The following is a 57,671-nucleotide window of genomic DNA, read 5'->3' on the forward strand; positions in this document are numbered from 1 at the left end:
CAGCCGGCTGACCCGCCGCAAGGTGACGGTGGCGCTGTCGGGAGATGGCGGCGACGAGATGTTCGGCGGCTATGACCGTTACTTCTCCACCTTGTACGATCAGGCCCGCTTCCGGGCGGGGGAATTGCCCTATCCGGAGTGGCGGCCCGACCTCGCCTATTATTCGACGAGGCTGCTGCAATTCCCCGAACGCGACATCGCCATTCTGTTCGGAGAGATGCCGCCGGGACTGGCGGCGGAACTGGCCGGCCTGCGGCAGGCGCTGTTGCGGGAGACCCGGCCGCTGGGCAATTGCTTGCGCGAGCTGGATGCCAGGGATTACTTGCCGGGCGCGGTATTGTCAAAGGTCGACCGCATGAGCATGCGCCATTCCCTGGAGGTGCGGGCGCCATTACTGGGAATCAAGGTGGCGGAATTCGCCGCCAGTCTGGCCGAGGATTCCTGCTTCGCTCCGGGACGCGGCAAGCTGGTGTTGAAGGAGGTTGCCCGGCGCCATCTGCCCGCCGGATGGCTGGAGCGACCCAAGAAGGGCTTCGGCATCCCGATGCGTGGGTGGGGCGACCGCAATTTGCTGGCGGTGGCCCGTTCGCTGCTGCGCCCAGGTGAGAACCGCCTGTCGCAATGGCTGGGGCAGGCCAGCATCGAGGCATTCCTGGCCGATCAGGACCGCGCTCCCATGACGTACCGCATCTGGGCGGTGGTGGTGCTGGAAAGCTGGCTGCGCACCCACCCCGCCCGCCCATTCTAATCCATCATGGCGCGAAATTCGGCGGCACGGTCATGGAAGGTCTGGTGCCACAGTTCCAGGCTGAACAGACCCCAGGCGGCGCGGGAGAAACGGGCGCCCTTGTCGAAGCGGGCCAGCGCCGCCTTGGTGTCGATGACCGGGCAGCGGCCCCGCTCCAGCACGCCCCGCACCATGTCCCTCAGTTCGCCGGAGAACCATTCCTTCAGCGGCACGGGAAAGCCCATCTTGTCCCGGCGTTCCGCCAGTTCGGTCGGCAGCAGATCGGTGAAGGCGCTTTTAAGCATGTGTTTGGTGCGGCCGTCCTTGAATTTGACGTCGGCGGGAATCTGGGCGGCGAACTCGATCAACCGGTGGTCCAGCAGCGGCACCCGGGATTCCAGGCCATGGGCCATGCTCATCCGGTCTTCCACATGCAGCAGGGCGGGCAGCAGGCCCTTGACGTCGAAGTGGGTCATGGAATCGAAATAGGATGCCTTGGGGCCGATGCGGGCGCTGGCGAACAGCCCCTTGAAGCGGGCCAGCACGCCAGGACGGTCGATGCCGGACCAGTCGATCTCGTCACCCATGTCCACCGACCGGTCGATCAGGCGGAAATAGCGCTCGTCCAGCGGACCGAACAGGCCGTCGCGCCAGAACTCGGACATCAGCGGCTTGTATTCCTGCAATAGCGTGAGATTGGGAATGATGGATTCGGCGGTGACCACGAAATTGCCGTTGTGATAGGTGCCGTCGATGGCCGCCTTGATGCATTGCTCGAAATAGGCGATCAGGTAGCGGGCATAGCCGCCGAAAATCTCGTCTCCGCCCTGGCCGCCCAACACCACCTTGACGTGACGGCGGGCCAGGCCGGAGACCATGAATTGCGGAAACGAGCCGGGTCCGGCCACCGGCTGGTCCAGGTGATAGATCACCTTGGCGATGTTGGCCTCGAAGTCGGCGGCGGTAATGTCGATCTGGTGCAGTCCGGCTCCGGCGGCGGCGGCGGCGCGTTCGGCATGCCGGCTTTCATCGTAGCCGGGGTGGCAGGTGAACTTGCCGTGGAACGCTTGCAGCCGTCCGGCCGTCTGGCGGCCGGCCAGGATGGCGACCAGACTGGAATCGAGGCCGCCGCTGAGATAGGCCCCCACCGGCACGTCGCTGCGAAGGTGGAGGTGGATCGCTTCCTCGGCCAGCTCGCGGAGGTGGCGGGTGAAGTAGGCCGGCGAATGATCGAAATCGACCTGATAATCCACGTCCCAATACCGCCAGATCCGGACATGGCCGCGTTCGACGACCATGGCATGGGCCGGCATCAGCCTGTTGATCCCCTGGAACAGGGTCTGGGCGCCCAGGGTATACTGGAAGGTCAGATATTCCCCCAGCGCCTGATCGTTAGTGGCGATCTCCGGCAGGAACGGCAGCAGCGCCTTGGCCTCGGAGGCAAAATGGAGGACGCCGTCAATGGTGGCGTACTGGAACGGCTTGATGCCGAAGCGGTCGACGGCGCAGAACAACGTGTCGCCGTCCCTGATGGCGAAGGCGAACATGCCGCGCAGATGGCTGACGCAATCGGTGCCCCAGCGATCATAGGCGGCCAGAATGGTCTCGGTGTCGGAATTGGTGCGGAAGTTCCAGTGGCCGGCCAGGGTCGAGCGCAGTTCCCGGTAATTGTAGATCTCGCCGTTATAGGTGATGACGGCACCATTGGGGGCGGTCATGGGTTGGGCGGCGCCGGCGCCGAGATCAATGACGCTGAGCCGGCGGTGACCGAAGCCGCAGCGCCTGTCCGCGGACACCCAGGTCCCGGCGGCGTCGGGGCCGCGATGGGCGAGCAGCCGGCCCATGACCTCCAGCCGCCGTTCCGGCATGAGGACGGGATCGCCGTTCAATGACAGGACGCCCATGATGCCGCACATGGTCAGGCGCTCTCGCCTGGCGGCGCGGTCACGGCCATCGATGGCGAATCCGGCCGGGTGTCGCGGTCGATGGCGGTGTGCCGGGCCTTGGAGTCGAGGAGAAAAGCGCTCACTTTCGATTCTTTCCGGTGTTGCTTCCGCCGGGGGCCGCCCCCTCGGAAGGAGGTTAGCTGAGCAGGTCGATGACGGCGTTGACCCGGTGGGCATAGGTGTGCCCCGACATGACATGGTCGTAGGCCTGATCGGTGATGCGGGCGCGGTAGGTCGCGTCGCGAAAGCGCTCGATGGCGGCGTGGACGTCGGACAGGTCCTTCTTCACCGCGATATAGTGGATTTCGGGCTCCAGGATGCCGTTGTACCCACCTTCCAGCAGAATCTGGCAGGTGCGGGTGCCGATGGGTTCGAAGTGCCGCGATGAAATGGCCTTCCCCGAAAGCAGCCTTGGCGCGTTCTTGAAAAAGCGCTCGAAGACGTCGTCGAATCGAACCTGGGCGCCTTGCCGGACGCTGTACTGGCGGGCCTGCTCCAACAGGCGGCAATCGTCGTTCAGGTAATAGCTTCCGGCCTCGGCGCCGATAACGGCCTTGCAGCCGTTAAGAAAAGCGGCCCAGTCCCGACGCCCCACCCGGCGCTTGCGAATATCGCAGACGACCCCCGCCGCCGGACCATGGTTCTCGAACCACTCGATGATGGCGGTGCGTTCGCGGTCGCCGATGAAGGGCGGATAGATGTCGCCGATGAAGCCGATATCCGTTTCCCTGCGGCTGGCGGGGTCGTGGCGGTAATGATCGGGATTGAGGGCGTGAGGCATGGGAACGATTCGACGCGCCCCCGTGTCGCCGTACAGGTGCTGGGCGGCTTCCCGCGGCAGCTGGCTGCAAACCAGATCGGGGGTAAGGCGGCGCATCACCGCGATCTTCTGGTCCATCAGGGCGTATTCGTTGCCGATAAACATGACCAGCTTGCCCCGCCGACGGCTGAGCCAGGAGGTGGAATGCAGCAGGACGGTCAGGTCGTCGCCGGCGGCGGCATGGGAGATGACGATCAGATCATAGTCCCGGATGCGCAGGAGGCGGCCGGCGTATTCCACCAGATTGTTGATGTTGCAGACATCCACCCTCAGCCGGGGCGATTGGCAAAACGCCTCGCGCCAGTCGGCGATATAGGACATGGGGGCGTAGCGGTCCTCCAGCGACCGGAAATAGGCGTTGACCTTGCGCGAACGGCGCAGGAGCAGCGGCGGCTGCGCGCCATCGCCATAGCCCAGGATACCGCGCAGAATGGTGTCGACCTTGATCATCCACATGCCATCGCCGTTTGCATGGAGATACAGGGTGTTGATCCGGTCGCGTCCAGGCATGACTCAGGCCGTCTTTCCGGCCGCGGCCAGGGGTTCCGCCGCCATACGATCCAGACCATGACGGATTCTTGCCAAGGCGATGAATTGCCACATCACTTATACGGCCTCGAATTAAGCTTTATTCCCACGGCGTGATTTGGGACTTGTGGAATCAATGCCCTGCTTCCGCCAAGTTTCCTATCATTAACCCCGATCCCGATCGAAAAGCCAAGGGTATCGGCCGGGCTGTTCGACATGCGAAAAGGCGCTATCCTGTCGACGGCCGTCGGTGAGCGACTGCGCGAGCGGAACTGAAACCACGAGGGAGCGTTTGTTGCCATGAATATCCTGATTACCGGCATCTGCGGCCAGATCGGCTCGCACGTTGCCGACCTCCTGGCTGCTCGCGGCGATGATGTGGTGGGTATCGAGAACTTCGCCACTGGCCGTCCAGAGCATCTGCCGGCGCGTCCGGGGGTCCGGGTGGTGGAAGGCTCGATCGCCGACCGCGACCTGGTCGAGACGGTCTTCGCCACGTTCCGCCCCGACGTCGTGATTCACACCGCCGCCTCCTACAAGGACCCGGACGACTGGCATGGCGACGCCATGACCAACTGCGTCGGCGGCGTCAACGTCATCGCGGCGAGCCGCCGGCATGGGACCGGGCGTTTCATTTATTTCCAGACGGCGCTGTGCTACGGGCTGAAGCCCCTGAAGACCCCCATTCCGCTGGATCATCCCCGCAATCCCGCCAATTCCAGCTATGCCGTCTCCAAGACCACCGCGGAGGAGTATCTGGAGATTTCCGGCCTGGATTACGTGACGTTCCGGCTGGCCAACGTCACCGGACCACGCGGCCTCAGCGGGCCGCTGCCGATTTTCTTCCAGCGCCTGGGCCAGGGGAAGCGGTGCTTCGTCACCAAGGCGCGGCGGGATTTCGTCGCCGCCAAGGATTTGGCCCGCGTGGTCATCCGCGCCGCCGACGGCATCGGCAGCGGGACCTACCATTTTTCCAGCGGCCAGGACGTGGCCATCATGGATCTGTACCGGGCGGTGGTGAGCGCCATGCACCTGAATGACAGCCCCGAGCCCGAGATCAGGGAGCTTGGGCCGGACGACGCCCCTTCCATCCTGCTTGATCCCAGCCGGACCTTCGCCGATTTCGGCGACATCGAGTTCACGCCCATGACCCGACTGGTCGCCGAGGCGGTGGAATACTACAAGGAATTCGGCGTGGTGGGCGGCTACACCCACCTCAAGATCAACGCGGACAACACCTGATGCGCAGGGTGCTGGTCACCGGCGGCGGCGGTTGCCTGGGGGCGAACGTGATCGGGCATCTCCTGGCCGCCGGCGACGTCGTCTTGTCCGTGGACAATCAGGCCACCTCGGCGGCGGCCAGTCTGGCGCCCCACCCCAATCTGGAAAGCGTCAGCGGCACCATCGCCGACCGCGCCATGGTCGATGATCTGTTCGATCGGTTCCGGCCCAGCCATGTCGTTCATTCCGCCGCCGCCTACAAGGACCCCGACGATTGGGCCGAGGACGTCTCCACCAACGTGATCGGAACCATCAACGTCACATGCGCCGCCATGCGCCTGAAGGTGCGGCGGTTCATCAATTTCCAGACGTCGCTGTGTTATGGGCGGGCGGTGGAGCGGCCGGTCACCCTGGCTCATCCTCTGGCGCCATTGTCCAGCTACGCTGTTTCCAAGAACGCCGCCGAACGGTATCTGGGGCTCAGCGGCCTGTCCTACGCCTCCTTCCGCATGGCCATCATCTATGGCCCACGCCATTATTCCGGACCGATTCCCACGTTCTACAAGCGCCTGAAGGCGGGCCTTTCCTGCACCATCGCCGACACCCGCCGCGACTTCGTGGCCATGGAGGATTTCCTTCGCCTGATGGACCTGGCGCTGGACGATCAGGCACCCGGCGGCGTGTTCAACGTGGGATCGGGACAAGACCATGCCATCAAGACGGTGTTCGACCGCTTGGCCGACATTCTTGGCGTCCGGCTGGCGGAACCGCCGGCGGTGATGCCGCCCAATGCCGACGACGTCTCCAACCTGCTGCTGGACCCGTCCGCCACCGAGGCGGCGTTCGGCTGGAAAACGACGATCGGCCTCGATGACGGCCTGCGGCGGCAGGTGGCGTGGTACGATGCCCATGGCGCCGGACAGGGCTTCACCCATTTGCGCGGCGGAAAGGGCTAGACCTTTCCCGGTTACCGGTACAGCGCGACCAGCGCCAGACCCAGGGCCACCAGGGCGAAGGCCGCCATGCCCCCCGACGACATGGACCGGGCCAGGATGCCCCGGGGGCCGTGCAGGGCGCGGGCATGGTCGGCCACGCTTCGAACGGCGGCGGCGGCGGTCGCCGTCAGTTCCGCGAAAACGGCGGCAAGGCCGGTCCACAGCCGCGTCGCCGCCGCCGCTCCCGGACGCCGCCAAAGCCAGTCGGCGTCCAGGGTGACGGTCCGGGTCCGCTTCATCATTGGCAGCAGCAGGAAGAACGCCAGCCCGGAAAATCCCAGAAGCTGGAGCATCTCGACCACATGAGCCGCCGTATAGGGCTGATAGTCGACCGGATGGGGCAGCAATCCGTAAAGCAGGCCGGGAAACACGCCGATGCCGACGCACAGGGCCGACAGCAAGATCATGGCGAGACGCATGCTCCACGGCGGATCGGCGGGCCGCAGCCCGGAATCCTTCTGGAAGAACACGAACCACGGAAACTTGATGCCGGCGTGCAGGAACACCCCGGCCGAGGCGGCGGTCAGCAGGAACCACGTCAGCGCGAGACCGCCATCGGCGGCCGACTGGCCGATCATCGACTTGGCTACGAAGCCCGACGTCCAGGGAAAGGACGAAATCGCCAGCGCGCCGATGATGCCGCACGCCGTGGTCACCGGCATGGTGCGAAACAGGCCGCCCAGGTCGCTGCACAGCCGCCGCCCGGTCATCAGCAGCACCGAACCGGCCGACATCAGCAGCAGCGCCTTGTAGAGAATATGGGCGAAGGCGTGGGCGGCGGCGCCGTTCAGCGCCATTTCCGTGCCGATGCCAACCCCGGTCACCATGAACCCGACCTGATTGACGATGCTGTAGGCGAGGATGCGCCGCATGTCGTTTTCCAGCAGGGCGTAGATGATGCCGTAGAACACCATGAACAGGCCGATCGCGATCAGGATCTCGGCTCCCGGAAAGCCGCGGATCAGGGCGTAGACCGCCGTCTTGGTGGTGAAGGCGGACAGGAACACCATGCCGCTCCACGATGCCTCGGGATAGGCGTCGGGCAGCCAGGCCGAGAACGGCGGCGCCCCGGCATTGATCAGGAAGCCGGCCAGGATCAGCCATGTTCCCAGGGTCTCCGGCCGCATGGCCTCGAAGGCGGTCTGGCCGGTGGCGGCGACATGGGCGACGATGCCGACCATCAGAACCACGCCGCCCAGCAGATGGACCTGGACATAGCGCATCGCCGCCCGCGCCGCCGACGGCGTCCCCGCCGCCCACAGCACCAGGGTCGAGCCCACCGCCATCAGTTCCCAGAACACGAACACGGTGATCAGGTCGCCGGCCAGCACGACACCGACGGCGCTGCCGGCATAGACAAAGGCGGCGACGCCTTCCAGCAACCGGCTCTGACCGAGGGCGAACAGCGCGCCGGCCGCCGCCATCAGCAGGAAGATGGTGGCGAACAGCCGCCCCAGCGCGTCGACGCGCAGCGGCGCGATGCTCTGGCCGAGGAAGGACAGGGCCGGGCCGGACCCTTCCGGCAGCATCCAGACCAGGGCCAGGACCGCCAGGGGAAGGGCCAGCACCATGACCCGCCGCGCCGCCGCGCCGACGAACGGCAGCAGCAGCGCTCCGGCGATCATGAGCAGGCCCGGAGGCAGCCCCTCAATGGTCATAATAGGTGTCCTTTCGCTTCAGGAGGACGCCCAGGACCTTGGCCGCCACCACCATGGCGGCGCAGGCGCCGAAACCATACCAGGCATTGAAGGCGAACAGGCCGTCGACGCCGAAATAGGCATGGCCGTGCACCGCCGTTCCCGCCGCCACCAGCCCGGCCAGCAATGCGATGCCGCCGATCCACAGCCGCCTTACGGTCGCCGGACGGACCAGCCAATGGTCATCGGACGCATGTCGGGACGTCTCGGTCATCGCGCCCTCCCCACCAGATCGCCGCCCAGGCCGATCGCCCAGTCCGGAGCCACGAAGAACGCCACCGTCGCCGTCGCCGTGATCACCAGCGCCGCCACCGCCGGCAACGGCGCCTCGCCATGGTCGTTGCGATGGTCGCCGTCATGCTTTTCCTCGCCGAAGAAGGCCGAATGGATGATGGGCAGGAAATAGGCGGCGTTCAGCAAGGTGCTGACGATCACCACGCCGACCGCCGCCATGTGGCCGGATTCGACGGCGCCGTTCAGCACGTACCACTTGCTGACGAAGCCGGCGGTGGGCGGAAGCCCGATCATCGACAACGCGCCGACGGCGAAGGCGCCCATGGTCCACGGCATCCGCCGCCCGATTCCCGCCATCTGGCTGATCTCGGTCTTGTGGCTGGCCACCATCACCGCCCCGGCGGCGAAGAACAGGGTGATCTTGCCGAAGGCGTGCGCGGCGATGTGGATGCTGGCCCCCATCACCGACAGCGGCGCCAGGATCATCGCCCCCAGGACGACATAGGACAGCTGCGATATGGTCGAATAGGCCAGCCGCGCCTTCAGGTTGTCCTTGGACATCGCCACCAGCGAGGCGGCGATGATGGTGAATCCGGCGGCTCCGGCCAGCCATGGCACGCCGCCGCCGGCATTCAGCAGGTCAAGGCCGAAGATGTGGACGGTGACCTTCAGCACCGTGAACACCCCGGCCTTGACCACCGCCACCGCGTGCAGCAGGGCGCTGACCGGAGTGGGCGCCACCATGGCCGCCGGCAGCCAGCGGTGGAACGGCATCAGCGCCGCCTTGCCGATGCCGAACACGTAAAGGGCCAGCAGCGGCGCCACCGCCCAATCGGCGACCTTGCCGGCCAGGATGCCGCCTGGAACGAAATCCAGCGTTCCGGCGATCGTCCAGGTCCAGACGATGGCCAGCAGCAGGAAGCAGACCGAGGTTCCCAGCAATATCCCCAGATACACCCGTCCCGCCCGCTTGGCCGCCTTGGTCCCGGCATGGGTGACCAGGGGAAAGGTGCCGATGGTCAGGGCTTCGTAGAACACGAACAGGGTCAGCATGTTCCCGGAAAAGGCGATGCCGAGGGCACAGGAGATCGCCAGGGCAAAAAAGGCGTAGAAGCGCGTCTGGTTCTTCTCGTGGTGACCGCGCATGTAGCCGATGGCATACAGCGTGGTCACCGGCCACAGGCCCGAGGCGATCAGCGCGAACAGCATGCCCAGCGGCTCGATCCTGAGGACCAGAGGCAGGCCGGGCAGCATCTCGCCCAGGACCAGTTCGGGCCGCTCGCCCGCCGCCACCATCCCATACAGCAGCAAGACGCAGGCAAAGGTGGCGATGCCGGCCAGCAGGCTGAACGCCTCGCGCAGGTCGGGCCGACGCCGGGCCAGCAGGACCGGCCCGATGCAGGCGACCGGAATCGCCAGGGCAAGCAGGATCAGGGTTTGCGGCGTCATTGCCCCACCCCCGTCATCAGAACGGCGGCGGCGGCGCGCGCCACCGCCATGGTCCCGGTCGCGTCAACGCCGAACCACACCGCCGCCCCGGCCAGCATCCAGGTGGGAACCAGCATGGACAAGGGCGCCTCGACCGCCGTCAGCGCCAGGGCCGACGGCTTGGCGAACCACATCACCTCGACGACGCGCCAGACGTAGACCACGGCCAGCAGCGAGCTGAGCAGGACCAGGACCGCCACCGGCCACAGCCCCTTATGCAGGATGGCCTCGACCAGATACCATTTGCTGACGAAGCCGACGGTCAGGGGAACTCCGATCATGCTCAGCCCGGCCACCAGGAACGCCGCCATGGACAGCGGCATCCGCCGGCCGATTCCCGCCAGATCGGCGATGCGCACCGACCCCAGCCGCAGGAACACCGATCCCAGGGCCAGGAACAGGGCCGATTTCATCACCGCGTGATTGAACAGGTGGACGATGCCGGCCGCCAGCCCGGCCTCGGTCAGCAGGCTGATCCCCAACAGGACGTAGCCGATCTGGGCCACCGAGGAATAGGCCAGGGCCCGGCGGATATCGGTCTGCCAGATGGCCACCGCCGAGCCGACCACCATGCCGAGGACCGCCACCACCATCAGCATGTCGGCCATCGCGGCGACGGCAAGGATTCCGGTGGCGCCGAACACGCCGACGACCATGCGCAGGAAGGCGTAGACCGCGACCTTGGTCGCCGTCCCGGCCAGGAAGGCCGAGGCGGCGGACGGAGCGTGGGCATAGGCGTCGGGCAGCCAGAAATGCAGCGGAAACGCCGCCATCTTCAGGCCGATGCCGATGACCAGGAAGGCCAGGCCGGCCTGGGCCGTGCTGGTGTGGATCACCGCCGGCAGGCGGGCGGCCAGATCGGCCATGTTCAGGGTTCCGGTCATCATGTAGGCCAGGCCGACGCCGATCACGTAGAAGGTGGCGCCGACCGTCCCCAGGACCAGATAGCGCATCGCCGCCGTCAACGCCCGCCGGTCGCGCCCCAGCGCCACCATGGCATAGGTGGACAGTGACGATATCTCCAGAAAGACGAACAGGTTGAAGGCATCGCCGGTGATCGCGATGCCCAGCAGGCCGCTGAGGCACACCACGAACAGGGCGTGGAACAGATATTGGCGGCTTTGCTCAATCTCGTGCGCGACGCTGGCGCGGGCGTACAGCGACACCACCGCCGCGATGGCGGAAACGATCACCAGGATGAAGGCCGAGGCCATATCGATGCGATATTCGATGCCCCAGGGCGCCGCCCAGTTGCCGAGCTGATAGCTGAACGCCCCGTGATCCGCGACCTGGCGCAGCAACAGCGCCGACATCAGCAGGCACAGCCAGCTCGTCCCGGAGGCGACCAGCCAGGCGGCGAACGGATGGCGCAGCATGACGCAGGCCGGCGCCGCCATCAGCGGCAGCACCACCACCAGCGCCGGCAGATGCTCCGAGATGGTCATGTCTCGCCCCGCTCCATGTCCAGGATCTCGTCTTCCTCGATGGTGCCGTAGGCCTCGCGGATGCGCACGATCAGGGCAAGGCCGAGGGCGGTAGTGGCGACGCCGACCACGATGGCGGTCAGGATCAGCACATGCGGCAGCGGATTGGAATAAAGCGCGAGACCGCCGCCCAGAATCGGCGCGGTGCCGCCGGTGATCTTGCCCATGGTGATGTACAAGACGAAGACCGAGATCTGAAACACGTTCAGCCCGACGATCTTCTTGACCAGATTGCCCCGCGCGATGACGGTGTAAAGCCCCGCCATCATCAGCACGACCACCATCCAGTAATTGAACAGCCCAGGAACTTCCATGGTCAGTCTCCCGGCCCCAGGTCCCGATTCCGCCCGGCGAAGACGAAGAAGATGGTGGTCAGGGCGGTGAAGACGCACAGCCCGACCCCCAGTTCCACCAGAAAGATGCCGATGTGCTGGCCCGCCAGGCGGTCGGCCGCCAGCACCGAGTAGTCGAGATAGCGCCCGCCGGTCAGCATGCCGGCCACCCCGACGCCGGCATAGATCAGCACGCCACAGGACATGCCGACCCGCCGAACCGCCGCCGGCAGCGCATCGCGGGCGAAATCCAGCCCGAACACCAGCGCGTAGAGAATGAAGCCGGAAGCGAAGATCACTCCGGCCTGAAAGCCGCCCCCCGGGCCGAAATCGCCGTGGAACTGGACGTAGAGGGCGAACAGCAGGATGAAGGGAACCAGCAGCTTGGTCGCCACCCGCAGGATCGGCTTTTCCCTCATGGCCGCGTCTCCCCGTCGGCGGGGGGCCGCCGCCGGCCGGGCCGCCCGCCCCAGCCAAGCACCGCCAGGACTCCGATGGCGGCGGTGAAGATCACGGTGGTCTCGCCCAGGGTGTCGTAGCCACGATAGCTGGCCAGGACCGAGGTGACCACGTTGGGAAGCCCGACCTCGGCCGCGGAATCCTCGATATAGCGGTTGGCGACGTGCCGGTGGACCGGAGCGCCGGCATCGCCGAAGCTGGGCATGTCAAGGGTGGCGTAGATCAGCAGCGCCCCCAGCCCGACCGTCACCACCAGCCCCGACAAGGCGTGACGCCCGGACGGCTTCTCCTCGTGCGGCACCAGGGTCAGGGCGCCGAGCATCAGGACGGTGGAGATTCCCGCCCCCACCGCGGCCTCGGTGAAGGCGACGTCGACGGCATCGAGAACCACGTAGAGGGTCGCCGCCATCAGGCTGTAGCTTCCCGCCAGCATGGCCACGGCGAACAGGTTGCGCAGCCACAGCACCGCGAGGGCCGACACCGCCATCATGCACAGCAGGGCGACGTCGATCAGCTCGATCATGGCTCATCCTTGCGGTCGGACAGGCGCCAGGGCGTCAGGCCGCCGTAAAGGGCGGCACTGGCCAGGGCGTGAGAGGTGGTCGGGCTGGTGATGGCGAGAAACACCAGGATCAGGACCAGCTTGACGGCGATCAGCCAGTCGGTGGTCTGGAGCAGCATGCCGAGCACCAGCAGGCCGGCGCCCATGGTGTCGGTCATGCCGGTTCCGTGCAGGCGGGTGAACAGGTCGGGCAGCCGGAGCAGCCCCAGGGTCCCCACCAGGATGACCAGCGACCCGGCCAGGACCAGGCCCCAGCTTGCCATGTCGAGCAGCCCGGCGATCACAGCTCGCCCTCCCCGTTCAGATTGGCGGGATGGCCGAGATGGCGATGCTTGACGAACTTGGTCACCGCCACCGTGCCGATAAAGTTGATCAGGGCGTAGACCAGGGCGATGTCGAGGAATTCCGGCCGTCTGGTGAGAAATCCCACCACCGCGATCATCAGCAGGGTCTTGGTGCCGATGGCGTTGACCGCCAGGATGCGGTCGTAGACCGTCGGTCCGGCCACCGCGCGGACCAGCGCCATGGCCATGGCAACCAGCAGCGCGGCGGCGGCGGCGGCGAACATCAGGCTTCCCCCATCAGGCGGGAGACGCGCCGGTCCATCTCGCCGCTTTCCACCCCCTGGCGCGAGGCGCGGGTCAGGGCGTGGACGGTGAAGGTTCCGTCGGCGTCGATGGCCATGGTCACCGTGCCGGGCGTCAGGGTGATGGAATTGGCGTGAACCGCCCAGCCCAGTTCGTCCCGCTGTCCGGCCTTGATCTTGAACACGCTGGGATCGATGGCCGCCGGGCTGGACAGGATGGCCCGGGCCACGTCGATGTTGGACTTGACGATCTCCACCAGCAGCCAGCCCCAATAGGGCATGCCGCGCCACGCCAGATGCAGGGGGTGCCCCTCGTGGTCGATGGCCTCCAGCCGGCGGGCGATCCAGACGGTCAGCGCCGCCGACGCCGCGCCCAGGGCGACCAGCCAGCCCAGGTAATGGCCGGACATGATCAGCCACAGCCCGAACAGAATCAGAAAGAGGCTGAGGGCGTGTCTCATGTCCCCCCCCGTTCCGGCGGCTTGCGGCCGGCTTCGGGCGCCCGCGGGTCGGCCAGGATCTCGTCGGCCCCGACCACCATGGCCAGACGTTCCATGTCTCCTTCGAGATAGCCGCGCACCGGAACCGCCACGATCCGGATGCCCGGACAGTGTGTCCGCAATTCCTCGATGGAGATGCGGCGAAAGCCGATACGGTGCAGACGGTCGGTGATCAGGGCGCCGGCATCGGTGGCGGCGATGGCCTCGACGATGTCGGTGCGGTCGTCGGCCCAGGCGACCGAGATGCCGCGATCCCGGCACCACCCGGCGAGAAAGTCGCGGGCGAGACCGTCGCTGACAAGAATGACCACGGAGTTCGGCCGCATCGCCCATAGTCCTTCCGATGGAGCGCCAGTGCCCCTATTCGTCAGGAATTACAGCAAGATAGTCGGCCCGGCGCCAGTTCGCGCCAGCACCTAGCGACATCTGCCTAGGTAATGCTACGGATTGGCGGACGCGGCCGGTTCCGCGTTGATCAGAAGCGCCTGGCGAACCAGATCGGCCAGCCCGTCGGCGCCCATCTTTTCCATCACCCGGGTACGATGGATATCCACCGTCCGGGGCGATATCCCCAGGGTGCGGGCTGCTTCCTTGCTGGTGAAGCCGTCGACCACCAGCGCCATCACCTGGCGTTCCCGCTCGGTCAGCAGGGCGAAGCGGGCCAGGGTTCCGGCGATGCGCTCGCGATCCCCCACCGGGGAACGGGCCAGCGCCTCGGCCAAGCAGGTCAGCAGAACATGGTTGGGAAACGGCTTTTCGAGGAAATCGAAGGCGCCGCCCTTCAGCGCCCTGACCGCCATGGGCACGTCGGCATGGCCGGTGATGAAGATGATGGGAATCCGGATGCCCGATTCGAGAAGACGCTGTTGAAGATCGAGGCCCGACAGCCCCGGCATGCGGATGTCGCTGATCAGGCATCCCCGCGCGCCGTCGCCGATGAAGTCCAGGAACTCTCGCGCCGAGGCGAAGCCGCGCGCGTGATAGCCCTCGCCCGCCAGCAGGGCCGCCAGCGAATCCCGCACCGCGTCGTCGTCGTCGACGATCCATATCTCGACGTCAGACCTCATCATCCCCATCATCCGCCGGAAGGGTGAACCTGAAGGTGGCCCCGGCTCCTGAAGCCGCCCGATCATACCACAGCCGGCCGTCGTGGGCCTCGACGATGGCCTTGCTGATGCTGAGGCCGATTCCAACCCCCTCCGGCCGGGTGGTCATGAACGGCTGGAACAAGGAATCGGCCACGTCCTCCGGCAATCCGGGGCCGCTGTCCGAGACGGCGACCTCGACGGACGAGCGGCCCGCCAAGCGGGCCGCCACCGAGATGGTCCCCGCCGGACCGCCGGCCTCGGCGATGGCGGTGATGCTGTTGGACAACAGGTTGACCACCACCTGAAGAATCTGGATATCGTCCACCACCACCGGCGGCAGCGCCCCTTCCTTGCGGAATTCGACGGCGATGCCGTGACGCCGGGTCAGGGGCAGCATCAGGTCCATGGCCTCCTGGACGATTTCGGCGATGTCGAGACACCTGATGCGGTTCTCGCCCTTCTGGACGAAATCGCGCATGCGCCGGATGATCCCGTCGGCGCGGGCCACCTGGGTGTCGGTGTTGCGCATCAGGCGCAGGGCCTCGGCCACGTTGGGGGGCGACTGCTCCAGCAGCCTGACGGCGGCTCCCACGTAATTGACGATGGCGAGCATGGGCTGCTTGATCTCGTGGGCGAGGCCGGCGGCGATCTCGTTGGTCGAGTATATCCGCCCCAGCCGGGCCAGATCTCCCAGCCGCTCGCGGGCATCCAGCTCGGCCCGTCGGCGGGCATCGGCGGTGGCCCCGAGAAAGCTGCCGGTCAGGACGGCGGTCAGCATGGCGAATTGCAGCGCCACCACCTTGTCGTCGTTCATGGCCCGCATCGAGGTGGCCAGGATCATTCCCAGCTGGGCGACCAGAACCAGCACCAGGGCCGTCGGCAGCCCGCCGGTCAGGGCTCCCCACACCAGCGGGATGAACAGCAGATAGAAGAACTTGAACTCGTCGGTGGCCTCCCAGCCGAACACGATCGCCGCCGCCGCCGCCATCGCCGCCAGTTGCCCCGCCAGGGTGGGGGTGAAGCGGATGCCGCCCCGCGGACGGGACAGCAGCAGAAGGGCGAGCGGCGTCACCAGGGCGATGCCGATCATGTCGCCGATCCATTGCCGGATCACCATGCCCCCGACCCAGGCGGAATCCACCGGAATCAGCAGAACGGCGAGACCGGCCCGCGACGCCGCCACCAGCAGCGACGCAGCCGCGACGACGAACAGGAACAGGGCCATGTCGCGGGGATGGGCAAGGGCAAGCCGTTCCCCCCCCCGGCGCAGCAGGATCAGGCTGGCCGCCCCGTACAGGACCGAGAACGCGAGTTCGCCCAGGACGGACAGCTCAAGGGGCATGTCGCGAATGCTGAGATCGGCGATCAGGGCGGCCCCGCCGACGATCGGCCAGTGCCGCGGGCCGAAATGCAGCAGGAAGGCGACGGCGAGACCGCTGTTGGGATTCCAGGGGGTGATGGCCATGCCGTGGAAGTCATGGACGAAACTCAGCCCATCCAGCAGCACGTACAGCACGGCGAAAGCGACCGCGCGTCCTCCGAAGGCCAGGTATGGGCGCATCGCCGCCGACTCCACATGATCGTCGGCATGACCATAGCAACTGTCGGGATCGCTCAGAAGGCCTCTTCCCAATTGGCCGACAGCCGCATGGCGCAGTTGATCAGGCCGACCATGGAATAGGTCTGGGGAAAATTGCCCCACAACTCGCCGCTGCGGGGGTCGATGTCCTCGGACAGCAGGCCCAGCGGATTGCGCCTGGCCAGGACGGTCTCGAACAGGTCGCGGGCCTCGCCATGGCGCCCCAGGGTGGCAAGGGCGTCGATATACCAGAACACGCAGATGACGAAGGCGGTCTTGGGCCGGCCGAAATCGTCCTCGGCGGCGTAGCGGAACAGGACGTCGCCCATGCGCAGGCTTGCCGCCACCGCGTCGACGGTGGCGGCGAAGCGGGGATCGCCGGTCTCCAGGAAGTCGACCTCGTGCAGCAGCAGCAAGGTGGCGTCCATCTCCCGCCCGCCGAAGGTGGAGACGAAGCTGCCCAGTTCAGCGTTCCACGCCTGCTCGCAAATGGCCGCATGCAGCCGGTCGGCCTCGCGGCGCCAATGCACGGCGCGATCGGCCATGCCGATATGTCGCGCGATCTTGGCCAGCCGGTCGCAGGCGGCCCAGCACATCACCGCCGAGAAAGTGTGGACCGAGGCGATGGTGCGCAATTCCCACGGCCCGGCGTCGGGCTTGTCGAAGACGGCGACGGCGCGGTTTCCCAGGTGTTCCAGCTGTTCGAACATGGCGGCATTGCCGGGATGGGTCAGGCGCCGGTCGAAGAAGGCGTGGGTCGAGGCCAGCACGACGCTGCCATAGACGTCATTCTGGACCTGAAGATGGGCCTGGTTGCCGACCCGGACCGGACCAAAGCCCCGGTATCCCGACAGGTGGGGAACCACCCTCTCGTCGATCGAGGCGTCGCGGGTGATGCCGTAGACCGGCCGCAACTCGCTTTCGGTGGTGTCCTCGACAATGTCGTTGATGAAGCGCAGATAGTCCTCCATGGTCCGGGTGACCCCCAGACGGTTCAGGGCATGGATGACGAAATAGGCGTCGCGCAGCCAGCAGAACCGGTAATCCCAGTTGCGCTCGGTCTCGGGCGCCTCGGGAATCGAGGTGGTCAGGGCGGCCACGATGGCGCCGGTCTCCTCGAAATTGCACAGCTTCAAGGTGATGGCGGCGCGGATCACCGCATCTTGCCATTCGAATGGAATCGACAGCGCCCGCACCCAGCTGCGCCAGTGGTCCAGGGTCCGCTCGAACAGGTCGCGGGCGGTGGCCTCGATGCCGGATTGAAGGCTTTCGTCGCTGCCCAACAGCATCTCGATGGGGCGGTCGAGGACGAAGGGGCGTTCCTCGATGATGTAGGAAACCGGGGCGTTGGTGGTCAGGCGCAGGGTCTGACCCGGCGAGACGTAGCGGATGTGATTGCTGCCCCGGGTGACCTCGGGCGTCAGGCTGCCGTTCTCGAACCGTGGCCGTAGGCGGGCCAGCAGACGGGGACGCCCCTGGGTGGGGGTGATCCGCCGGACGATCATCGGCGGACGGAACATCCGCTCGTGCTGGGCGAAGCGCGGCGCGAAATCAGTGATTTCCACCACGCCGCCGTGGCGGTCGTAAAGGGTGGTCCGCAAAATCGCCGAATTGGGCAGGTACGCCTGGTCGGCGTGCAACTGGTCCGCCAGTTCCAGGGAGAACGCTCCATCCCGCCCGCCGTCACCGCCGACATGGTCGTTCAGCAGGGCGGAAAAGGCCGCGTCGCCGTCCAGCCGGGGAAAGCAGGCCCAGACGATGGTGGCCCTGGCGTCGATCAGGGCGGCGATGGTGCAATTGCCGATGGCGCCGAGTTCAAGTGTGTTCATGATCGTTCATATCTCCGGTCAGACCATCCAGATGCGCCAGCCAACACCGGACCGAGGCCGGATTAGACAAGCGGTACGTCGCGGCCGAGGGCCGGTCGCCCACATGGATCGACATCCCCCCCATGCGGTTGACGGCGGCGAAGCCGTCCTCGTCGGTGACGTCATCGCCGACGAAGACCGGGGTCCGGCCCAGATAGGGGGGATTTTCCATGAACCGTTCGATGGCCCGGCCCTTGCCGGCCCCGTCGGGAACCAGTTCGACCACGCCCTTGCCAAGAAGCAGGCGAAGCGGAACCGCCGCCCCGGCGATGACGCTTTCCGCCAGGGACAGCACCGCGCCGGCCTGATGGGGGACGCGGGCGTGATGCAGCGCCACGGCGCAGGTCTTGCGCTCGACCAGAACGCCGGGCAGCCGGCCGGCGGCGGCCCTGATGGCGGCCGTCAGGTCATCGGGCCAGGCCGTCGCCAGCATGGCCTGGACCCCGCCGGCCCGCAACTCGACGCCATGGGTTCCGGCGACGTCGTGGCGGTCGGGAAACAGCCGGTCGATCTCTGTCAGGCTGCGGCCGCTGATCAGGGCCAGGGCCCCCGACAGCTTGGCCGTCAGGGAATCGAGCCGGTGCGGCAAGGTGGCGGGAACGATGACCTCGTCCGGGGTGGGGGCAAGATCGAGCAGGGTTCCGTCGATGTCGAGGAACAAGGCCCAGCCGTCCCAGTCGGCCAGCGGCGGCGGCGCGGCGTCACTCATGTCAGGCACTCCGGTTCCGGGATTCCGGCCCGTGCGACACCGCCGCGATGCGATGCTCGATATTGCGGCGCTTGCGCATGCGGGCGGCGTCCAGCAGCATCCGGCCGGCCCAGAAGTGGATGTTGTTCTCGCCGACCATCTCGCGCAGCAGCCGCATGCGTTCGTGGCGCTGCTCGGCCGGCATCGACAGGCCGGCATGCAGGGCCTCTCCCATGGCGTGGACGTCGTAGGGATTGACGATCAGCGCCTCCAGCAATTCGCGGGACGCTCCGGCGAAGGTCGACAGGATCAGAACCCCATCCTCGTCGTCGCGGGCCGAGACGAATTCCTTGGCCACCAGATTCATGCCGTCGTGAAGGCTGGAGACCAGGCACAGATCGGCGGCGCGGAACAAAGTGAACACCTCCTCGGGCTCGTGATGCCGGGGCACCAGGATGATCGGCTGCCAGCCCTTGCGCCGGAAGCGGGCGTTGACGGCCTCGGCGGTCTTTTCCGCCTCGACCTGGGTGTCGCGATAGGCGGACAGGCGCGAGCGGGTGGGCGCGGCCACCTGAAGCAGGCTGAAGCGGCCAATCCATTCGGGATGGTTGTCCAGCAGGCATTCCACCGCGTGGAAACGGTCGGCGATGCCCTTGGTGTAGTCGAATCGCTCGACGCCGACACCAAGCAGGACGTCGGCGGCGATTCCGAACCGCTTGCGCACGTCCTTGCGGCACTCCTCCACCGGCGGCTGCCCGGCCAGGGCGGCGGGAGGCCATTCGATGGAAATGGGATAGGGCCGGACCAGGGTGGTGCTGTCGCCGGTCCGGACGGTGCTCAGTTCCCGGTCGATATGGCTTTCCAGGAAGCGGTCGACCGAATCCAGGAAGTTGATGCAATGGAACTGGGTATGGAAGCCCAGGATGGAAGAGCCCAGCAGACCGGACAGAATCTCCTCCTTCCATGGGCAGATGCTGAACACCTCGGGATTGGGCCAGGGAATATGCCAGAAGGTAATGATGGTGGCCTCGGGCAGGCGCTCGCGGATCATCCGGGGCAGCAGGGCGAAATGATAGTCCTGGACCAGCACCACCGGGTTGGGGGTGCGGGCCTCGGCCACCACGGTGTCGGCGAATTTCCGGTTGACCGCCACGTACTGCTCCCAGTCCGAGGCGCGAAAGGTCGGGCGCACGAAGGCGATGTGGCACAGCGGCCACATCCCCTCGTTGGCGAAACCGTAGTAATAGCCGTCCTGCTCCTCGTCCGACAGCCAGACCCGCCGCAGCATGTAGGCCGGAGATTCCGGCGGCACCGGCAGCCGGTCGGCGGAATCCACGGTCAGATGGTCGGCCGAGCCGCTGCCGTGGGCGATCCAGGTGCCGCCGCAGGCCCGCATGATCGGTTCCAGCGCCGTCACCAACCCACTGGCCGGCCGCTGCATGGTGATTTCGCCGTTCTCCATGTTGTGGATGTAGGGTTCGCGGTTGGAAACCACCAGAACCTCGGCCCCGGGCAGTTCGGTATGCAGCACGCGGCGCAGCGATTCCGGGCTCCAGTCGACCCGGATGGTATCGGCCAGACGGCCGGGGGCGTCCATCTGGCGCAGCATGGTCCTCATCTCGCGCACCAGCGGCGCGATGTCCGGCCCCAGCGTCCGGTCCTCGTTGCCGTCGCCCCGGGAGGCCAGCCCCTTGCGCATGGCCCGAATCCAGCCGCGCAGGGTCAGGCGGGCGACGATGACGGTCACGCCCGCCGCACCCACCCCGAGAAGTCCGAGAAACCCGGCCAGATAAAGCTCGGCGCTGGAACTGCGCCGCTCGATGAAACTGAGGTCGTGGAGAATCACCAGGGTTCCGGACGGAACCCCTTCGACGGCCAGGGCGAAACTGGCGGCCAGAACCGGCCCCTCGTCGAGATGCTGGACCGTCGAGACCTGCCCCGACAGCGGCGCCGGCGGACAGTTCAACCCCTTGGGCCAGGCCGACGAATGGTGCTTCAACTGGCCGTCGACTGAACACAACCCCAGGGCCAGCAGCCGCTCGTCCTGGGTGATGCGCTGGAACAGGGCCGTGATCTCGCGGCCGGCCTTGCGGTCGGAGGGAGCGGCGGCGGCGGCGGCGGCCAGCCGGGTGACGGTATCCTGAATCGAGTGGAACACCAGTTGGGACCGCATATCCACGTCGGCGCGGAACCAGCGTTCGATCAGTCCGCCCACCAGCGGCGTCGCCCCCCAGGCGATGCCGCCCAGGACCAGCAGCAGCGGCACGATGAACCGGAATGCCATCAGCATCGATCTAACCTTTCTGATAGGGCCGGCGTCTCTCGTCCATGATGAGACCAGATTGTGTCACCGGCATGGCAGGCATGGCGTTTCCGGATTACCAAATCCGCCACCATGGATTCTTGCGTTCGTCCGTGAATTCCCGTTCAGTGGCGTTCAGCCTGAAATAGGGCCGCATCAGGTCCTCCATGGTGAACAGGCCGTTCGGTTCCCTCGGCATATTGTCGATGGCAAACAAGATGCCGGTGCCGAAGGCCTCCCTGGCGATGGATTCATGCTTCAGCCTGACCGTCTGATGAGGAAATCCGAACAGGATCTCGTGCACGCCGATGATACCGCCGGCCCGGATGGTCTTGATGGAATCGTCCGGCAAATTCAGATTCCCGGCGATGACCCTCGCCGTTCCAGAAACCTCCTGCTTGGCCTTGAAGTGCTCCTCGACGATCTCGATGTCAGCATGCGGAGCGATGTTCTTCAAGACCTTCGCGGCGACGATCAGAAAATTGACGCCGAGGGTGATGTTGGGCGAGTGCAGCACCCGCGTGCGTTCCGACAGCCGCCGGAGCTGGCGCAGCTTGTCCTCGGAATAGGCCGACACGGCGCTGACGACGGCGACGCCGCGCCGCCCCGCCTCTTCTTCGTAATAGTCGATGCCGTTCTCGGACGAGAAATCGACGATAAAATCGACCGGATAGCGATCCAGCAATTCCTGGGCGCTTATGTCCCCGATCGAATGTATCCGTCCGGGCTCGTCGGATTCCACCCCCAGGAACTCGGGAACCGACCGGTGTTCCAGCGCATGGGACCTCCGCATCACCCATTGAAGGCCGGTTCTCCTGGACTCCAGGAGAACGGACGACACCGCCCGTCCCGTCTTGCCGAATCCCATCAACCCGACCCGCATCCACGCCCCTCCCGTCGCGACCGCCGCAACATGCTTAATATCGATAAGGCTTATCTGTCATTCCGATTATGGCATCATTGTGGCGCGCTGGCACGACGTTCCGATCCAGGGCACACTCGGAGTCCGGCCACCACCGCAGGGGAGAGACGTGAAATGACAGACGCACCGGCCAGGGCATGGCATGCCATGACGGCGGACGACGTCCTCGCGGCGGCCGCATCCCACCACACCGGCCTGTCCCGGGAGGAAGCCGAGAGGCGCCGGCATTCCGACGGCCCCAATTCCCTGCCCGAGCCCCGGCGGCGCGGACCGGTCATGATGCTGCTGGCGCAGTTCCACAACGTCCTGATCTACGTGCTGCTGGTGTCGGGGGTGGGAACCGCCCTGATCGGCCATGCCGTCGACGCGGCGGTGATCTTCGCCGTGGTAATGCTGAACGCCCTGATCGGCTTCATCCAGGAGGGCAAGGCGGAACGGGCGCTCGACGCCATCAGGCGAATGCTGACGCCGACCGCCATGGTGATGAGGGACGGCCACAAGCACGAGATTCCGGCCCAGGATCTGGTGGTCGGCGACGTGGTCATGCTCCAGTCCGGCGACAAGGTCTCGGCCGACCTGCGCATCATCCACGCCAGGAGCCTGCTCATCCAGGAAGCGGTCCTGACCGGAGAGTCGCTGCCGTGCGAGAAATCCAGCCATCCGGTCGCCGCCGAGGCGGCGCTGGCGGAACGGTCGTGCATGGCCTATTCCGGGACCGGCGTGGTCGCCGGCCATGCCGCCGGGGTGGTGGTGGCCATCGGAAGCGCCACCGAGATCGGCCGCATCAGCCTGATGCTGGCCGAAGTCCCCCGGTTGACCACGCCGCTGCTGCGCAAGATGGCGACGTTCGGCCGGCAGCTGACCGCCGCCATCCTGGTGCTGGCGGCGGCGACCTTCGCCTTTGGCATCCTGGTCCACGGCTTTTCCGCCGATTCCATGTTCCTGGCTGCGGTGGGGCTGGCGGTGGCCGCCATTCCCGAGGGCCTGCCCGCCATCGTCACCATCACCCTGGCCATCGGCGTGCGGCGCATGGCGGCGCGCAACGCCATCGTCCGCCGCCTGCCGGCGGTGGAGACGCTGGGGGCGGTGACGGTGATCTGTTCCGACAAGACCGGGACCCTGACCCGCAACGAGATGACGGTCCGCAGCATCGCCACCGGCGGCGGAACGTTCCATGTGGAGGGCGAGGGCTATGCCCCGCTGGGAGGCTTCTGCCGCGACGGCGCCAGGCTCGATCCAGCCCTGATGCCGGACCTGGTGGAGATCGGCCGCGCCGCCACCCTGTGCAACGACGCCGAACTGAGCGAAGCCGATGGCGAGTGGACGGTGGCGGGCGATCCCATGGAGGGAGCCCTGCTGACGCTGGCGGGCAAGGCGGCGCTGGATTGCGCCCTGGAACGCGAACGCTTTCCGCGGGTGGACGCCATTCCGTTCGAATCTGGGCACCGCTTCATGGCCTCGCTGCACCATGACCATGCCGGGCATCACTTCATCCTGGTCAAGGGCGCTCCCGAGGCGGTGCTGTCCATGTGCGCCCGCCAGCGGCGGAACGGCGAGGACGAGGCGCTGGACCCGCCCGGCTGGCACAAGGCCGCGGAACGGATGGTCGCCACCGGCGAACGGCTGCTGGCCATCGCCATCCGGCCGGCCGGGGCGGACCTGCGCGAACTCAGCTTCGGCGACGTGGAGGCGGGCTTCACCCTGCTCGGCCTGGTCGGCCTGATCGATCCGCCGCGCGACGAGGCCATCACGGCGGTCAGGCGATGCCGCGCCGCCGGCATCGCGGTCAAGATGATCACCGGCGACCACCCCGGCACCGCCACCGCCATCGGACGGCAGATGGGAATGGGAACGGTGCGGGTGATGGTCGGGACCGATCTCGACGGCCTGGACGACGCTGCCTTGCGCCGGGCCGCGGACGAGTCCGACGTCTTCGCCCGCACCGCGCCGGAACACAAGCTGCGGCTGGTGCTGGCGCTCCAGGACAACGGCCATGTGGTCGCCATGACCGGCGACGGCGTCAACGACGCCCCGGCCCTGAAGCAGGCCGACGTGGGCGTCGCCATGGGCCGCAAGGGCACCGAGGCGGCCAAGGAGGCCGCCGAGATCGTCCTGGCCGACGACAACTTCGCCTCCATCACCCGCGCGGTCGAGGAAGGCCGCACCGTCTACGACAACATCAGGAAGGCCATCGCCTTCATCCTCCCCACCAATGGCGGCGAGGCCCTGGTGATGATCTGCGCCATCGTGATGGGCATCGCCCTGCCCATCACCGCCAAGCAGATTTTGTGGGTGAACATGATCACCGCCGTCACCCTGGCCCTGGCCCTGGCCTTCGAGCCGCCGGAAGACGACGTCATGCGGCGCTCGCCCCGCCCCCCGGCCGAGCCGCTGCTGTCCGGCTTCCTGATCTGGCGCATCGTCCTGGTGTCGGTGCTGCTGGTGGTGGCGGTGATGGGACTTTACCTGTGGGACATCGCCCAGGACGCCGACATCGCCGCCGCCCGGACCGTGGCGGTCAACACCCTGGTGATGGGCGAGGTGGTCTACCTGCTGAACGTGCGGCGGATGAACAGCCCGGCCGTGACCCGGCGGGGGCTGTCGGTCAGCCGTCCCGCCATCATCGCCATCGTCATGGTGCTGGCGTGGCAGATGCTGTTCACCTACGCGCCCCCCATGCAGGCGGTCTTCGACAGCGCCGCCCTCGGCTGGGCCGCCTGGGGCCGCATCCTTGCCGCCGCCACCGTGCTGTTCGTCGTGATCGAGGTGGAAAAGGCGATCATGTCGAAACGAAAGGCGCGCGACGAAGCGTGACCAGGCGAGAGCCGGCCCCGGGCTACGGCCCCCGGTAATTCAAGGATATCACCAGGGGATGGGCGTTCCAGAGGGCGGTGCGGCCCCGTCCCCTCAGCCTTTCGGCATTGGGCAGGACATGGCGGTTCGACAGCACCACCGGGGTATCGTCGGGCCAGGACGCGGCGAAGTCGTCCACCGACAGGACCGGAAGCCCCATGAACCGTCCGGTCCGCTCGATATCGATGAAGCCGGCAAGTTCCGGACCGCCGCGCCGCCGCAGCCGCTGGACCAGCAATTCCGCCCCTCGGGCCGTGCCGAAAATAAAGAACGGGCGCTCCGGCAAGTCCGTGAAGGCACGCAGCACCGGAATCGCCGGCCCGGCATCGACCACGGCCAGTCCGAGACCGGCGGCCTCCGACCGGCGCACCAGCAGGAATTCGGTATTGACGTTACCGTCGGCAACCGCCGCCGGCGCCAGACCATGGGCGCCGGCATGATCCAGAACCTCGGCGGTGGACGAGAATTCCATGGGCCAGCCGCCCAGCCAGTCCCGGATATCGGCCATCATGGCCATGCCCCGCGAGTGGCGGTAGTCGCGAGACAATTTCGGCAGGGCGGCGATGTTGCGGATGTCGCGGCGCAGGACGGTCGCCCACAACTGCCACAGTTCCAGCCTCAGCTTCCCAAGCCGGCCGGCGGCATTGTAGCGGCGTTTGATGTCCAGCCATTCCTCCGGCGACGGATCGATGTGGATCTCGCTGGCATAGAGGGCGACGTAGAACCGCCCTCCCCCGGCCATGCGGCGCGCGGCATTGTCGAACGCCCGCCACTGATCGCCGGTGTGGTGCAGCACCCCCCAGGAATAGACGACGTCGAACACGCCCAGGGCGTCGCAGAAGGCCTCGTCCAGGATCGAACCCTGCATGACCCGCCAGTTGGCGGGCGATCCCGCCGCCGCATGCAGCAAGCGGGTGGCGGCGACGGATTGGGGGTCGTAATCGAAGCTGACCACCTCGGCGGCCCCCGATTGCCACGCCCCCAGCGAATGGATGCCGCTGCCGCTGCCGATGTCGAGGAAGGTCCGGCCGGCAAGGCTGTCGAGCCGGAGAAAGGCCATCAGCTGCCGCCGGGCGATCTCGGCCCGCTCGGGAGTGAAGCTGCCCTTCAGATAGCGCTGCCAGTTGGCGCCAAAGGCGAAGCGGTCAACGGGATCGGACATGCTGTCCCGGGTGCGGATGGACGTTATGCTCCATATGGCATCCCAACCGTTAACGCTTCCATAAGCGGGGCATGCATCGACGACCGCTCCGGACACCTTATTGACAATCACTGTCAAACAGGTCCATAATGAGTTCATAACAAATCAGGAGGATCACAGGACTTGGACGGCAGTCACCAGAGTATCCACTGACCGCCGGCCCCAGGTGGAGCCGGCCGTAGGGGATGGGAGGGTGTTCTAATAGATATGACGCCACCGGGTCAAGTATGAGGTGCCGCTGATTTGGCATCGTTTGACTACAAATTACATATATCCGACTTATCGGCCTTTGCGCCGAATATATAGGGCCTGTGGGCCCTGAATCCAAAAGCCCCGCGCCGAGCATCAAGCCTCCCGCGGGGCTTCGGCTTTTCTTGGAACGTCTTTCGCCCCGACGGCCGCCAGTCCGGAAAATGGAAAGGCCCCGGCGGTTTCCCGCCGGGGCCTTGGTTGGCAGACCGGACGTCCGAAGGCTCAGTTCTTGGCCTTGTCGACCAGCTTGTTCTTGGCGATCCAGGGCATCATGGCGCGCAGGCGTTCGCCCACCTGCTCGATGCCGTGCTCGGCCTGACGGCGCCGGGTGGCCTTGAAACTGGGCTGGCCGGCCTTGCATTCCAGCATCCAGTCGCGCACGAAGCGGCCGGACTGGATGTCTTCCAGCACGCGCTTCATCTCGGCCTTGGTGGCGTCGGTGATGATGCGCGGGCCGGTGACGTAGTCGCCGTATTCCGCGGTGTTGGAGATGGAGTAGCGCATGTTGGCGATGCCGCCCTCATAGATCAGGTCGACGATCAGCTTGACCTCGTGCAGGCACTCGAAATAGGCCATCTCGGGGGCGTAGCCCGCCTCGACCAGGGTTTCGAAGCCGTACTGGATCAGCTTGGTCAGGCCGCCGCACAGCACCACCTGCTCGCCGAACAGGTCGGTCTCGCATTCCTCGCGGAAGCTGGTCTCGATGATGCCGGAACGGCCGCCGCCGATGGCCGACGCATAGGACAGGGCGATTTCCAGGGCGTTGCCGGTGGAGTTCTGCTCCACCGCCACCAGACAGGGGACGCCGCCGCCCTTCAGGTATTCGCCGCGCACGGTGTGGCCGGGGCCCTTGGGGGCGATCATGAACACGTCGAGGTCGGCGCGGGCCTCGATCAGCCTGAAGTGGATGTTGAGGCCGTGGGCGAACACCAGGGCGGCGCCCTGCTTCAGGTTCGGGGCCAGATCGGCGTAGTACAGCTCGGCCTGAAGCTCGTCCGGGGTGAGGATCATCACCACGTCGCCCCACTTGGCGGCCTCGGCCGGGGTCATGACCTTGAGGCCCTCGGCCTCGGCCTTCTTGGCGGTCGCCGAACCGGCGCGCAACGCCACGGCCACGTCCTTGACGCCGGAATCGCGCAGGTTCAGGGCATGGGCGTGGCCCTGGCTGCCATAGCCGACCACCACCACCTTCTTGCTCTTGATCAGATTGACGTCGGCATCCCGGTCGTAATAGACGCGCATGGTATCTTCTCCTTAGCCGTCCTTCGGGGCGGCGCTCCGCGCCTCCTCAGGATGAGGCGCCCAATATTCCAAGACCCTCATCCCGAGGAGCGAAGCGTCTCGAGGGATGAGGCGTTCTCCTTAAATCGGATTCGGTCCGCGTGCAATGGCGACGACGCCGGTCCGCGAAACATCGGCCAGCCCCAGCGGCTCCATCAGGTTGATGAAGGCGTCGACCTTCTCGGTCGAGCCCACCACCTCGAACACGAAGGATTCGTTGGTGGAATCGATGGCGCGCGCCCGGAAGATATCGGCGATGCGCAGCGATTCCACCCGCTTCTCGCCGCCGGCCACCACCTTGATCAGCGCCAGTTCGCGGGCGACATGCGGCCCCTCGATGGTGAGATCGTGGACCTTGTGCACCGGCACCAGCCGGCGCAGCTGGTTCTTGATCTGCTCGATGATCATGGCGGTGCCCGAGGTCACGATGGTGATGCGCGACAGCTTGTCGTGCGAGTCCACCTCGGCCACCGTCAGGCTTTCGATGTTGTAGCCACGCCCCGAGAACAGGCCGATGACGCGGGCCAGCACGCCCGATTCGTTGTCGACCAGGACGGCGATGGTGTGGCGCTGGATTTCCTCGACTGCTTTGGTCACGTTCGTTACCCCCTTCTCACACCAGAACCATGCCGTCTTCTTCCGAGCCCGACTTGTCGCGGCTCTTGTCTTCCGGCCCCAGCACCATCTCGTTGTGGGCCATGCCGGGCATGATCATGGGGAAGACGTTCTCGGACGCATCGGTGCGCATCTCGACGATCACCGGGCGATCGACCGCCATCATCTCCTTGATGACGCCGTCCACCTCGGACGGCTTCTCCGCCCTCAGGCCGACGGCGCCGAACGCCTCGGCCAGCTTGACGAAATCGGGATGGTGGTTCATGTGGCTTTCCGAGTAGCGGCCGCCGTGAATCAGCTCCTGCCACTGGCGGACCATGCCCATGTACTGGTTGTTGAGGATGACCACCTTCACCGGCAGGCGATGCTGCACCAGGGTGGCGATCTCCTGGATGTTCATCTGGATCGAGGATTCGCCGGCGATGTCGATCACCAGCGCTTCCGGGTGCGCCATCTGCACGCCCATGGCCGCCGGCATGCCGTAGCCCATGGTGCCGAGGCCGCCCGAGGTCAGCCAATGATGCGGCAGGTCGAATTTCAGGTGCTGGGCCGCCCACATCTGATGCTGCCCGACCTCGGTGCAGATATAGGGATTGCGGTGGCGGGTCAGCTCGTAGATGCGCTGGATGGCGTATTGCGGCTTGATCAGCTTGTTGGAGTTCTCGAAGGCGAGGCAGTCCATGGCCCGCCATTCGTCGATGGCCTTCCACCACTCCTTCAGCGCCTTTTCGTTGACCCGGCACTGCTTGGCCTTCCACACCTTGATCATGTCCTCCAGGACATGGGCGCAATCGCCGACCACCGACAGGTCAACCACCACGTTCTTGTTGATGGAGCTGGGGTCGATGTCGACGTGGATTTTCTTGGAATTGGGCGAGAAGCCGTTGACCCGGCCGGTGACGCGGTCGTCGAAGCGGGCGCCGATGTTGATCATCAGGTCGCAATCGTGCATGGCCATGTTGGCCTCGACCGTGCCGTGCATGCCCAGCATGCCGAGGAACAGCGGGTCCGAGCCGGGAAAGGCGCCTAGGCCCATCAGGGTCAGGGTGCAGGGATAGCCGGTCATGCGCACGAACTGGGTCAGCAGCTGGCAGGCGGCCGGGCCGGAATTCACCACGCCGCCACCCACGTAGAAGATGGGACGCTTGGCGTGGGCGATCATCTCGACCGCCTTCTCGATAGCCTTGAGGTCGCCCTTGACCTGCGGCTTGTACTTGGACTTCACCTTGGACGGCGCCTGATACTCGCCCTTGTTCTGGATCACGTCCTTGGGCAGGTCGACCAGCACCGGGCCGGGCCGGCCGGAACGGGCGACGTGAAAGGCCTCGTGCACCGTCCGGGCCAAGTCGGCGACGTCCTTGACCAGGTAATTGTGCTTGGTGCAGGGCCGGGTGATGCCGGTGATGTCGGCTTCCTGGAAGGCGTCGTTGCCGATCAGATGGGTCGGCACCTGCCCGGTCAGGCAGACCAGCGGCACTGAATCGCACAGCGCGTCGGCCAGCCCGGTGACGGCGTTGGTGGCGCCGGGGCCGGAGGTCACCAGCACGCAGCCGACCTTGCCGGTGGAGCGGGCGTAACCCTCGGCGGCATGGACGGCGGCCTGTTCGTGGCGCACCAGGACATGGCGCAGCCGGTTCTGCTTGAACAGCTCGTCGTAGATGGGCAGTACGGCGCCGCCGGGATACCCGAAAATGACCTCAACCCCCTGGTCGACCAGGGCCTTGAGGAGGATTTCCGCCCCTGTCAGCGTATCGTGATGCGCCATGTCTGCACCTTACATATCTCGTTGCATCGAAACCGCCCCCGTCGGAGCACGGCAATACCGTTCCGCCGCAATGCGGCAAGAGCGGGACAAACTATCTTCATGTCACGGGGTGGTCAAGAGGAACCGACGAATTTTCAGAAAGATTGCGGCCATCAAACTTTCCGAAAATTGCGCGGAGATGGTTTCAGACGCCATCAACTGATGCCGCAGCCATGTGGTCTGGCGCTTGGCGTAGTTGCGGGTGGCCTGCCGGGCCAGGGCGATGGCGGTCGCCAAATCCAGCTCGCCGGCCAGATGAGCGGCCAGTTCGCGAAACCCCAACGCCTTGAGGACGGGCAGGGCGGGGTCGAGCCCCAGGGCGGCGACGGCGCGAACCTCGTCCAGGGCGCCGGTTTCCACCATGGCCTGGAAGCGGCCGTCGCAGGCGGCGTAAAGACGTTCGCGCGGCGGCAGCAGGGCGATGACATGCCAGCGGGCCGCGACGCCGCCGATGCGGGGCTCGTCCTGCCAGCGGGCCAGCGAGCGATCGGTGGCTTCCAGAACTTCCCAGGCGCGGGCCATGCGCTGGGAATCGCCGGGCGCCAGCCGGGCCGCCATCTCGGGGTCGCGTTCGGCCAGCAAGGCGTGAAACGCCCGGTTGCCGATCTCGGCCAGCCGTTGCCGCGTCGCCGCCCGCACCGGTTCGGGAATGTCGGGAACGGGCGACAGCCCCTCCATCAGGCTGCGGATGTAAAGGCCGGTGCCGCCCACCACCACCGGCAGCCGGCCGGCCTCCCACGCCGCCCGCATCTCGGCCGCCGCCATGTCCCGCCAGCGCTCGGCCGAACAGGTCTCCGACGGCGGCAGAACCCCGTACAGCCGATGCGGCGCCCGCGCCTGGTCCTCCATGGACGGCTGGGCGGTGAGAATGGGCAGGCCGGTATAGACCTGCATGGAATCGGCGTTGATCACCACGCCGCCGAACTCGTGGGCGAGACGAAGCGCCAACCCGGACTTGCCCGAGGCGGTGGGACCGGCGATGACCAGGGCGGAATGGTTCATGAAGTTGTTTGGTCGCTGGCGACCCGCGATGCGGCGCGCATGTGGGGCCCGCCGCTAAGACGCGCCATCGGTCAGGGTGGCGACCATGGTCGACAGCCGTTCGCGCTGCCGCCCGTCGGCGCCGAAATTATTGGGGCGGAGCCAGCGCTGGAAACTGTCCCGCACGTGCGGCCATTCCCCGTCGATGATGGAATAGCAGGCGGTATCGCGATTGCGGCCCTTGTTGACCGCCGCCTGCCGGAACACCCCCTCGAAGCGGAAGCCGTAACGTTCGGCGGCATTGCGCGACGAGGTGTTCAGCGTGTCGCAGCGCCATTCGCAACGGCGGTAGCCCAGGGTGTCGAAGGCGTTGCGAAGCATGAGGTACATGCCCTCGGTGGCGGCGGGGGTGCGGCGCAGGGACGGGGCGAAGATGATGTGGCCGACGGCGATGGCCCCGGCGGCGGCGTCGATGCGCAGATAGCTGACCACCCCCAGGGCGATGCCGCTGGCGCGGTCGACCACCGCGTAGAACTGAGGGTCGGCGCTGGCGGTGGCGTCGTCGAGCCAGGCCCGGAATCCGGCCTCGCTTTCGAACGGACCGTAGAACAGGTAGGTCCAGGTGCGGCCCTCGACGTCCTCGGCGATGCCGGCGTAAAGCTGAGCGGCATGGCGGGCGGCGTCCAGGGGCTCGACCCGGCAGAACCGCCCCTCCATGACCGTGTGCGGTGGCCGCAGCCGGGGAGTCCAGCCAGGAATCGGTTCACCCACCGGCTGGCCGAGGGAATTGACCTCCTGACTCACCGAGCCCACCCCCCAACCGAGTCGGCGAGACGGTCAGACATCGCGTTCCGGATCGATATCGAAGCGGCGCTTGCCGTACTTGCCGGTGAAGGAGGGGCCGTCGTCGATCTCCACATGGGTGCGGGCGACGATGGTCGCCTGGGTGATGAGTTGTTCCTGCAACTCCAGCATATGCTGCCAGTACTTCATCATCTGGGAGGTGGACGCCATCCACCCATCCAGCATGGCGCGTTGCATTTCCAGCATGCTCTTGAACGGGTCTGTCATTCTTGTTCTCCCGCAGAGGGCCGTTCGGTAAGCCCGGCGATCATTATAGCCCAGCTCCGGGGCGGGCACCATCTTCCGTGGCGCCCGCCCGCGGGCATCAGTGCGCGAACTCGGCGAAGAAGTCGTTGCCCTTGTCGTCGACCACGATGAAGGCGGGGAAGTCCACCACCTCGATCCGCCAGATCGCCTCCATGCCCAGTTCCGGGTATTCGATGACCTCGACCTTCTTGATGCAGTCCTGGGCGAGGCGGGCGGCGGCGCCGCCGATGGAGCCCAGGTAGAAGCCGCCATGCTTCTTGCAGGCGTCGGTGACGGCCTTGGAGCGGTTGCCCTTGGCGATCATCACCATGGAGCCGCCGGCGGCCTGGAACTGCTCGACGTAGGAATCCATGCGCCCCGCCGTGGTCGGCCCGAACGAGCCCGAGGCGTAGTTGGACGGCGTCTTGGCCGGGCCGGCGTAATAGACCCCCATCTGCTTGAAGTAGTCGGGCAGCCCCTCGCCCCGGTCCAGGCGTTCCTTCAGCTTGGCATGGGCGATGTCGCGGGCCACGATCATCGGCCCGGTCAGCGAGACGCGGGTCCGGACCGGGTATTGCGACAGGGTCTTCCTGATCTCGTCCATGGGGCGGCTGAGGTCGATCCGGACCACGTCGCCGGCCAGCTTGGAGGGGTCGATCTCGGGCAGGTAGCTGGCGGGATCGGTCTCCATCCGCTCGACATAGACGCCGTCCCGGGTGATCTTGCCGAGAATCTGGCGGTCGGCCGAGCACGACACCCCGATGGCCACCGGGCACGAGGCGCCGTGGCGCGGCAGGCGGATGACGCGGACGTCGTGGCAGAAGTACTTGCCGCCGAACTGGGCGCCGATGCCCATGTCCTGGGTCATCTTGAGCACCACCTGCTCCAGCTCGCGGTCGCGGAAGGCCTGGCCGTACTTGTTGCCCTCGCCGGGCAGCGAATCGAGATAGCGGGCGGACGCCAGCTTGACCGTCTTCAGGCACATCTCGGCCGACAGGCCGCCGATGACGATGGCGAGGTGATAGGGCGGGCAGGCCGAGGTGCCCAGCGTCCTGATCTGGGCGTCCAGGAACTTCAGCAGCGAATCCGGATTCAGCAGCGCCTTGGTCTGCTGGTAGAGGAAGGTCTTGTTGGCCGAGCCGCCGCCCTTGGCCATGAACATGAACTTGTAGGAATCGCCCGCCGTGGCGTAGAGGTCGATCTGGGCCGGCAGGTTGGTGCCGGTGTTGACCTCCTCGTACATGCCGAGCGGCGCGGTCTGGGAATAGCGCAGATTCAGTTCGGTATAGGCTTCCTGCACGCCCTGCGAGATGGCGGCCTCGTCATCGCCGCCGGTCCAGACGTTCTGCCCCTTCTTGCCCATGACGATGGCGGTGCCGGTGTCTTGGCACATGGGCAGCACCCCGCCGGCGGCGATGCAGGCGTTCTTCAGCAGGTCGTAGGCGACGAAGCGGTCGTTGGCCGAGGCGTCGGGATCGTCGAGAATGGCGCGCAACTGGGCGAGGTGGCCGGGACGCAGCAGGTGCGAGGTATCCTTGATCGCCTCCTTGGTCAGCCGGATTATGGCCTCGGGCGCCACCGTCACCACGCTCTGGCCGTTCAGGCTGGCGGTGCCGATCCCGTCGCTGGAGATCTTGCGATAGGGGGTATCGTCGTGGCCGAGCGGAAAAATCTCGTGGAAGGCGAAACCGGTCATGGCGGGCGACCTTATGCAGGAGAGGGCGAATGACGCCGCCCCACCCGTCGGGGCTGGACGGCGGTTTCTGGTCAAACACCTTTTTCAGAGGGGCGTCAAGGGAGTAGGGAGCTACTTCTTCCGGAAGCGGTCCAGCGTCACCACCTTGCCGTCGCCGGCCGGCTGGCCGGAATCCGGCTCGCCCGCGGGCGGCGGGGCGGCGGCGACCTCCTCGTCCGCGTCGTCCTCGTCCTCATCCTCGAAGGCATCCTCGGGCACCGCCTGGAATTGCAACCCGAACTTGGCCGACGGGTCGGCGAAGCCGGTCACCGCCGAGAACGGGATCAACAGGCGCTCGGACTTGCCGGAAAAGGACAAGGTGACCGCGAACTGATCGTGAGTGACGTCCAGGTCCCAGAACTGGTGCTGGAGGACGATGGTCATCTCGTCCGGATGACGGGCCAGGATGTGCTTGGACAACGCCACGCCGGGATGGTGGGTGCGGAAGGTGACGTAGAAATGGTGGTCGCCGGGCAATCCCAGTTCGGCGGCCAAGGTCAGCGCATCGCGCACCACGCCGCGCAGGGCCTCTTCCACCATCTTGTCGTAGCGCAATTCTTCGACCGCCATCGGCCCCGGCATCCCTTCGCGAAGTCCGGGCGCCCCGCGAGAGCGGAACGCCGTCGATTAAGTGGGGGGCTTCTGTTGCCCGGTGCCCCCCGGACCGCGCTTACGGGTTAAGCCGCAGCGGCAAGTTCAACGTTGTCGTTGGCACTTGTTAGGATTGACCCGATAACGGTGGTATCATGCCGAACGCAAACCACACCTTTACTGCGCACGTCGATCCTGTTTCGCCCCCAGGGGGTCCGGCCGTCGCGGGTGGCCGGAACGATCTGGTGGAGGCGCCGGGTACCGCCCCCGGGTCCGTAACGTCTATTCCGCGTGGCGTTTAGCGTCATAGTCGGTTGCCCGACCCTCTCAATATAGAGCGCCCGGCCGCGAAGCGCCAGCCCATCCTGTCGGAAAATCCCCCCGTGACGGGGCATTACTTCGCCGGGGCGGCATCGCCGGACGTGGGCGCCGCCACGGCGGAGCCGGCCGGAACCGGCTTGCGCAGGGCCTTGGTCATCGCCATGCCGGCGGCGAAGGCGGGCGACAGATAGGGGCTGCGCCCCTCGGGCAGGCGCACCGGCTGAAGCCCCATGCCGTGGAGGGCGTCGTAGATTTCGCGCAATTCCGCTGGTCCCAGCATTTTCGACCTCTGCTTTCGTCCCGGATGCCGAGTCCGCCCCACCATGGGCGGAGCCGTCATCCCGCACGGTTGTTCCAGTGTGCCTCAATCAGGCGTCGCCATGCGATATATTTTTGTGCGGCGCAGCAATCGGCTGGACGCATGACAAAAAAGTGGCGGAACTCGGTTCAGCACCGGGTTCCGCCAAGATCGAAAGGGAGACAAAGCAGTAATGTGTATTGTGGTACCAAAATACCGGATTGGAGTCAAGCGCCTTTCTTGTGCGTCGCAGCACCGAGATCAGGCATAGCTGCCGATCACCAACTTTTCCGGGGAATCCGCCACCAGTTGCAGCGCCACGGTGCCCGAGGCGGTACGGATCAGAAGCTCCAGGAACCAGCGGCCGTCCTCCAGTTCCATGGGGGTCGCGGCCCCGATATGGGTCACCCCCTCCACATCCATGCTGACGCCCTGGTTGTCGTTGAACGAAATCGACACGACCTTCATGCTTCGCCACTCCCTTCGGCCCGGCGCCCAGGCTCGCGCAAAGCCCCGGCCGCGTCAACCGCCGCCGGAAGAGCCATCGGGAAAGGCGATGCAGAACCGGCTGCCCTGCTCCGGCGGCGTCTCGACCCAGATGCGGCCGCCATGGGTCTGGACGATCTTGCGGCAGATGGGCAGGCCGATGCCGGTGCCCTCGACCGCGTCGTCGATGTTGAGACGCTGGAACATCTTGAATATCCGCTCGAAATGTTCGGGTGCGATGCCGATGCCGTTGTCCTCGACCCAGACCACCCATTCGCCCCGGTCATGCCGCCCGCCGACGGCGATGCGGGAAGGCCGGTCCGGGTGGCGGTATTTGAGGGCGTTGCCCAGCAGGTTCTGGAACAGGCGGATCAACTCGCCCGGAACTCCGTGAATGACCGGCAGTCCCTCGCCGATGACCAGCGAGGCGTCCTGTCCGGCGCCGCCGATGCCCAGATTGGCGGCGGCCTCGCGAACCGCCTCGGTCAGGTCCACCGGGCGGAGGGTCTCGCCGCCGCGGCCGACCCGCGAATAGTCCAGCAACGCCAGGATCAGGGCGTCCATTCGCTTCACCCCGGCGATGGCGAAGTCCATGAATTCGGTTTCCTCCGGCCCCAGCTTGCCCGCCAGCCGCCGCGCCAGCAGGGCGATGAAGCTGGATACCATCCGAAGCGGCTGCCGCAGGTCGTGGGAGGCGACATAGGCGAACTGCTCCAGGTCGGCGTTGGAGCGTTCCAGCTCGGCCGACTTGGCCGCCAGCGCCGCCTCGAAGCGGTTGCGCTCGGTGACGTCGACCACGATGCTGCTGAGATAGGCCCGGCCCTTGACATTCAGCGGCGACGAGAACACCTCGACGTCGCGAAGGGCGCCCGAGGCCAGCCGGTGCCTGAACCGCAGGAACGGACGGTCGCCCCGGGCCACCGCCGCCATCTCGGCCTTCACCGCGTCGGGCGGCAGGATGTTGATGTCGGTGATCCGCATGCCCTTCAGGACGTCGACGGGATAGCCGTAGAACATGGAGGCGGATTCGTTGGCGTCGACGACGCGGCCGTCCATCGGATCGATCAGCAGCTTGACCGCCGGATTGCGGTGAAATATCTGGCTGTAGAGTTCCTCGCGCTCGGCGATCGCCTGCTGCGCCAGGGTGGCGTCGGTGACGTCGTGGCCGATGGTCTGGAATCCGGCGAGGACGCCCCTGGCGTCGAACAGGGCGGTGGTGCGCCACTCGATCCAGCAATCCGGCCGTCCGGGGCGAACCACCAGACGGCGGTCGACGCGGGATGGCGAGGCCGGGGTCAGCGACCGCAGCAGCCCGGTGATCTCGGCGTGTTCCTCGGCGGGAACGAAATCCAGCCACCGCCGTCCGATCAGCGAATCCGACTCGTCGCCGTAGAACCTGGCATAGGCCCGGTTGACGAAGACCAGCGACGTATCGGGCCGATAGCGGTGAATCAGGTCTTCCTGGTTCTCCACCAGCGGGCGGTAATTCTCCTCGCTGGCGGCCAGGGCGGCGGCGGCGGCGCGCTCGGCGCGGTTCTGGCGGTCCAGTTGCAGGGCGATGACCAGAACCAGCAGGCTGAACATCGCTCCGGCGGCGGCGATGACGGCGGCGTTGCGGCTCCAGCGGCGCAGGACCGTCGCCACCGTGGCCCCCACCGACACCACCACCGGATAGCGTTCCAGCGCCTCGTACGAAGCCAGCCGTTCGAGACCGTCGAAGGCGCTGACGGCGATGAAGGTGCCGGACCGCGCCCTGGGCAGATGCTGGGCAAACAGCGGACCGCCCCGGATGGACGGGGTGGCGGCGGCGGCCTCGTCCGGCAGGCGGGCCAGCACGTCGCCCTGGGCATTGGCGATGACGGCGCGGTCGACTTCCTCGGAAAGGGCGCCGGTCAGGACCTCCCGGAAGAACTCGGGGTTCAGGGCTCCGGCCACCACCCCCTTGAAATCCCCCAGCGGCCCCACGACCGGCCGGAACGCCACCACCGCCATGCGCCCGGTGACCGGACTGTAGGCGGGCTGGTTCAGCATCAGGACCGGACGCTGCGTCGCCCTGGCGGCGGCGAAATAGGGCCGGTGGCTGAGGTCCTGCCCCACCAGCGACGGCAGGGTCGACGACGTGACCACGCCGGCGGCGTCGATCAGGAACAGGTTGCGCAATTCAGGAAAGGCGGCGCTGCGGCTTTTCATGAAGGCGACCAGGGCGGCATCGCCGCCGCCGGCGCGGTCAGCGGCCCTGGCGACCACGTCCTGAAGCACCAGGTCGACGCCGCGCAGCGCCCCGTCCAGATGCTCGGCCACCGTGCGGGTCAGGGACTGGGTCAGCAGGCCGCTTGATCGCAGCGTCTCTTCCCGGTCGCGCCAGATCAGCAGGCCGACCAGCGTCCAGATGACCAGCGCCCCCATCAGCGACATGGCGAGAGGGCGGCGCAGTTGCATTTCGCTTTTCAGTCCCGTCCCCTTCCGCCCCGTGAACAGAAGGAATCCAGGCTATCACTTCGGCATTGGAACGCAAGACCACTGAAATCCGGCTAGCGCCGGCCGAACAGCTTCTCGATGTCGGCGAGGCTGAGGCTGACATGGGTGGGACGGCCGTGGTTGCATTGCCCCGACAGCGGCGTCGCCTCCATCCGGCGTAGCAGGGCGTTCATCTCGGCCGGGGCCAGACGGCGGCCGGCCCGGACCGAACCGTGGCAGGCCATGGTGGCGCAGACGTCGAACAGCCGTTCCCGCAGCGAATGGCCCTGGCCCCATTCGGCCAGTTCGTCGGCAAGGTCGCGCACCAATCCCTGGACGTCGGCGTCCCCCAGCAGGGCGGGAACCTCGCGCACCACCACGGCGCCGCCGCCGAACGCCTCCACCACCAGCCCCAGCTCCGCCAGTTCGCCGGCCCGCTCGACGACGCGGACGGCGGCCGCCTCGCCCAGGTCGACCACCTCGGGCAGCAGCAGCCCCTGGCGGCGGACGCCGCCCTCGGCCAGGGCCTGCTTCATGCGCTCGAACACCAGGCGTTCGTGGGCGGCGTGCTGATCGACGATCACCAGCCCGTCGGCGGTCTGGGCGACGATGTAGGTGTCGTGCAGCTGGGCCTTGGCGGCGCCCAGCGGATAGCCGGTCTCCGCCATCCCGTCCGTGTCGCCGGGCGGGGCGGCGGGCGGCATCTCCAGGCCCGGCAGCGCCTCGGCCAGACCCAAGAGGGGGGCCTGGGCCCGCCCGGCCTCGCGCAGCAGCGACGGCGAGGAGGCGCGCATGGTGGAAAAGGCGCGCGGCGGAAAGGCGTGGGACGAAGACCCGCCGCCCAGCGCCCCCAGGGCGGATTCGGTCAAGGTGGTGCTGGCGCGATGGCCGGCGGCGGCCAGGGCGTGGCGGATGGCGCCGACAATCAGGCCGCGCACCCCCCCCGAATCGCGGAATCGCACCTCGGCCTTGGCGGGATGGACGTTGACATCGACCTGGTCGGGGTCGAGATCGAGGAACAGCGCCACCACCGGATGGCGGTCGCGGGCCAGCACGTCCTGATAGGCCCCCCTCACCGCCCCGATCACCAGCCGGTCCTTGACCGGACGGCCGTTGACGAACAGGTACTGGGCGGCGGAACTGGCGCGGTTATAGGTGGGCAGCCCGGCCCAGCCGGTCAGGCGGACGCCGTCGCGCTCGGCGTCCAGCGCCAGGGCGTTGGCCTCGAAATCGCGTCCGACCACGGCGGCGACGCGGGCCAGCCGGGCGGCGGCGGGCTCGCCCCGCCGGGCCGGCAGGTCCAGCACCGTCCGGCTGCCGTCGGACAGCGAGAACGCCACGGCGGGATGGGCCATGGCGAGGCGTTCCACCACGTCCACCGCCTGGGCCAGCTCGGCGCGGGGCGATTTCAGGAATTTCAGGCGGGCCGGCGTGGCGTAGAACAGGTCGCGGACCTCGACCCGGGTGCCGGGAGGATGGGCGGCCGGCATGGGAGCGCCCTTGGCGCCGCCCTCGACCGACAGGCTCCAGGCGGTATCGGCGCCCCTGGGGCGGCTGGTCAGGGCAAGGCGGGCCACCGAGCCGATCGAGGGCAGCGCCTCGCCCCGGAAGCCGAGAAAGCGGATGCGCACCAGATCGTCGTCGGGCAGCTTGGAGGTGGCGTGGCGCTCCACCGCCAGCATCATGTCGTCGGGGGTCATGCCGCCGCCGTCGTCGGTGACGCTGATCAGCGCCTGCCCGCCGTCCACCAGCGCCACCTCGACGCGGCCGGCCCCGGCGTCGAGGGCGTTTTCCACCAGTTCCTTCACCGCCGAGGCGGGACGCTCCACCACCTCGCCGGCGGCGATCTGGTTGACCAGGGTGGGGGGAAGCAGGCGAACGGACATGGGCCGAGTGTAACGGGGGCCGCCCCTATCCCGCCACCACCTTGTTGCGGCCGCCGGTCTTGGCGGCGTAGAGCGCCGCGTCGGCCCGCGACAGCAGGGGTTCCGCCGACGCATCGGCATCGTTCAGCGCGGCGACGCCGATGCTGGTGGTGAAGACCGCGTCGCCCCGGCCGGTGGCGACGACGATGGCGGCGACGGCGGCGCGGATGCGCTCGGCCACCGCCATGGCGGCGGCCTGATCGGTATCGGGCAGGATGACGGCGAATTCCTCGCCGCCGAGGCGGCCCAGGTGATCGATGCCGCGCAGCGCCTGGGTGCAGGCGGCGGCCATGGCCTTGATGGCCTCGTCGCCGACCGGGTGGCCGAAGGTGTCGTTGATGCGCTTGAAATGGTCGATGTCGAGCATCAGGGCGGCCAGCGGCCGGGAATGGCGGCGCGCCCTCTCCACCTCGGCGGCGGCCAGGGACATGAAATGGCGGCGGTTGGAAATGCCGGTCAGGGCGTCTGTCGTGGCCATGCGCCGCAATTCGGCTTCCATCCGCTTGCGCTCGGTGATGTCGAGCATGACGCCGATGACGCCCTCGGGCCGGTCGGGACGCGAGCGCCAGGCGGTCTTGCTGACCACCACGTCGTGTATCCGTCCGTCGATGAAGTCGAGCCGGGCCTCGTACTGCACCGCCCCCTCGCCGCCCAGAACCCTGGCGTCGGCCGCGACGGCGCTGCCGACGAAGGCCGGCGGCAAGGTCTCGGCGGTGGTGCGCCCGATCCACTCGGTGGGGCCGAGGCCGTGAATCTCGCGAAACGCCCGGTTATAGCCACGGAAGCGTCCATCCAGCCCCTTCCACCACAGCGGGTTGGGCACCGCCTCCAGCAGGCTTTCCACGAATCCCTTGGCCTCCAGCGCCAAGGACCGCTCCCTGGCCAGTTCGCGGGTGCGGACCGCCACCTGGCTTTCCAGGGTGTCGTTCATGCGCCGCAGCGCCGCGACGGCGCGAAGATGGCTGGAAATGTCGCGGGCCTCGATCATGTATTCCGGCACCACCCCCTTGGACGGCAGCGGCGTCACCAGCACCTGGGCGTCGAACGCCGAGCCGTCGCGGTGGGCGAGGCGGACCGGCAGCATGCCGGGCTCGGCCAGCAGGGCCGACAGATCGGCGGCGAAGATGCTGCGATAGTCGCCGTGGAACATGTCGGCGACCATCATGGCCCCGAGATCGGCGGAACTTTCGATCCCCAGCATCTTCAGTCCGGCGGCGTTGAGGTAGACGATGCGCCCGCCATGGCACTGGGCGATCAGGTGCATGGACTTTTCCACCAGCACCCGGAAGCGGTCCTCGCTCTCGCGGGCGGTGCGGGCCAGCCGGCCCTGGCGGCTGATGTCGCGCACCGTCACCACCGCGTGAACGCCGCCCAGCTCGCGCGCCGGATGAATCTGGATCTCGGCGTCGAAGACGCGGCCGCTCAGCCGCCGCACCTGCGCCGGAATCGCCGCCACCTCGATCTCGCGCAGCAAGAGAAGCTCGTCCAGCACCTGGGCGTAATCGCCGCCCACCATCTCGCAAAAACCGCGTCCGATCAGCTGGTCCGGACTTTCGGCGCCCAGCATGGCGCGGCCGGCGCTGTTGACGTCGATGATCACCCCGTCGGCGCACAGGCAGACCAGATCCCGCGACACCTCCAGCACGTTCATGAAATTGGCGCCAAAGCGCGGCCCCTTGCGGCGCCGTTCGGCGGCCGTTTCGGGGCAATCTTCAGTTGTCATCGGCCGCCCAGCCCGTTGGTCTATGGTAATACCAGAGAACTATCCTTCCCGGCGGAAGGTATATCCATTCCGTCGGGCGGATACCAGATGAATTCAAATGACGGCGGCGGAAGAATTGAGATGTTTCTTGACGGATGGTTATCAGGACTTCCGCAAGCCTCGAATCGCCTCGATCAGGCCGGTGGTGGAACAGTCGTGGCCGGCCGGGGGAGTATCGGCCTTCAGGTCGGCCAGGACGGCCTTGGCCAGGACCTTGCCCAGTTCGACGCCCCACTGGTCGAAGCTGTAGACGTCCCAGACCACGCCCTGGACGAACACCTTGTGCTCGTACATGGCGATCAGCATCCCGAGCGTGCGGGGGTCGAGGCGGCGATAGAGCAAGGTGTTGCTGGGGCGGTTGCCCTCGAACACCCGATGCGGCAGATGAAGGGCGATGGCGGCCTCGTCCATGCCGGCGGCGGCCAGTTCGGCCCGGACCTCGGCCTCGGCGCGGCCCTTCATCAGCGCCTCGGACTGGGCCAGCACGTTGGACAGCAGCATCAGGTGATGCTCGCCCAGCGGATTGTGGCTCTGGGCGGCGGCCAGGAAGTCGCAGGGGATCAGCCTGGTGCCCTGGTGGATCAGCTGGTAGAAGGCGTGCTGGCCGTTGGTGCCGGGCTCGCCGAACACGATCTGGCCGGTCTGCCAGGTGGCGGGTCGGCCGTCCCGGGCGGTACCCTTGCCGTTGCTTTCCATGTCCAACTGTTGCAGATAGGCCGGCAGGCGATGCAGGTACTGGTCGTAGGGCAGCACCGCATAGGCCCCGGCGCCGAGGAAGTTGCCGTACCACACCCCCAGCAGCGCCAGGATCACCGGCATGTTGGCGGCCAGCGGCGCGGTGCGGAAATGCTCGTCCATGGCGAAGCCGCCGTCCAGCAGTTCCTCGAACCGCTCGAACCCGACCGCCACCGCGATGGACAGGCCGATGGCCGACCACAGCGAATAGCGGCCGCCGACCCAGTCCCAGAACTCGAACATGTTGGCGGTGTCGATGCCGAATTCGGCGACCGCCCCGGCATTGGTGGACAGGGCGACGAAGTGGCGGGGAATCGCCGCCTCGCCCAGTTTGTCCACCAGCCAGTCGCGGCAGGTCCGCGCGTTGGCGATGGTCTCCTGGGTGGTGAAGGTCTTGGACGCGACGATGAACAGGGTGGTTTCGGGATCGCACAGCCTCAGCACCTCGGCGGCGTGGCTGCCGTCGACGTTGGAGATGAAGCGCGCCGCCAGGCCGGGACGCTGATAGGGCTTCAGCGCCTCGGTCACCATCACCGGCCCCAGGTCGGAGCCGCCGATGCCGATGTTGACCACGCTGGCGATGGCCTTGCCGGTGGCGCCCCGCCACTCTCCCGAACGCACCCGCTCCGAGAAGTCCCTCATCTTGTCCAGCACGGCGCGGACCTTCGGCATCACGTCGACGCCGTCGACCATCATCGCCCGATGGGAACGGTTGCGCAGCGCCACATGCAGCGCCGGCCGGTTCTCGGTGACGTTGATCCGCTCGCCCGCGAACATGGCGTCGCGGGCCTGGGGCAGGCCGGCCTGAACCGCCAGCGCCTCCAGCAGGCCCAGGGTGTCGGAATCGATGCGGTTCTTGGAATAATCCAGCAGCAGCCCGTCCAGCGACAGCGAGAAGCGGCGGAAGCGGTCGGGGTCGGCCTCGAACATGGCGCGCATGGACCACGAGCCGACGGACGCCGCCCTGGCTTCCAGGGCGGCCCAGGCGGGAAGCCGGATGGGATTGGTCATGGCCGCTGACTCTCCACAAGAGGAAACCCGCCCCGGCGGAACCGGAACGGGGAGGAGTCTATCGCAACTGCCCGCTTCAAGGCAAATTCGGGCCGGGAAACACGAACACCCTGGCCGGGTCGACCGCGATGCTGACCCGCTGGCCCTCGGCCGGAGTGACGCCGGCGCTGAGGCGGGCGTGCAGGTGGCAGGCGGGCATGCCGTCGCGTTCCACCCGCAGGTGGACCAGACTGGAACGGCCCAGCAGGCGGGAGGCCAGCACCGTGGCCCAGCCCCGCTCGGAAACCGTCAGCGACAGCGCCTCGGGACGGGCCAGCACCTCGGCGGCGCTGCCCTCGGCCAGGGACGGAGGAGCCGCGAATTCCCCCAGCGGCGTCACGACGCGGCCGTGGCGGACCACGCCGTCCAGCAGGTTGACCTCGCCGAAGAACGAGGCGACGAAGGCATCCCGGGGATGGTTGTACAACTCGTCCGGGCTGCCCATCTGGACGATGTCGCCGCCCCGCATCACCGCGATGCGGTCGGCCATGAACATGGCCTCCTCGGGATCGTGGGTCACCATCAGGGTGGAGACCCGGCTGGATTTCAGCACATGCAGGGTCTCGTCGCGCACCTGGTCGCGCAGCCGCTTGTCCAGGCCGGAAAACGGCTCGTCCAGCAGCATCAGCGCCGGGCTGGGCGCCAGGGCGCGGGCCAGGGCGACCCGCTGCTGCTGGCCGCCCGACAGCTGGTGCGGCCAGGCCCCGGCGTAATCGCCCATGCCCACCTGGGTCAGCATCTGCATGGCGCGCTCGCGCCGCGCCGGCCTGGCCAGGGCGGTCAGGCCGAACGCCACGTTGGCCAGCACGTCGAGATGGGGAAACAGCGCGAAATCCTGGAACAGAAAGCCGACGTGGCGTTCCTCGGGCGGCAGGTGGACGCCGCCGCCCGACACCACCCGGCCGTTCAGGATCACCCGGCCGCGACGCGGCACCTCCAGCCCGGCGCTGATGCGCAAGGTGGTGGTCTTGCCGCAGCCCGACGGCCCCAGCAGGCAGACCAGCTCGCCCGGCCCCACCCGCAGGCTGACCTTGCCCACCACCGGCACGCCGTCGTAATCGTGGCCCACCGCCTCCAGCACCAAACCGTCCGTCATTGTCCCCCTCCCGGCCGCGACCCGGCGATGGTCCGGCTCAGCAGCACCACCGGCAACAGCCCCACCAGCACGATGGCGAGCGCCGGCGCCCCCGCCTCGGCCAGCCGTTCGTCCGAGGCCAGGGTGAAGGTCTTGGTCGCCAGGGTGTCGAAATTGAACGGCCGCATGATCAAGGTGGCGGGCAGTTCCTTCATCACGTCGACGAACACCAGCAGCCCCGCCGACAGCAGGCTGCCCCGGATGATGGGCAGATGAACCCGCCGCAAGGCGCCGAGGCTGCCTTCCCCCAGGGTGCGGGCGGCGGCCTCCATCGACGGCGTCACCTTGCCCAGGCTGGCCTCGACCCCGCCCACCGCCACTCCGAGAAAACGCACCACATAGGCGTAGACCAGCCCGGCGATGGAGCCGGTCAGCAGCAGGCCGACGCTCCAGCCCAGCCGGTTCTGGGCGAAATCGGCCAGCAGCCGGTCCACCGCCGTCAGCGGCACCAGCGTGCCCACCGCGATCACCGAGCCGGGAACGGCATAGCCCAGCGAGGCCAGCCGCACGCCGCCCCTGACCAACGGGCGGGGATGCAGGCGCTGGGCGTAGACCAGCAGCAGCGCCACCGCCACCGCCACCAGCCCGGCCACCAGCGCCAGCACCATGCTGTTGCGGGCCAGGACCATGAAATCGCCCTCCAGCGCGGCGATGAAGCCGCCCTCGGCCGTCCACACGGCCAGCACCCCGGCCGGCAGGGCGAAGCCCAGCACGATCGGCGTCAGGCAGAACAGCAGCGCCGCCGCCGCCGCCAGCGGCCGCAGCCGCAGCCGGGGCAGGCGGCGATAGCGGCCGGTGGTGTGGTGGAACCGGCGCGAGCCGCGCGACAGGCGTTCGGCCAGCACCAGGGCCAGCACGAACATCATCAGCACCGCGCCCAGCTGGGCCGCCGCCACCGGCTGGCCCATGCCCAGCCAGGTCCGGTAGATGCCGGTGGTGAAGGTGTCGACGGCGAAATAGTGGACGGTGCCGAAATCGTTCAGGGTCTCCATCAGGGCCAGGGCGACGCCGGCCGCCACCGCCGGCCGCGCCAGCGGCAGCGCTACCTGGAGAAAGGCCCGCCACGGCCGGCAGCCCAGGGTGCGGCTGGCCTCCAGCACGCAGACCGACTGTTCCAGGAAGGCGGCGCGGGCCAGCATGTAGACGTAGGGGTACAGCACCATGGCCATGACGCTGATCGCCCCGCCCAGCGAGCGGATCTCGGGGAACCAGTAATCCCTGGCCGATTCCCAGCCGAACACGGCCCGCAGCAGCGACTGGACCGGCCCGGCATAGTCCAGCAGGCCGGTATAGGTGTAGGCCACCACATAGGCCGGCATGGCCATGGGCAGCAGCAAGGCCCATTCCAGCGACCGCGACAGCGGAAAGCGGCACATGGTGACCAGCCAGGCGGTCCCCACCCCGCCGACGGCCACGGCGACCCCGACGCCCAGCATCAGCCAGACGGAATTGGCGACATAGGTCGCCAGGACGGTGTCGACCAGATGGGTCCATACGTCGCCGGCGGGGCGCAGCAGATTGGCCGCCACCGCCAGCACCGGCAGCGACACCACCGCCACCAGGACCAGCACGGTGACCGACCAGCCCCGGCCCGGCATGGCCGGCCGGTTCCGGGCCATCGCGGTCGAGGATGGAGTCAGGCTGGAAGACGTCATGGCAGGACCCTAATGCAGTCGATAATCGCTTGCAAGTGGTGTCGGGCCGGTTCCGGCCATGCCGGCCTTTGCTTCGGCGGCGGCGCGATATATCTTGTCGCCATGATCGACAGCCCCGCCCCCGTTCCCTACCGCGTCCTGGCCCGCAAGTACCGGCCGACCGACTTCGCCGGACTGATCGGCCAGGACGCGCTGGTGCGCACCCTGTCCAACGCCATCCAGTCCGGGCGGCTGGCCCACGCCTTCGTCCTGACCGGGGTGCGCGGCGTCGGCAAGACCACCACCGCCCGCATCATCGCCCGGGCGTTGAACTGCATCGGAATCGACGGCAGGGGCGGCCCCACCATCGAGCCCTGCGGGGCGTGCGAGCATTGCCGCGCCATCGCCGAGGACCGCCATGTGGACGTGCTGGAGATGGACGCCGCCAGCCGCACCGGCGTCGACGGCATCCGCGACCTGATCGACAGCGTCCGCTATCGCCCGACCTCGGCGCGCTACAAGATCTACATCGTCGACGAGGTCCACATGCTGTCGACGGCGGCGTTCAACGCCCTGCTGAAGACGCTGGAGGAACCGCCCGAGCATGTGAAATTCGTCTTCGCCACCACCGAGATCCGCAAGATACCGGTCACGGTGCTGTCGCGCTGCCAGCGCTTCGACCTGCGCCGGGTCGAGATGGAGGTGCTGGCCGCCCATTTCGCCGCCATCGCGGAAAAGGAAGGCGCCGAGATCGCACCGGCGGCGCTGCGCCTGATCGCGCGGGCCGCCGACGGCTCGGTGCGCGACGGCCTGTCGCTGCTGGACCAGGCCATCAGCCACGGCGCCGGCCAGGTGTCGGAAACCCAGGTGCGCGACATGCTGGGCCTGGCCGACCGCGCCCGCGTGTTCGACCTGCTGGACGCGGTGATGAAGGGCGAGATCGCCGCCGCCCTGGACCAGACCGCCGACCAGTACGCCGCCGGCGCCGACCCCGGCGTGGTGTTGCAGGACATGCTGGAACTGGTGCATTGGCTGACCCGCCTCAAGGTCACTCCCGATGCCGCCGAGGCCGTCACCGTGTCCGAGACCGAGCGGGTCAAGGGCCGCCAGATGGCCGATTCGCTGTCGCTGGCCGCCCTGACGCGGGCGTGGCAGATGCTGCTGAAGGGGCTGGCCGAGACCCGTTCGGCCCCCAATCCGCTCCAGGCGGCCGAGATGGCGGTGGTGCGCCTCGCCTACGCCGCCGAACTGCCCACCCCGGCCGAGCTGGTCGAGCGAATTCGCGCCAATCCGGCCCCGCCGCCTCCCCGAGGCCCGGCGGGCGGCGGCGGATTCGCCGGCGGAACCGCCGATGCCGTCGCCGGCCATCATGTGGGCGGAAATGGCGGGGGCGGCGCCACCGCCTTGAAGATGCAGCCGGCCGTGGCGGCGCAGCCGGCCCGGCTTCCCGCCATGCCCGCCGGCTTCGCCGAGGTGGCCGCCCTGTTCGCCGAAAAGCGGGAAGGCGTCGTCGCCATGCATCTGCGCAATCACGTCAACCTGGTGTCGTTCGAGCCCGGCCGCCTGGAATGGCGCCAGCACGCCGCCGCCGCCGCCGACCTGGCGCCCAAGGTGGCGCGGCTGCTGTCGGAATGGACCGGCCGGCGCTGGACGGTGTCGGTCAACGCCGCCGATCCCGCCCAGCCCACCCTGGCCGAGCAGGAAATCGGCGCCGAGCAGCGCCGCCGCCAGGACGCCGCCGAACTGCCGCTGGTCAAGGCGGTGCTGGCCGCCTTTCCCGGCACCACCATCCAGGTGGTGCGCGATCTGGAGCCCGAAGCGGCGCCCGATTCCCCGCCGGCGGACGGTGAACCCGTCGCCGAGATGGACGAAGAGATGTTTCCCGGAGAGCAGGACCTATGAAGAACCTTGGAAATCTGATGAAGCAGGCCTCGCAGATGCAGGCCAAGATGGGCGAGATGCAGGCCAAGATGCAGGAGATCGAGGTCACCGGCTCGGCCGGGGCCGGCATGCTGACCGTCACCCTCAACGGCAAGTTCGAGATGAAGAAGGTCAAGATCGATCCGTCCCTGGTCGATCCCTCCGACGTCGAGGTGCTGGAAGACCTGCTGCTGGCCGCCTTCAACGACGCCAAGACCAAGGCAGAAGCCCTGATGGCCGAGGAGATGGCCAAGCTGACCGGCGGCCTGACCCTGCCCGAGGGCTTCAAGCTGCCGTTCTGAGCCTGTCATGGTCGGACCCGAGATCGAGCGCCTGATCCAGCTTTTGTCGCGGTTGCCGGGACTGGGGCCGCGTTCGGCCCGGCGCGCCGCCCTGCGTCTGGTGGAACGGCGGGAAACCCTGCTGATCCCCCTGGCCGGTGCCCTGGCCGAGGCGGCCGCCAGGGTCCGCGCCTGTTCGGTCTGCGGCAATTTCGACACCATCGATCCCTGCGCCATCTGCGCCGATCCCCGCCGCGACGACTCGCTGCTGTGCGTGGTCGAGGACGTGGCCGGATTGTGGGCCATGGAGCGCACCGGCAGCTTCAAGGGCCGCTATGCCGTTCTGGGCGGTTTGCTGTCGGCGCTGGACGGAATCGGGCCGGAGGACCTGGGCATCGCCCGGCTGGTGGAACGCGCCGGCGACGGCCGCGTCGGCGAGGTCATTCTCGCCACGCCGGCCACCGTCGAGGGCCAGACCACCGCCCATTATATCGCCGAGCGGCTGGCCCGATGCGGGGTCAGCGTCACCGGGCTGGCCCACGGCGTGCCGGTGGGCGGCGAACTGGACCACCTGGACGACGGCACCATCACCGCGGCGTTGCGGGCGCGGCGCCGCTTCTGACCGGGGGCTTCAGCCCCGCTCCAGCCAGGCCTGGAACATCAGGGCGTGCCATATCTCGGTCTGCCAGTTCTTGGCGCCGGAACGGTGCTCGCGCCAGCAGCGCGCCACCAGCGGAGCGTTCAGCCAGCCCTGGCGCCGCAGCCGGTCCTCGGACAGCAGGTCGTCGGCCCAATCCCGCAGCGCCCCGGCCAGCCAGCGGCGCAACGGCACCTCGAACCCCATCTTGGGCCGGTCCACCAGGGCGCGCGGCACATGGCGGTAGAGGACCCGGCGCAGCACCGCCTTGCCGGTCCCGCCCTCGATCTTGAGGGAGGTGGGCAGGCTCCAGGCGAATTCGGCGATGGCGGGATCGAGGAAGGGCAGCCGGGCCTCCAGCGAGGCGGCCATGGTGGCGCGGTCGGTCTTGACGCACAAATCGTCGGGCAGATAGCCCAGCACGTCCAGCACCATGGTGGCCAGGGCGGGATCGTTCACCGCCGGACTTTCCCCATCGAACAGGCAGGCAGGCGGCCGGGCGCCGGGCACGGGCGAGTCCATGCCCCGCCATCGCGAATAATGCAGCCCCAGCAGCCGGGGCAGGCTGTCCGCCTCCAGATGTTCGGCGATCCGCCCCAGCCGGTGGCCGGGATGGCTGCGCCGCTTGCGCAGGACGGCGGCCAGTCCGGCCAGCGTCTCGGCCGGTCCGGCCAGCCGGCGGGCGGCCCCGGCCAGGGGGGCGCGCCATCCCACGGGATGACGGGCGAGGGCCTGCCAGTCCCGGGGGATCGAGCGATAGATGCCATAGCCGCCGAACAATTCGTCGGCGCCGTCGCCCGACAGGGCCACGGTCACGTCGCGCCGGGTCACCTGGGCCAGCAGGCAGGTGGGCAGGGCGGCGCTGTCGGCGAAGGGTTCGTCATAGACCTGCGGCAGGCGGGGCACCAAGTCCAGCGCCTCGGCATCGGTGACGCGCACCTCGACGTGGCGGGTGCCAAGATGGCGGGCGACGGCGCGGGCATGGGGGCTTTCGTCCAGCGACGACTGGTCGAAGCCGATGGTGAAGGAATGGACCGGACCGCCGGCCTCCTGGCACATCAGGGCGGCGGTCAGCGACGAATCGATGCCGCCCGACAGGAACAGCCCCACCGGAACGTCGGCCTGCATGCGCAGGCGGACCGAGGCGCGCAGCAAGTCCTCCAGCCGGTCGGCCGCCGCCCCGGCATCGCCGGCGAAACCGCCCTCGACGGCGGCGGCGCGCTCGCCCGCCGACCAATAGGACGCGATGCGCCGATCCCCCCCGACGACGGTCATCAGGGAGCCGGGTTCCAGCTTGCGGGCATGGACATGGATGGTATGGGGCGCCGGAATCCAGCCCAGCCGCATGTAAAGGCCCAGGCAATCGCGGTCGATGGCGCCGTCCCAGGCGGGATGGGCGGCCAGGGCCTTCAATTCGGAGCCGAACAGCAGGCTGCCGCCGCATTCCGCCCAGTACAGCGGCTTTTCGCCGAACCGGTCCCGACCCAGGGTGAGGGTTCGGGTCAGGCGATCCCACAGGGCGAAGGCGAACATGCCGTCGAACGCCGCCACCGCCGCCGCCACTCCCCATTCGGCCACCGCCTCCAGCAGCACCTCGGTGTCGGAATGGCCGCGCCAGGCGATGGCCGGCGACAGCCGCGCCCGCAGGGCGGCGTGATTGTAGATCTCGCCGTTGAAACTGACCACCCAGCGGCCGTCGTGGGACACCATGGGCTGATGGCCCTGGGGGCCGAGGTCGAGAATGGCGAGGCGGCGGAACCCCAGGGCGATTCCCGCCTCGTCGTCAACCCAGACCCCGTCGTCGTCGGGACCGCGATGGACCAGCGTCGCCGCCATGGCGCGCACCGCCGCCTCCCGGCCGGGAGTGGCGCCGCCGATATCGAGAAAGCCGGCAAAGCCGCACATGAGCGCCCGTCCTTGAGGTCAAGCCGGGCAGGACAGTAGCGGCCCGTCAGATCTTTCGCAACACCACCACCAGCCCCGGAACGTCGGCCCCAGCCTCGCGGCGGGTGACGGCGGGCTCCATCACCGCCACGTCGAAGCCGGCGGCGGCGGCACGGTCGCGGATGTGCTCGACGGCGTGGGCATAGCGGTTCTTGGCGCCCAGCACGTAGGACGCGCAGTCGTCGGCCCGCTCCACCGTGAAGGCGAACAGGCCGCCGTCGCGCAGGGCGGAATGGGCGGCGGCCATCACCGGCGCCAGCTCGCCGAAATAGACCAGCACGTCCGCCGCCGCCACCAGATCGTAGCCGCCGGCGCGGCCGGCCAGCGCCTGCACCAGCTCGCCCACGTCCAACCGGTCGTACAGGTGGCGCTGGCGGGCCTTGTCCACCATGGCCGGCGACAGGTCGATTCCGTCCAGCCGCGCCGCCAGCGGCCGCAGCACCGCCGCGGCGAGGCCGGTGCCGCAGCCGGCGTCCAGCACGGCAAGGCCGGTCCGGCCGCCGAGAACCCGGCCCAGGGCCTCGGCCAGCACGGCGGGGGCGCGATAGCCCAGCTTGTCCACCAGCGCGGCGTCGAAGGTTCCGGCATAATCGTCGAACAGCTGGCGGACATAGGCGCCGGGCGCCCGTTCCGGCGGCGGCGCGGCGGTGACCTGGGCCAGGCCGAGGGCGGCGCCGTGGCGGTCGTCGGGGTCCAGTTCCAGGCAGCGGCGATACAGGGTGGCGGCGCGGGCCGGCTGGCCCAGGGCGCGCCGCGCCTCGGCCAGGCACCAATGGGCCTCGGCCGATTGGGGGGCGGCGGTGACGGCGCGCTCGAACGCCGCCGCCGCCCCCTCGGGAATTCCCAAGCGGTCGCGGATCAGCCCCAGTTCCAGCCAGCCGGCGGGATCGCGGGGATTCAGCCGGGTGGCGCGCTCGGCCTGGATTCGCGCCTCGTCGAGCCGGCCAAGATCGCGCAGCGCCCCCGCCAGATTGGCGCGGCTGCCGGCATGATCCCGGCACAGGTCGAGGGCGCCGCCCAGAATCGCCACCGCCCGTTCCGCCTGCCCCAGCGACCGCAGCACCAGGGCGTAGTTGTGCAGCGCCGCCACCCAGTCGGGACGCAGCGCCAGCGCCTGTTCGAGATGGCGGGCGGCCTCGGCGTCGTTGCCCTGGCGATGCAGCAGGGTTCCCAGGGTGAACAGGGCCTCGGCGTGATGGGGCGAGGCCGCGATGGTCCGGCGGCACAGGTCGACGGCCTCGTCGATCTTGCCGGTGCGGCCCAGCAATTCGGCCAGACGGGCGCCGGCCTCCACATGCATCGGGGCGGCGGCGAGGACGGCGCGGTACTGCAAGATGGCGGCATGCAGGCTGTTCTGGGCCTCCAGGGCGCGGGCCAGCGCCAGGCGCGGCACCGGCTGGGCCGGATCGGCGGCCACCGCCCGCGACAGGTGCTCCGCTGCCTTGCGGGCCTGATCCTGCCCCAGGGCGATCACCCCCAGCAGGTAATGGGCGCCGCCGAATTCCGGCGCGGAATCGACGATGCGGCGGGCCAGCCGCCGGGCCTCGGCGATATTGCCGGCCTCCCAGGTCGCCATGGCGTGGGCGAAGGCCTCTCCCACATTTTGCGCGGATTGTCTGGCCATGACGGGGCGACTGTTCTTCAGGATGGAATATCCTTATTGGGGCACGATCCGGCCTCCGTGTCCAGGCCCGGGGATGAATCGAAATCCCGCCATCGTTGTGGTCGGATACGAAATATCCTATGCTTTTGGCGTAATGGATATTCGACAGACACCCGGATCTTCCGGAAAGCGTTCCGACCCGAAGGCGGTCAGGCCGGCCGGTCGCGTCCGGTCGGCGGCGGCCCTGGCGGTCGTCTGCGTCCTGGCCCTGACGGGCTGGCAGATCTGGAGCAGCCGCCATGACTCCATCGAGGAGATCAAGACCCAGACCTCGGTCCTATCCCGGGTGGCGGAAGACCATATCACCGGCATGGTGCGCGGCATCGATCTGCTGCTGGGCGAGATCGCCGACCTCGCCCATGGCGGCAACGCCGTGGACAGGGCCGCCTTCAACACTCTGCTGAACAGCCGGATGAAGCACATGCCCTTCATCCGCAACGCCTTCGTCACCGACGCCGCCGGAACCGTCACCCACAGCACCCTGGCCGGCATGCCCCGGATCGAGGTTCACGACCGCGAGTACTTTACCGCCCTGAAGGCCGACGCCAATCTGCCGCTGTACATCTCGCCCCCCCTGCGCAGCCGGATTCAACCGGTGATGTCCGTATTCATCGCGCGCCCCCTGCGCGGCGTGTCCGGCGACTTTCTCGGCATCGCCGCCATCACGGTCGATCCCCGGGCGTTCGAGGACCAGCTTGGCATCATCCGCCCGGCTTCCGGCGGCACCGCCACCTTGCTGCGGACCGAGGGCACGGTGCTGGCCCGCGTGCCCGACCCGGACAAGTGGATCGGCCGCTGGCTGGGCGATGGCGAGGTGATCCGCAGCCTGTCGAAGGGACCGCAGGGCGTGCTGCACGGAACCGGACGCACCGATGGCGCCGACCGCGTCACCGCCTATCGGCAATTGCAGTTCTACCCCCTGGTGGTGACGGTGGGAGTGCGGACCGGGGCGGCGCTGGACCGGTGGCGGAGCGACATCTGGCTGCATGGGGGAATCGGGCTGACCCTGGCGCTGGTTCTGACCGGACTGGCGGCGCTGTCGGCGCGCGGACAGGCCGAGCGCCAGAGGTCCCAGGCCGCCCTGGCCGCCAGCGAGGAACGCTTTCGCCGGCTCAGCGACCGTTCGCCGGTCGGGGTGGTCCAGGCGGGGCTGGACGGAACCTGCCTCTACGCCAATCCCCGCTGGCTGGAAATCGTCGGACGCGGCCCCGAGGACGTGCTGGGCGCCCGCTGGTTCGACCTCGCCGCCGCCGAGGACCGCCCCGCCGTGGCCGGCGCCTGGGACACGCTGGCTCAGGGGGGCGAGTTTTCCGCCGAACTGCGCGTCCGCACCCCTGGCGGCGCCCTGCGCTGGGTGCGTGGGCGCGCCTCCATGCTGGGCGAGGTCGATCTGGTGGCCACCTTCGAGGACGTCACCGCCGCCAAGGAGGCGGAGCGGCGGCTGCGGCTGTCCGAGGAGAAATTCTCCAAGGCCTTTCGCGGCAGCCCCGACGCCCTGACCATCTCCACCCTAGCCGGCGGCGCCTATGTGGACGTCAACCGCGCCTTCTGCCTGATGCTGGGCTACGATCAGGCGGAACTGATGGGGCGTACCGCCCATGATCTCGGGGTCTGGGCCGATCCCGGCGACCGCGCCCGGCTCGTGGAAATCGTCGCCCGCGACGGCCAGGCCGAGGATTTCGAGACCCGGCTGCGGCGCAAGGACGGCTCCGCCATCACCGTCCTGATCTCGGCCCAGCCCATCGAGGTCGGCGGCGAACCCTGCCTGCTGTTCATCTGCCGCGACGTCAGCGAGCGCCGCGCCATGGAAGCCCGGACCAGAACGCTGCTGGCCCGGCTGGACGCCTCCAACAAGGAGCTGGAGCAGTTCGCCTACGTCACCTCCCACGATCTCCAGGAGCCGCTGCGCATGATCGCCGGCTATGCCCAGCTGATCGAGCGCCGCTATCGCGGCCGCCTCGACAGCGACGCCGACGAGTTCATCGCCTTCCTGGTGGACGGCGCCAAGCGCATGCAGGGGATGATCCAGGACCTGCTGGAATATTCCCGCGTCGAGCGGCTGGGCGGGGCCTTCGTCGAATTCGACATCGCCGGCGTGATGGAGGACGTGAGACGCAATCTGGCCGCCGCCCTGGCCGAAACCGGCGGCCGGATCGAGGTCGGTCCCATGCCGCGCCTGACCGGCGACCGGGCCCAGATCATGCGGCTGTTGCAGAACCTGATCGGCAACGCCCTCAAATACCGCCACCCCGGCCGGCCGCCGGAAATCGCGGTCGCCGCCGCCAGGGACGAGGGCGGCTGGACCATTTCCGTCTCGGACAACGGCATCGGCATCGAATCCCAATATTTCGACAGAATCTTCCTGGTGTTCCAGCGCCTGCACACCCGGGAGAAATATCCCGGCACGGGAATCGGCCTGGCCATCTGCAAGAAGATCGTCGAGCGTCACGGCGGCCGCCTGTGGGTGGAATCCCGGCTCCATCACGGCAGCGTCTTCCGCTTCTCCCTGCCGGACGCCCCCGGAACCGCCGTCGACACCGCCCCGGAGTGAGGCCGCCGCCCAAGACATTGCCGGATATTTTCCGTCGGCGGCCAACTTGATTCGGACGCCCACGGGCGGGCGGGAGCATCCGACCAGATTTATCAATGTTCCACCGGAACTTCACAGGAAGTGCCACAGATATAAACGCATCGCATTATAATTTTGCGTTATCTGGAGACGCCCATATTAGCAAATCAACCTGATATTGCATATGTTTATGGCGATATTGTCTTGGCGTTCTTGTATATTTATTATGGCAACCCCCCGTTTTGCCCTTGTAAGGTGAACACTGTATATTGACGCGGCACCACCTTACCCTGTATTGTGCAAGGTGGTGAGGTGTGCCTGTCGGGCGGCGTGGCATTCCTCGACCGATGGTCGTGGATGGACGAGGTGGCGATGACCCCCAGGGACGAAAGGCCGACAGAACCGGCGGCCGACAGAACCGGCGCATCGGCGCGTCCACCGGCCGCGGCCGGCGGCGACGGCACCGCTTCCGTTCCCACGCTGATCATTCCGGCGGCCGGCCTGGCCCGGGTCATGGTGCCGGGCGGCGATTTCCTGCTGATGGCCGAATATATCCGCCAGGGCGGCGATCTGGTGCTGGTGGGCGCCGACGGCACCCGAATCGTCATCCAGGACTATTTCGCGTCCGAGACGCCGCCGCCGCTGATCGCCGAAAGCGGGGCGATGATCGATGCCGCCCTGGCCGGCAAGCTGGCGGGGCCGCTGGCCCCCGGTCAATACGCCCAGGTGGGCGGCGCCGACGGCGGCACCGCCATCGGCAGGATCGACACCCTGAACGGCAGCGTCGAGGTCAAGCACGCCGACGGCACCAAGGGAACCCTGGCCAAGGGCGATTCCGTCTTCGAGGGCGACGTCCTGGCCACCGGCCAGGGCGCGGCGGTGGGCGTCACCTTCGCCGACGGCACCACCATGTCGCTGGGCGAGAAGGGGCGCATGGTCCTCGACCAGCTGTCCTACGACCCCGGCGCCAAGACCGGTGAAGCCCAGATGTCCATCGTCAGCGGCAGCTTCGCCCTGGTGTCGGGCCAGATTTCCAAGACCACGCCGGACGCGCTGGTCCTCAAGACCCCGACCATGACGGTCGGCATCCGCGGCACCGGCCTGACCGGCAACGGCGACACCATCGCCATGATGGAGGAAAAGGGCGGCGTCACCGGCGAGGTGGTCATCACCACCGCCAGCGGCCAGACCCTGACCCTGAACGGCCCCGGCCAGGCCGCCGTCCTCGGCCCCGCCGGCACGCTGACCTCGACCACCTTCACGCCGCAGCAGGTGATGAGCATCGGCGGCACCGCCGCCGCCTCGCTGCCCAACGCCGCCAACACCCTGTCCAACAGCTACAACGCCGCCGCCCAGCAGGTGCAGCAGCAGATCCAGCAGCAGCAGCAACAGCAACAGCAGGAACAGCAGCAGCCGGAAGGGCCGCAGCCCGAGGGACCGAAGCCGCAATCCATCCTGAACCCGGCCCAGCAGGAACAGGCCCAGGCCCAGGCGCAGCCGCTGGTCAACATCCTCAAGGCGCTGGCCCCGCCGCCCGGCCCGGTGGTGGCCGGCGGATTGTTCGTCCCACCGCCGCCGCCGGTCGGCCCCGTCGATGTCCGCAATCCCATCCGGCAGGTCGTCGGCATCATCGACGACGGCAGCGCCGGCGCCTTCAATCAGGCGCGGGGACACAGCCAATCCGCCCAGTCGGCCAGGACCGGCGCCCAGGGCCAGCATGACCTGCTGTCCGCCAAGATCGCGGCGCTGAAGTCGGCGCTGGACGCCAACGCCGCCGCCGTGCTGGAGGCGAAGCTGAACGGCACGCCGTTGCCGGCGGCAGTGCAGCAGGCGATTCAGGACATCGCCGGCGTTCAGGCCGCCATCGCCCAGCAGAAGGTCGCCGCCGAGGCCGCCGCCGCCCAGGCGGTCCAGGTGGCCGGCGCCTTCCCCCTGGCCCGCGCCGAGGCCGATGCCGCCCTCCTGATGGTGACGGCGATCACCGCCCTGGCGGTGGACGCCGCCGACGCCGTCGTCCTGGCCAACCTCCTGGTGCTGGCCACGGCCATCGAGGCCGCCGCCGACCGGGCGGCCGCCCTGACCGGCGAGGTCGACGCCGTCTCGGACGCCATGGTGACCGCCATCGCCATGGACGACGCCGGGCTGAGCGGCGACGCCGTCCTGGAAGACACCCTGGCCGCGCTGGCGGCCCCGGTGGCCGGCACGCAGGCCACCCTGACCGATCTGCTGGCCGACATCGCCGCCCTGGAGGCTCAGGCGCAGACCCTGGACCTGAACGGGGCCAATCCCACGCTCAACGCCGAGTTCAACGCCGCCCGGCAGGCGGTGACCGTCGAATCCGACGCCGCCGCCGCCCAGGCCGCGGTCATGACCACGGCGGTGGCCGGCATCGACGCCATCCTGGCCGATCCGTCGGCCTATGCCCT

The 57,671-nt window shown here is 67.9% G+C and carries 47 protein-coding genes and 1 other RNA gene (1 of these 48 running past the window's edge); 9 read left to right on the forward strand and 39 right to left on the reverse strand.

Annotated elements, in window-relative coordinates:
* Positions 1-748, forward strand: a 748-nt coding sequence (locus tag MTBSS4_RS18905) for an asparagine synthase C-terminal domain-containing protein (RefSeq protein ID WP_217425583.1), incomplete at its 5' end; no start/stop codon positions are given.
* Here the strand turns inward: MTBSS4_RS18905 and asnB (MTBSS4_RS18910) are convergent.
* Both asnB (MTBSS4_RS18910) and MTBSS4_RS18915 read right to left on the reverse strand, forming a co-directional pair.
* Positions 745-2,643, reverse strand: coding sequence for an asparagine synthase (glutamine-hydrolyzing) (gene asnB / locus MTBSS4_RS18910; RefSeq protein ID WP_173984924.1), 1,899 nt, complete (start codon positions 2,641-2,643; stop codon positions 745-747). The genes MTBSS4_RS18905 and asnB (MTBSS4_RS18910) overlap by 4 nt on opposite strands.
* A gap of 166 nt (positions 2,644-2,809) precedes the next feature.
* Complete coding sequence (locus MTBSS4_RS18915; protein WP_173984925.1) at positions 2,810-4,003, reverse strand: glycosyltransferase; 1,194 nt, start codon at positions 4,001-4,003, stop codon at positions 2,810-2,812.
* 318 nt (positions 4,004-4,321) lie between these two features.
* Here MTBSS4_RS18915 and MTBSS4_RS18920 point away from each other — a divergent pair, with 318 nt between their 5' ends.
* Both MTBSS4_RS18920 and MTBSS4_RS18925 read left to right on the forward strand, forming a co-directional pair.
* Positions 4,322-5,263 (forward strand): NAD-dependent epimerase/dehydratase family protein, encoded by a 942-nt coding sequence (locus MTBSS4_RS18920; protein WP_173984926.1) that lies wholly within the window; start codon positions 4,322-4,324, stop codon positions 5,261-5,263.
* Positions 5,263-6,198, forward strand: coding sequence for an NAD-dependent epimerase/dehydratase family protein (locus MTBSS4_RS18925; RefSeq protein WP_173984927.1), 936 nt, complete (start codon positions 5,263-5,265; stop codon positions 6,196-6,198). The genes MTBSS4_RS18920 and MTBSS4_RS18925 overlap by 1 nt, the downstream gene beginning before the upstream one ends.
* Positions 6,199-6,209: 11 nt before the next feature.
* On the opposite strand, the gene MTBSS4_RS18930 is transcribed toward MTBSS4_RS18925, so the two are convergent.
* From MTBSS4_RS18930 to MTBSS4_RS19010, 17 genes are all read right to left on the reverse strand, one after another.
* On the reverse strand, positions 6,210-7,895 hold the full coding sequence (locus tag MTBSS4_RS18930; protein WP_173984928.1) for a Na(+)/H(+) antiporter subunit D: 1,686 nt from the start codon (positions 7,893-7,895) through the stop codon (positions 6,210-6,212).
* Positions 7,885-8,148 (reverse strand): hypothetical protein, encoded by a 264-nt coding sequence (locus MTBSS4_RS18935; RefSeq protein WP_173984929.1) that lies wholly within the window; start codon positions 8,146-8,148, stop codon positions 7,885-7,887. The genes MTBSS4_RS18930 and MTBSS4_RS18935 overlap by 11 nt, the downstream gene beginning before the upstream one ends.
* A complete protein-coding gene (locus MTBSS4_RS18940; RefSeq protein ID WP_173984930.1) occupies positions 8,145-9,617 on the reverse strand; it encodes a monovalent cation/H+ antiporter subunit D family protein in 1,473 nt (490 codons plus the stop codon). The genes MTBSS4_RS18935 and MTBSS4_RS18940 overlap by 4 nt, the downstream gene beginning before the upstream one ends.
* Positions 9,614-11,101, reverse strand: a complete 1,488-nt coding sequence (locus tag MTBSS4_RS18945; protein WP_217425584.1) for a monovalent cation/H+ antiporter subunit D family protein — start codon at positions 11,099-11,101, stop codon at positions 9,614-9,616. The genes MTBSS4_RS18940 and MTBSS4_RS18945 overlap by 4 nt, the downstream gene beginning before the upstream one ends.
* Entirely contained in the window at positions 11,098-11,454 is a 357-nt protein-coding gene (locus tag MTBSS4_RS18950) for a cation:proton antiporter subunit C (RefSeq protein ID WP_173984931.1), read from the reverse strand. Before MTBSS4_RS18950 ends, MTBSS4_RS18945 begins: the two co-directional genes overlap by 4 nt.
* A gap of 2 nt (positions 11,455-11,456) precedes the next feature.
* Positions 11,457-11,891, reverse strand: a complete 435-nt coding sequence (locus MTBSS4_RS18955) for a Na(+)/H(+) antiporter subunit B (RefSeq protein ID WP_173984932.1) — start codon at positions 11,889-11,891, stop codon at positions 11,457-11,459.
* Positions 11,888-12,454, reverse strand: a complete 567-nt coding sequence (locus MTBSS4_RS18960; RefSeq protein ID WP_173984933.1) for a DUF4040 domain-containing protein — start codon at positions 12,452-12,454, stop codon at positions 11,888-11,890. The genes MTBSS4_RS18955 and MTBSS4_RS18960 overlap by 4 nt, the downstream gene beginning before the upstream one ends.
* A complete protein-coding gene (mnhG, locus tag MTBSS4_RS18965; protein WP_173984934.1) occupies positions 12,451-12,777 on the reverse strand; it encodes a monovalent cation/H(+) antiporter subunit G in 327 nt (108 codons plus the stop codon). Before mnhG ends, MTBSS4_RS18960 begins: the two co-directional genes overlap by 4 nt.
* Positions 12,774-13,061 carry a monovalent cation/H+ antiporter complex subunit F gene (locus MTBSS4_RS18970; protein ID WP_173984935.1) on the reverse strand — a complete coding sequence of 96 codons (288 nt, stop codon included), beginning with the start codon at positions 13,059-13,061 and terminating at the stop codon, positions 12,774-12,776. Before MTBSS4_RS18970 ends, mnhG begins: the two co-directional genes overlap by 4 nt.
* Positions 13,061-13,540 carry a Na+/H+ antiporter subunit E gene (locus MTBSS4_RS18975; protein WP_173984936.1) on the reverse strand — a complete coding sequence of 160 codons (480 nt, stop codon included), beginning with the start codon at positions 13,538-13,540 and terminating at the stop codon, positions 13,061-13,063. Before MTBSS4_RS18975 ends, MTBSS4_RS18970 begins: the two co-directional genes overlap by 1 nt.
* Positions 13,537-13,905 (reverse strand): hypothetical protein, encoded by a 369-nt coding sequence (locus MTBSS4_RS18980; RefSeq protein WP_173984937.1) that lies wholly within the window; start codon positions 13,903-13,905, stop codon positions 13,537-13,539. Before MTBSS4_RS18980 ends, MTBSS4_RS18975 begins: the two co-directional genes overlap by 4 nt.
* A 114-nt stretch (positions 13,906-14,019) precedes the next feature.
* Positions 14,020-14,649 carry a response regulator transcription factor gene (locus MTBSS4_RS18985; RefSeq protein WP_254432660.1) on the reverse strand — a complete coding sequence of 210 codons (630 nt, stop codon included), beginning with the start codon at positions 14,647-14,649 and terminating at the stop codon, positions 14,020-14,022.
* Positions 14,636-16,228, reverse strand: coding sequence for an ATP-binding protein (locus MTBSS4_RS18990; RefSeq protein ID WP_173984938.1), 1,593 nt, complete (start codon positions 16,226-16,228; stop codon positions 14,636-14,638). The genes MTBSS4_RS18985 and MTBSS4_RS18990 overlap by 14 nt, the downstream gene beginning before the upstream one ends.
* Before the next feature lie 53 nt (positions 16,229-16,281).
* A complete protein-coding gene (locus MTBSS4_RS18995) occupies positions 16,282-18,075 on the reverse strand; it encodes a glycoside hydrolase family 15 protein (RefSeq protein WP_173984939.1) in 1,794 nt (597 codons plus the stop codon).
* Positions 18,062-18,823: a trehalose-phosphatase gene (otsB, locus tag MTBSS4_RS19000; protein WP_254432661.1), complete on the reverse strand. Its 762-nt coding sequence runs from the start codon at positions 18,821-18,823 to the stop codon at positions 18,062-18,064. The genes MTBSS4_RS18995 and otsB overlap by 14 nt, the downstream gene beginning before the upstream one ends.
* A gap of 1 nt (position 18,824) precedes the next feature.
* Entirely contained in the window at positions 18,825-21,092 is a 2,268-nt protein-coding gene (locus MTBSS4_RS19005) for a trehalose-6-phosphate synthase (protein WP_173984940.1), read from the reverse strand.
* An 88-nt stretch (positions 21,093-21,180) separates the two neighbouring features.
* On the reverse strand, positions 21,181-21,987 hold the full coding sequence (locus tag MTBSS4_RS19010; RefSeq protein WP_173984941.1) for a dihydrodipicolinate reductase C-terminal domain-containing protein: 807 nt from the start codon (positions 21,985-21,987) through the stop codon (positions 21,181-21,183).
* A gap of 153 nt (positions 21,988-22,140) precedes the next feature.
* Between MTBSS4_RS19010 and MTBSS4_RS19015 the strand changes: the two genes are divergently transcribed.
* A complete protein-coding gene (locus MTBSS4_RS19015) occupies positions 22,141-24,840 on the forward strand; it encodes a cation-transporting P-type ATPase (RefSeq protein ID WP_173984942.1) in 2,700 nt (899 codons plus the stop codon).
* 22 nt (positions 24,841-24,862) lie between these two features.
* On the opposite strand, the gene MTBSS4_RS19020 is transcribed toward MTBSS4_RS19015, so the two are convergent.
* From MTBSS4_RS19020 to MTBSS4_RS19105, 18 genes are all read right to left on the reverse strand, one after another.
* Positions 24,863-26,041 carry a bifunctional 2-polyprenyl-6-hydroxyphenol methylase/3-demethylubiquinol 3-O-methyltransferase UbiG gene (locus MTBSS4_RS19020; protein ID WP_173984943.1) on the reverse strand — a complete coding sequence of 393 codons (1,179 nt, stop codon included), beginning with the start codon at positions 26,039-26,041 and terminating at the stop codon, positions 24,863-24,865.
* A 513-nt stretch (positions 26,042-26,554) separates the two neighbouring features.
* The gene (gene ilvC, locus MTBSS4_RS19025; RefSeq protein WP_173984944.1) at positions 26,555-27,574 is read right to left on the reverse strand and encodes a ketol-acid reductoisomerase; all 1,020 of its coding nucleotides are present in this window, start codon (positions 27,572-27,574) and stop codon (positions 26,555-26,557) included.
* Between the two features lie 120 nt (positions 27,575-27,694).
* Positions 27,695-28,210 (reverse strand): acetolactate synthase small subunit, encoded by a 516-nt coding sequence (ilvN, locus tag MTBSS4_RS19030; RefSeq protein ID WP_173984945.1) that lies wholly within the window; start codon positions 28,208-28,210, stop codon positions 27,695-27,697.
* 16 nt (positions 28,211-28,226) lie between these two features.
* On the reverse strand, positions 28,227-29,993 hold the full coding sequence (locus tag MTBSS4_RS19035) for an acetolactate synthase 3 large subunit (RefSeq protein WP_173984946.1): 1,767 nt from the start codon (positions 29,991-29,993) through the stop codon (positions 28,227-28,229).
* A 102-nt stretch (positions 29,994-30,095) separates the two neighbouring features.
* A complete protein-coding gene (gene miaA, locus MTBSS4_RS19040) occupies positions 30,096-31,034 on the reverse strand; it encodes a tRNA (adenosine(37)-N6)-dimethylallyltransferase MiaA (protein ID WP_173984947.1) in 939 nt (312 codons plus the stop codon).
* A gap of 54 nt (positions 31,035-31,088) precedes the next feature.
* Positions 31,089-31,817: a GNAT family N-acetyltransferase gene (locus tag MTBSS4_RS19045; RefSeq protein ID WP_254432662.1), complete on the reverse strand. Its 729-nt coding sequence runs from the start codon at positions 31,815-31,817 to the stop codon at positions 31,089-31,091.
* A gap of 33 nt (positions 31,818-31,850) precedes the next feature.
* Positions 31,851-32,084 carry a hypothetical protein gene (locus tag MTBSS4_RS19050; RefSeq protein WP_173984948.1) on the reverse strand — a complete coding sequence of 78 codons (234 nt, stop codon included), beginning with the start codon at positions 32,082-32,084 and terminating at the stop codon, positions 31,851-31,853.
* A 97-nt stretch (positions 32,085-32,181) separates the two neighbouring features.
* The gene (locus tag MTBSS4_RS19055) at positions 32,182-33,798 is read right to left on the reverse strand and encodes a fumarate hydratase (RefSeq protein WP_173984949.1); all 1,617 of its coding nucleotides are present in this window, start codon (positions 33,796-33,798) and stop codon (positions 32,182-32,184) included.
* A 111-nt stretch (positions 33,799-33,909) separates the two neighbouring features.
* Entirely contained in the window at positions 33,910-34,407 is a 498-nt protein-coding gene (locus MTBSS4_RS19060; protein WP_173984950.1) for an SspB family protein, read from the reverse strand.
* Positions 34,408-34,467: 60 nt separating this feature from the next.
* Positions 34,468-34,790: a transfer-messenger RNA gene (gene ssrA, locus MTBSS4_RS19065) on the reverse strand.
* 32 nt (positions 34,791-34,822) lie between these two features.
* On the reverse strand, positions 34,823-35,029 hold the full coding sequence (locus MTBSS4_RS19070; RefSeq protein WP_173984899.1) for a hypothetical protein: 207 nt from the start codon (positions 35,027-35,029) through the stop codon (positions 34,823-34,825).
* A gap of 279 nt (positions 35,030-35,308) precedes the next feature.
* Positions 35,309-35,515, reverse strand: a complete 207-nt coding sequence (locus MTBSS4_RS19075) for a hypothetical protein (RefSeq protein WP_173984951.1) — start codon at positions 35,513-35,515, stop codon at positions 35,309-35,311.
* Positions 35,516-35,569: 54 nt separating this feature from the next.
* The gene (locus tag MTBSS4_RS19080) at positions 35,570-37,972 is read right to left on the reverse strand and encodes a PAS domain S-box protein (RefSeq protein WP_254432663.1); all 2,403 of its coding nucleotides are present in this window, start codon (positions 37,970-37,972) and stop codon (positions 35,570-35,572) included.
* 92 nt (positions 37,973-38,064) lie between these two features.
* The gene (gene mutL / locus MTBSS4_RS19085; protein ID WP_173984952.1) at positions 38,065-39,876 is read right to left on the reverse strand and encodes a DNA mismatch repair endonuclease MutL; all 1,812 of its coding nucleotides are present in this window, start codon (positions 39,874-39,876) and stop codon (positions 38,065-38,067) included.
* A 25-nt stretch (positions 39,877-39,901) separates the two neighbouring features.
* Entirely contained in the window at positions 39,902-41,638 is a 1,737-nt protein-coding gene (locus MTBSS4_RS19090) for a diguanylate cyclase (RefSeq protein WP_173984953.1), read from the reverse strand.
* A 141-nt stretch (positions 41,639-41,779) separates the two neighbouring features.
* Complete coding sequence (pgi, locus tag MTBSS4_RS19095; RefSeq protein ID WP_173984954.1) at positions 41,780-43,423, reverse strand: glucose-6-phosphate isomerase; 1,644 nt, start codon at positions 43,421-43,423, stop codon at positions 41,780-41,782.
* Between the two features lie 76 nt (positions 43,424-43,499).
* Complete coding sequence (locus MTBSS4_RS19100; protein WP_173984955.1) at positions 43,500-44,558, reverse strand: ABC transporter ATP-binding protein; 1,059 nt, start codon at positions 44,556-44,558, stop codon at positions 43,500-43,502.
* Positions 44,555-46,252, reverse strand: coding sequence for an iron ABC transporter permease (locus MTBSS4_RS19105; RefSeq protein WP_173984956.1), 1,698 nt, complete (start codon positions 46,250-46,252; stop codon positions 44,555-44,557). Before MTBSS4_RS19105 ends, MTBSS4_RS19100 begins: the two co-directional genes overlap by 4 nt.
* 102 nt (positions 46,253-46,354) lie before the next feature.
* Between MTBSS4_RS19105 and MTBSS4_RS19110 the strand changes: the two genes are divergently transcribed.
* The 3 genes from MTBSS4_RS19110 to recR are packed head-to-tail and all read left to right on the forward strand — an operon-like array spanning position 46,355 to position 49,054.
* Positions 46,355-48,133: a DNA polymerase III subunit gamma/tau gene (locus MTBSS4_RS19110; RefSeq protein WP_173984957.1), complete on the forward strand. Its 1,779-nt coding sequence runs from the start codon at positions 46,355-46,357 to the stop codon at positions 48,131-48,133.
* Entirely contained in the window at positions 48,130-48,453 is a 324-nt protein-coding gene (locus tag MTBSS4_RS19115) for a YbaB/EbfC family nucleoid-associated protein (protein WP_173984958.1), read from the forward strand. The genes MTBSS4_RS19110 and MTBSS4_RS19115 overlap by 4 nt, the downstream gene beginning before the upstream one ends.
* A gap of 7 nt (positions 48,454-48,460) precedes the next feature.
* Entirely contained in the window at positions 48,461-49,054 is a 594-nt protein-coding gene (gene recR / locus MTBSS4_RS19120) for a recombination mediator RecR (protein WP_173984959.1), read from the forward strand.
* A 9-nt stretch (positions 49,055-49,063) separates the two neighbouring features.
* On the opposite strand, the gene asnB (MTBSS4_RS19125) is transcribed toward recR, so the two are convergent.
* Both asnB (MTBSS4_RS19125) and MTBSS4_RS19130 read right to left on the reverse strand, forming a co-directional pair.
* A complete protein-coding gene (asnB, locus tag MTBSS4_RS19125; RefSeq protein WP_173984960.1) occupies positions 49,064-50,974 on the reverse strand; it encodes an asparagine synthase (glutamine-hydrolyzing) in 1,911 nt (636 codons plus the stop codon).
* A gap of 46 nt (positions 50,975-51,020) precedes the next feature.
* Positions 51,021-52,637: a tetratricopeptide repeat protein gene (locus tag MTBSS4_RS19130; RefSeq protein WP_173984961.1), complete on the reverse strand. Its 1,617-nt coding sequence runs from the start codon at positions 52,635-52,637 to the stop codon at positions 51,021-51,023.
* A gap of 133 nt (positions 52,638-52,770) precedes the next feature.
* On the opposite strand from MTBSS4_RS19130, the gene MTBSS4_RS19135 reads away from it, so the two are divergent.
* Positions 52,771-55,227 (forward strand): PAS domain S-box protein, encoded by a 2,457-nt coding sequence (locus MTBSS4_RS19135; protein ID WP_173984962.1) that lies wholly within the window; start codon positions 52,771-52,773, stop codon positions 55,225-55,227.
* A gap of 330 nt (positions 55,228-55,557) precedes the next feature.
* A protein-coding gene (locus MTBSS4_RS19140; protein WP_173984963.1) for a LamG-like jellyroll fold domain-containing protein crosses the window boundary here: on the forward strand, positions 55,558-57,671 show its beginning. Its footprint extends 33,109 nt past the window's final position; 2,114 of the gene's 35,223 nt are visible here — the first part of the coding sequence; its start codon is at positions 55,558-55,560; the stop codon falls past the right edge of the window.

The organism is Magnetospirillum sp. SS-4 (assembly GCF_902729425.1).
Classification (GTDB): Bacteria; Pseudomonadota; Alphaproteobacteria; order Rhodospirillales; family Magnetospirillaceae; genus Phaeospirillum.

What these genes read in the sequence shown, in the direction of transcription:
- asnB (WP_173984924.1), bottom strand. Translation starts at nt 2,643, where the DNA reads ATGTGCGGCATCATGGGCGTCCTGTCATTGAACGGCGATCCCGTCCTC.
- MTBSS4_RS18915 (WP_173984925.1), bottom strand. Translation starts at nt 4,003, where the DNA reads ATGCCTGGACGCGACCGGATCAACACCCTGTATCTCCATGCAAACGGC.
- MTBSS4_RS18920 (WP_173984926.1), top strand. Translation starts at nt 4,322, where the DNA reads ATGAATATCCTGATTACCGGCATCTGCGGCCAGATCGGCTCGCACGTT.
- MTBSS4_RS18925 (WP_173984927.1), top strand. Translation starts at nt 5,263, where the DNA reads ATGCGCAGGGTGCTGGTCACCGGCGGCGGCGGTTGCCTGGGGGCGAAC.
- MTBSS4_RS18930 (WP_173984928.1), bottom strand. Translation starts at nt 7,895, where the DNA reads ATGACCATTGAGGGGCTGCCTCCGGGCCTGCTCATGATCGCCGGAGCG.
- MTBSS4_RS18935 (WP_173984929.1), bottom strand. Translation starts at nt 8,148, where the DNA reads ATGACCGAGACGTCCCGACATGCGTCCGATGACCATTGGCTGGTCCGT.
- MTBSS4_RS18940 (WP_173984930.1), bottom strand. Translation starts at nt 9,617, where the DNA reads ATGACGCCGCAAACCCTGATCCTGCTTGCCCTGGCGATTCCGGTCGCC.
- MTBSS4_RS18945 (WP_217425584.1), bottom strand. Translation starts at nt 11,101, where the DNA reads ATGACCATCTCGGAGCATCTGCCGGCGCTGGTGGTGGTGCTGCCGCTG.
- MTBSS4_RS18950 (WP_173984931.1), bottom strand. Translation starts at nt 11,454, where the DNA reads ATGGAAGTTCCTGGGCTGTTCAATTACTGGATGGTGGTCGTGCTGATG.
- MTBSS4_RS18955 (WP_173984932.1), bottom strand. Translation starts at nt 11,891, where the DNA reads ATGAGGGAAAAGCCGATCCTGCGGGTGGCGACCAAGCTGCTGGTTCCC.
- MTBSS4_RS18960 (WP_173984933.1), bottom strand. Translation starts at nt 12,454, where the DNA reads ATGATCGAGCTGATCGACGTCGCCCTGCTGTGCATGATGGCGGTGTCG.
- MTBSS4_RS18970 (WP_173984935.1), bottom strand. Translation starts at nt 13,061, where the DNA reads ATGTTCGCCGCCGCCGCCGCCGCGCTGCTGGTTGCCATGGCCATGGCG.
- MTBSS4_RS18975 (WP_173984936.1), bottom strand. Translation starts at nt 13,540, where the DNA reads ATGAGACACGCCCTCAGCCTCTTTCTGATTCTGTTCGGGCTGTGGCTG.
- MTBSS4_RS18980 (WP_173984937.1), bottom strand. Translation starts at nt 13,905, where the DNA reads ATGCGGCCGAACTCCGTGGTCATTCTTGTCAGCGACGGTCTCGCCCGC.
- MTBSS4_RS18985 (WP_254432660.1), bottom strand. Translation starts at nt 14,649, where the DNA reads ATGATGAGGTCTGACGTCGAGATATGGATCGTCGACGACGACGACGCG.
- MTBSS4_RS18990 (WP_173984938.1), bottom strand. Translation starts at nt 16,228, where the DNA reads ATGCGCCCATACCTGGCCTTCGGAGGACGCGCGGTCGCTTTCGCCGTG.
- MTBSS4_RS18995 (WP_173984939.1), bottom strand. Translation starts at nt 18,075, where the DNA reads ATGAACACACTTGAACTCGGCGCCATCGGCAATTGCACCATCGCCGCC.
- otsB (WP_254432661.1), bottom strand. Translation starts at nt 18,823, where the DNA reads ATGAGTGACGCCGCGCCGCCGCCGCTGGCCGACTGGGACGGCTGGGCC.
- MTBSS4_RS19005 (WP_173984940.1), bottom strand. Translation starts at nt 21,092, where the DNA reads ATGCTGATGGCATTCCGGTTCATCGTGCCGCTGCTGCTGGTCCTGGGC.
- MTBSS4_RS19010 (WP_173984941.1), bottom strand. Translation starts at nt 21,987, where the DNA reads ATGCGGGTCGGGTTGATGGGATTCGGCAAGACGGGACGGGCGGTGTCG.
- MTBSS4_RS19015 (WP_173984942.1), top strand. Translation starts at nt 22,141, where the DNA reads ATGACAGACGCACCGGCCAGGGCATGGCATGCCATGACGGCGGACGAC.
- MTBSS4_RS19020 (WP_173984943.1), bottom strand. Translation starts at nt 26,041, where the DNA reads ATGTCCGATCCCGTTGACCGCTTCGCCTTTGGCGCCAACTGGCAGCGC.
- ilvC (WP_173984944.1), bottom strand. Translation starts at nt 27,574, where the DNA reads ATGCGCGTCTATTACGACCGGGATGCCGACGTCAATCTGATCAAGAGC.
- MTBSS4_RS19035 (WP_173984946.1), bottom strand. Translation starts at nt 29,993, where the DNA reads ATGGCGCATCACGATACGCTGACAGGGGCGGAAATCCTCCTCAAGGCC.
- miaA (WP_173984947.1), bottom strand. Translation starts at nt 31,034, where the DNA reads ATGAACCATTCCGCCCTGGTCATCGCCGGTCCCACCGCCTCGGGCAAG.
- MTBSS4_RS19050 (WP_173984948.1), bottom strand. Translation starts at nt 32,084, where the DNA reads ATGACAGACCCGTTCAAGAGCATGCTGGAAATGCAACGCGCCATGCTG.
- MTBSS4_RS19055 (WP_173984949.1), bottom strand. Translation starts at nt 33,798, where the DNA reads ATGACCGGTTTCGCCTTCCACGAGATTTTTCCGCTCGGCCACGACGAT.
- MTBSS4_RS19060 (WP_173984950.1), bottom strand. Translation starts at nt 34,407, where the DNA reads ATGGCGGTCGAAGAATTGCGCTACGACAAGATGGTGGAAGAGGCCCTG.
- MTBSS4_RS19070 (WP_173984899.1), bottom strand. Translation starts at nt 35,029, where the DNA reads ATGCTGGGACCAGCGGAATTGCGCGAAATCTACGACGCCCTCCACGGC.
- MTBSS4_RS19075 (WP_173984951.1), bottom strand. Translation starts at nt 35,515, where the DNA reads ATGAAGGTCGTGTCGATTTCGTTCAACGACAACCAGGGCGTCAGCATG.
- MTBSS4_RS19080 (WP_254432663.1), bottom strand. Translation starts at nt 37,972, where the DNA reads ATGCAACTGCGCCGCCCTCTCGCCATGTCGCTGATGGGGGCGCTGGTC.
- mutL (WP_173984952.1), bottom strand. Translation starts at nt 39,876, where the DNA reads ATGTCCGTTCGCCTGCTTCCCCCCACCCTGGTCAACCAGATCGCCGCC.
- MTBSS4_RS19090 (WP_173984953.1), bottom strand. Translation starts at nt 41,638, where the DNA reads ATGACAACTGAAGATTGCCCCGAAACGGCCGCCGAACGGCGCCGCAAG.
- pgi (WP_173984954.1), bottom strand. Translation starts at nt 43,423, where the DNA reads ATGACCAATCCCATCCGGCTTCCCGCCTGGGCCGCCCTGGAAGCCAGG.
- MTBSS4_RS19100 (WP_173984955.1), bottom strand. Translation starts at nt 44,558, where the DNA reads ATGACGGACGGTTTGGTGCTGGAGGCGGTGGGCCACGATTACGACGGC.
- MTBSS4_RS19105 (WP_173984956.1), bottom strand. Translation starts at nt 46,252, where the DNA reads ATGACGTCTTCCAGCCTGACTCCATCCTCGACCGCGATGGCCCGGAAC.
- MTBSS4_RS19110 (WP_173984957.1), top strand. Translation starts at nt 46,355, where the DNA reads ATGATCGACAGCCCCGCCCCCGTTCCCTACCGCGTCCTGGCCCGCAAG.
- MTBSS4_RS19115 (WP_173984958.1), top strand. Translation starts at nt 48,130, where the DNA reads ATGAAGAACCTTGGAAATCTGATGAAGCAGGCCTCGCAGATGCAGGCC.
- recR (WP_173984959.1), top strand. Translation starts at nt 48,461, where the DNA reads ATGGTCGGACCCGAGATCGAGCGCCTGATCCAGCTTTTGTCGCGGTTG.
- asnB (WP_173984960.1), bottom strand. Translation starts at nt 50,974, where the DNA reads ATGTGCGGCTTTGCCGGCTTTCTCGATATCGGCGGCGCCACTCCCGGC.
- MTBSS4_RS19130 (WP_173984961.1), bottom strand. Translation starts at nt 52,637, where the DNA reads ATGGCCAGACAATCCGCGCAAAATGTGGGAGAGGCCTTCGCCCACGCC.
- MTBSS4_RS19135 (WP_173984962.1), top strand. Translation starts at nt 52,771, where the DNA reads ATGGATATTCGACAGACACCCGGATCTTCCGGAAAGCGTTCCGACCCG.